Origin of the sequence: Polynucleobacter sp. P1-05-14 (assembly GCF_018881675.1) — a bacterium.
Classification (GTDB): domain Bacteria; phylum Pseudomonadota; class Gammaproteobacteria; order Burkholderiales; family Burkholderiaceae; genus Polynucleobacter.
The window spans coordinates 1-57,671 of sequence record NZ_JACVPV010000004.1 but is presented as its reverse complement, the minus strand read 5'-3'; the positions used below and the strand labels follow the sequence as shown (position 1 = coordinate 57,671).

Here is a 57,671-nt window from a genome sequence, read left to right as displayed (position 1 = left end):
ATTTGCGCAATGATTTAAGAAGCTTTTCTGTGGACGGCATTCAAAGCGCAGTACTTACCAATAAGAAGGCGCAAGAAGTTTCAGAAAAAGAATGTCAGGAGCACTTTGCTGAGAGCTACGGCATCTTCTCAGGCAAGGCGACACAGAGAGCTAAGTTACGCTTCTCTCCGGAGCATGCAAGGTGGGTTTCAGGTGAGCATTGGCATGGCCAACAAGTAGGCAACTTTGATAAAGAGGGTTATTACAACCTGGAGTTTGATTACAACCAAGATCCCGAGTTACTCATGGATATCCTGAAACACGGATCTGGCGTTGAGGTGATTGGTCCGGCTAGTTTAAAAAATAAGGTTAAGGCTGAACTTAAGAAGGCACTTGAGTCCTATTAGCTGGTGAACTGCTAATAATCTGGGTATCAGCAAAGACGTGGGAATTTTTTCATGCCATGTTTTGCTGGTGGGTAGAGAGGTGGGTAGAAGAGCCCCAAAAACATAGAGCCCCATGGTTAGGGGCTCTGCTGTCGTATATGGCGGAAGAGGTGAGATTCGAACTCACGGAGGACTTTCATCCTCGCCAGTTTTCAAGACTGGTGCATTCAACCGCTCTGCCACTCTTCCCAAGGTCATTCTGGATTAATCGGTCGCTAGCCAATGGTTTAATTCTTTATCGCCAACTTTTGATTAAGTGAGCAATTATAAAGAACTTTTGATTTGCCCTGCCAAATGCTGGGCAATTGCCAAACTGGAGGTCAATCCGGGAGATTCAATGCCATAGAGGTTATAGAGGCCACTTAAGCCATGATCATTGGGCCCCTGAAAGCAAAAGTCGCCTGCCGGTTCATTCGGCGGCACGATCTTAGCCCTAACCCCAGAATAATCAGCTTGCAAGCTATTGTCTTTTAAGTTGGGCCAATATTGCCTTACCGCAGCATAAAAAGCATCCCCTCTTTGAGCGTCCACCGTGTAATCAATTTGCTCCTCTTGATCAATGTCAAGCCACTGGACATCGGGTCCAAATTTCGCTTGTCCGGCCATATCCAAAGTCAGGTGCACGCCCAAGCCTCCTGGCTCAGGGATGGGATAAATCAGATGCCTAAAGGGTGACTTACCCAGTAAAGAAAAATAATTGCCTTTAGTAAAATAGGCCTTAGGAATGTGTTCACTTCCCAGCCCTCCAATGCGCTGCGCTACTGCAGGAGCGCTTAATCCCGCGCAATTAATCAGTACCTTACAAGCAATCTGCATTTCAGCAAGACCACCAACCTGAACAGTAAAGCCCTGAGTGGCGTGTTCGCCCATGGCTTTAGCATGAAGCAGTGAAGCTTGATAAGCGATCATGCCTCCAGCATCCTCAAAACCACCTAGTAAAGACAACATCAAGCCGTGACTATCAACTATGCCGGTACTCTTAGATAACAATGCGGCATCACACTCTAAATCAGGCTCTAATAATTTGGCCTCTTTAGCTGTGATGAGTTTGATATCGGACACCCCATTTTGTTGTGCCTTAAATAGCAGTGCCTGCAATGCATCTGCTTGAGATCTGCTGGTAGCGACAATCAACTTGCCGCAAGCATGGGTAGTGACTTGATGAGTACGGCAGTACTCGTATAGCATACGATTACCCTGGACACATAACTTTGCCTTGAGGGAGTTTGGTGGATAGTAAATGCCGGCGTGAATCACCTCGCTGTTGCGCGCGCTACTAACCGTGCCGAAAGCATGTTCGCGCTCCAGCACAATCGTCTCATGGCCTTGTAGGGCCATTTCTCGTGCGATCGCCAAACCCACCACACCAGCACCAACCACGATGCAATCCACTGTCTCCATTGCGTTACTCAATCTTTCTGTTGATGGTCGCCTCTCTACGCACTACCCATGCCCTACTATGCAGCATTTACAGCAATAACATCATCTCAATAGCCAGTGCGTTAACAGAAATGCCATCTTTTATTGATAAAATCTATCCATGTCCAGTAAAAACCCCCATTCCAGCACTGCCTCTACTGCGTCTACCGCCTCTTCTACGACTATTGCTTCCCTTTTTAGCCCTATCCAATCGGCAGCTGACATTACCCTGGACACTGTTTATCAGAATATTAGCGCTAGTAGCTGGAAACAGCTTTTCACTCAAGCACGCCAAGCGGGATTAGAGGAATTTATTGCTGATTTTCAGAGTGGCAAACCAGTCAATCAATCAGAAAAACGCCCTGCCCTGCACTTTGCGCTACGCAATTTAAGCAAAACTCCAGTACTCATTCAAGACCAAGATATCATGCCTCCGATTGCCAAAGTATGGCAACGCATCGAGGCATTATGCAATCAATGGGTTGGAGTAACGGATGTTATTCACATTGGTATCGGTGGTTCTGATTTTGGTCCCCGCTTAGCAGTCCAAGCTTTGTCATATGTTCCTCATATCAATAGTCGTGGTATGCGGATGCATTTTTTAGCCAATATCGACTCTGCTGGTCTAGCGCACATTTTGGAGCGTGCTCACCCTAATAGCACTCGGGTCATTGTGGTATCCAAGTCTTTTACCACCTTAGAAACCACGCTCAATGCCAAGGCAGTTGTCGATTGGCTCAAGGCACACAATCGTACTCAAACCCAAATTGCACAAGCGCTCTTTGCAGTCACTGCCAATGTGCCAGCTGCCGAGCAATTTGGTGTCGCTGCCGACAATATTTTTCCTTTTTGGGAATGGGTGGGTGGACGTTATTCAGTCTGGTCTGCTGTGGGTCTACCGATCGCCCTGCAATATGGTTTTGATACCTATCAAGAATTTTTAGCGGGCGCCCATGCCATAGACCAGCATTTCTTTACTGCGCCCCTGGAACAAAACTTGCCAGTCATTATGGCGCTGGCCCTGTTTTACCAACAAGAAAAACACCATATTCAATCGATTGCCGTCATTCCTTATGCCGATGCTTTAGAAGATTTTCCAAAGTGGCTACAGCAACTGGATATGGAAAGTAATGGTAAACGGATTGGGCGTCACGGGCAATTACTGAAATACTCCTGCCCAGTGGTATTTGGTAGCGCTGGTAGCAACGCTCAGCATTCCTATTTTCAGTTACTGCATCAAGGCCTTGACATCATCCCAATAGATTTCATCGCAGTACGTGAACCGATGAGCAAACTGCCGGAAGCACAGACACACCATCGTCAACTCTTGGCAAACTGCTTAGCCCAAGCTCAAGCTTTAGCCAACGGCAAGACATCCGATAATCCAAATGAGGATTACCCAGGTAAACGTCCTAGTAATTTTTTACTCTTGCCTAAACTCAATGCATTCTATTTGGGCGCCTTAATGGCTTTGTACGAACACCGCACGGTTGCTCTAGGAGCATTGTGGGACATCAATAGCTTTGATCAGCCCGGAGTGGAGTTGGGCAAAGTTCTGGCAAAACCAATTGAACAAGCACTCTTAACATCTTCAGAACCAAACTTGATAAGCGCAGATGCCACTATAGATGCGGTGACAGCAGCTCGCATTGCGCTCCTGAAAAAATAGTTGAGCGCTCATCAAGGATTGATTGCATTATGACTTCATTGCTTCATTGCTTCATTACTTAATCACTTCATCACAGCATTACTTTATCTCCTCATACCCGCATCATTTCATCAAACCCATTTTTAGAAAAATAGCTATGCAACTCTCTGCCTCCATTTTCAAAGCCTATGACATTCGCGGCATTATTGATCAGACGCTTGATCCTTCAATTGCTCAGCTGATAGGCCAAGCCTTTGGTACTGAAATGCGAGCGCTGGGTGAAACCGATGTTGTGATTGGTCGTGATGGCCGTTTATCCGGTCCAAGTTTAATTGCAGCCTTAACAGAAGGTCTCCTCTCTACTGGTGTGAACGTTATCGATTTAGGAATGGTAGCCACGCCCATGGTGTACTTCGCTGCCAATCACACCATTGCTGGTAAGACTCCTAAGTCTGGCATCATGATTACAGGCAGTCATAATCCACCCAACTACAACGGCTTTAAAATGGTTCTAGGGGGTGCGGCCATTTATGGTGAGCAGATTCAGGCGCTGCGTCAACGCATTGAAGCTAGGCAATTTGTAACTGGCGCAGGAACACGAAGTAGCTTTGATATTTTCCCGATGTATTTAGATTACATCGTGGGCGATATTAAACTTGCTCGCCCCCTGAAAATTGCAGTCGATTGTGGCAATGGTGTAGGTGGCGCATTTGCGGGCAAACTCTTTAGAGCTTTGGGCTGTCAAGTGCAAGAATTATTTTGTGAAGTCGATGGGCATTTTCCAAATCACCATCCGGATCCAGCGCACATTGAGAACTTGCAAGATCTCATTCATAACTTACAAACGACCGATAACGAATTGGGCCTAGCATTTGATGGCGATGCTGATCGTTTAGGGGTAGTGACAAAAGATGGACAGGTGATTTTTCCAGACCGCCAAATGATGTTGTTTGCTAAAGATGTATTATCCCGCCACCCTGGTGGTCAAATTATTTATGACGTCAAATGCACGCGTAATTTAGCAAGCTGGGTTAAACAACATGGTGGTGAGCCACTCATGTGGAAAACAGGTCACTCCTTAGTCAAAGCCAAACTCAAAGAAACCGGGGCCCCTCTTGCCGGTGAAATGAGTGGCCATATTTTCTTCAAAGACCGCTGGTTTGGATTTGATGATGGTCTCTATACCGGCGCGCGCCTACTTGAAATCTTGAGCAAGGAATCCAATCCGAGTGATACCTTAAATCAACTGCCCAATGCAATCTGTACGCCCGAACTGCAGCTTCCTTGCGCTGAGGGCGAACCGTTTACCATTCTGGAGTTTATGAAAGCCAATGCAACTTTTCCGACAGCGCAGTCCATTAATGCGATCGATGGTGTGCGAGTTGAATATGCCGATGGCTTTGGGCTAGCGCGACCATCAAACACCACGCCTGTAGTGGTCATGCGTTTTGAGGCTGATAGCGATGCAGCGATTGCACGCATCCAAGGAGAGTTCAAAATCGCTTTGTTGGCCGCCAAACCTGGAGCAGATCTGCCTTTTTAGTCCTAAAAAGATGCTAATGCGTTCAAAATTACCGGGTGAGTTGCCGGCTATTAGCGGGGTCTTGCCGCACTTCTGATGAGTTTTTACTGAGGTAGATCGGTTTAGGGGTAATTTTTCTTTTGAGACCCCCTTCTGCAGAGGCTTTTAGATCATGGCTATACAAAACGCCAGATGTTTTATTGAGCGCTGCATTGCTAGCTAATTTACGCGGCGTTTTGCGTACATTTTTCGTCTGGACTAAATTCATGGCAGGGTAAGAGCGACGCTCACTAGCATCACTTAGCCCAAGCAAAACTACCGGATCGAGGGGTTGTTGATATTGACGAAACTCAAAATGCAGATGGGGCGTACGTGCGTTACCAGTGGATCCAACTGCCGCAATGATTTGCGACTGGGATACGGCTTGTCCGAGTTGCACATATATTTGTTGCGCATGGGCGTATCGAGTAGTGATGCCGTCTCCATGATCGAGCACCACTAAATTTCCATAGCCTCTAGAAAAGCCGGAATAAATCACTTTTCCCTGCCCTGCAGCCAATATAGGAGTGCCCAATGGGCTGGGAATATCGATCCCTTCATGGTACTTAGATCCCCCTGGGGTATTGCGCATTCCAAAGTCACTCGAAATATCTTGTCTTTGAAGATGCTCCATCCCGCCTAAAATCGCCACACTTTGGGGAATAGCCTGCAGGCTATTAAAATCTCCATAGGCATTACCAACTGCAATCGTATCGACATTACTGGCAACAGTGCGCGGAGATTTTGCCAACGTACGTACTTTTGCTTCCGTATTGGCATGCGCAGCAGGGGTAACCATCGCCATCGATAACAGCAACAGGACTAACTGCACAAAGCGAGTCGCTATGTTGAGTTTGATCTGCTTTGCATCAAATCTGCCGACGAGAGTCATGTTGAATTTCACGTTATTTGCTTTGCACTTTGCACTTTGCACCTTTAAGGCTTCAATGTACGGCGCGATAAAAATAGTATTTTAATGGCAAGTGCGCAGATACACACAAGCACCACCCCCATCGTATCAGCATACCAGTCGTAAACATCGCCTTGGCGCCATCCTGAAAGGGATTGCAATACTTCAATGACGGCTCCGTATATCAACAACCCCCAAAAAATCAGATGGATTCTGGTCGGGTAGGCCAACAAACCCAATAGTGCCAACACCGCGAACACTAAAGCATGTTGCGCCTTATCCCACCAAGAAAAAATCGATTCGTCTGGTAAAAATTCAGTGGGCATTAAAAACAATACTGTAAATAATCCTAATGAGGCATAGAAGGCTGCGATCAAGCTCTTACGCCAAACAGGGTGTTGCCAGATTGCTTTGATCATATGACAGTTACTTTATGAATTCTGAGTGCTTTGGAGTCTAGACTAACGGAGCAGATACCCAAAAAAGGATGGTCTGCATCGATCAGTTAGCCCCCAAACTATTGCAATAGGTCTGCCACTTCCAGGCGCTAGCGCACATGTCTTCTAAATTACGTTCGGTATGCCAATGCAATTCTTGTAAGGCTTTATCTGCTTTCGCATAACAACTTGCAATATCGCCAGCACGCCTGCCCTGAATTTGATAGGCAATCGTATTCCCGCTTGCCCGTTCAAATGCGTGCACCATTTGCAGCACGCTATAGCCCTGACCAGTGCCAAGATTAAAGGTGTTGAATCCATAGTGCTCATTCAGGTAATCAAGCGCTGCTAAATGACCCTGCGCTAAGTCCATTACATGAATGTAATCTCGCACACCCGTACCATCAGGGGTCGGGTAATCATTGCCAAAAACCTGCAGTTGAGGCAGTTTGCCAACCGCTACTTGAGCCACAAATGGCATGAGGTTGTTAGGAATGCCTTGCGGATCCTCTCCGATCAACCCGGAAACATGCGCCCCCACGGGATTGAAGTAGCGCAAGTTTGCAATTTGCCAGCGAGCTTGCTTGCCAACATCACTTTGCGCTACATCCTGTAGCAACTGTTCAATTTGGAGCTTATTTCTGCCATACGGATTAGTGGGTACAGTGGGATGCGCTTCATCAATCGGCAAATACTGCGGATCGCCATAGACACAAGCACTACTAGAAAACACGATGCGATAAATTTGCGCACGTTCCATTGCCTGCAATAAGCTGATAGCACCTTGCACGTTCGCTGAATAATACGCAATGGGCTTTTGCGAAGATTCTCCTACTGCCTTTAATCCCGCAAAATGAATAACTGCATCTATCTGCTCTTCCTTGAGCACACTAGTGAGCAACTCGGTATCGCGCACATCGCCCTCGATCGCTTTGAGGGGTTCTCCTAAAATGTTTTGTAATCGTTGGACTACCGTTGGCTTGCTATTGGAGTAATTGTCGTAGAGGACTACGCGGTGACCCGCTTGAGCCAACACCACCGCAGTATGACTGCCAATGTATCCTGCTCCGCCAGTCAGTAATATATTCATAAGCAATATCTCAAAAAAAATTATTCTGCCAACTGCCACTGACCTGTCGTCAAGGCACGACCGTCGCGAGAATTGGTTAAGTTATACAAGGGGTACTTGCGATAGAGCATTGCACCACCATCACGAATCAATGGTGTCCACAAGAGATTGGCTACTGAATCAGAATGACGTGCGAAGAAGGCATCAAACGGTATAGCAATATAAACACCTTTGTCGAAGCTTCCCTCACCGAACTGTGAATAACTCACATTAGTACGGGTGACATAAGCACCAATTTTTACACCGTTCTGGAATACTCTCGACAAATCGAGCGTACCACCTCGATCTCCTGCCAGGTATTGCCCGAAACTCAACTTCACCAATATATCTTCTAGGCCTGTATCCCAATATCCCGTGATATGTCCTGTGTTAACGCTATAGCTTTGTAAAGAGGTCCACTGATTAAATTGACGTTGTCTCACTCGGTTAGCATCCACACCAACAGCAAAACGGCTACTGCTTGGACGATAGAGATATTCACCACCGGCACCGGCAAACATCATTTCTAAATAACCCGCATACGCACTCGCAAAATGATCGCCACCGAGTTGGAAAGTACGGGTTGCCTGAAGGTTCGGCATCGTTGCCACTGAAGTCGTCATATATTGACGAATATCGGTTCGCACTGGGGGCAAGTTCGTAGGACCCGTGTAATTAAACTTACCAAAGTTATCCAGAAGTCGGGCGCTTACCGTTCCCGTTAACCAAGTATTGCGATCAAAGCTATAGGTGCCATCTGCAGTAGCTGAAATGGCAAAGAGCAAGGGGGTATCAGGTCCACCAATCACCTGGAAATAAGACAAACCGAGATCCCCGTCATACGGTTTGTGATCGAGTTTGCCCCACACTCTACCAGTGGGCGCTTTTGCCACTGCATCTGAATTGAGGGGCTCGATAGCAGGCTTCTTCTGCGAAGGCGGTAGCAATTGAGTCTGACTTAACATCCACTGCACTCGATCTACTTTGTAATCAGAAACAAGCAAGCCCTTGTTATAAAACTCCAACAGGAAATCCTGAATATTGGGTGGCGCATCGCGATGCAATACACCCACACCGCGATCAATGCGCTCGCGCAAATATACGCCACTCGCATCATTAAACTGCACTATCCAAGTATTACCGGCATCTCGGATGTCATTTACTTGCCAGCCAGTTTGCGTTTGCAAATCTAACAAAGTTTGGGTTGGTGGAATCTGCCCTGCGGTACTCACCTGATTTGGGCGAGCTACGGTTCGTGTCGATGGATTGAGTGCTTGCAAGTTTGGCGCCACAACGGCTGCGGTATTTGCGCTCAGATTATTACTTGGATTGCTGCCGAAATTCATCGCTGATGTGCTGATTGAAGTCGTTGAACTTGGTACGACCGCATTCCCAGAATTAGCCACTGCTTTTGGGGTTTTATTAACACCTTTCACGGCAAACGGATTACTGAGATCTACTCGCAAATTCGGATCTGAAGAAATCGTATCAGCACTAAATGAAGTCTTCACGGTGCCTGCGGGGGTATTATCTCCGCGCAGCGGCGCTTGATATCCAATCGCCTTTAATTCCACAGGAACTGGTCTAGCTTCTGCTAATTTTGGCGCAGCCAATTGGTCGAGTCGTTCATGTAAAGTAATGCCAACCATAAAGGTATTGCCACCGCGCAAGCCTGCCGTGAAATCAAAATTTTTGGTTTGATACGCAGCGCCAAAGTTCAATGGAGTTTTGGTGGGTAAGGTTGCGCCAAAAGGCTCGTGTTGGTAGTTATTACCATCAAGCTCAGCCTTTAATACAAGTCCATCGATCGGGGTGTGGTATTGCAAGCCACCCATCAGGGCTGCGGGGCCATAGAAATAATTACCACTAAGGTTTCCGCCCTCACCCACTACGGGTGGAGGTCTTGTCGCATAGGCAGAAGAAATTTTCTTAAACGGGTTAGGAATGTTATTACGCGACCCCAGATAACCCCAGCCCATACCCAAACTAAAGTCAAAATTACTGACGCGCTTATTGGCGACTAAATATTCACCAGAGAATAAACCGGTACCTAAAATATCGCGTCCACCCAGAGCGATTTCGGGGATATAGGCACTCTCTTTCCAAAGTCTAAATTTGATGTCAAAACTTTTATCTTTGTAAGTCTGACTGCTGTAAGAGCCGTAGGGAATATTATTGATGTTGGTATAGCGAAATCCAAACTCAGCAAAATCAACTGGCGTTAAGAAAAAGTTTAATTGCCCATACGGATTAGCATTGCTTAGGCCCAAGGAGGCGGTACCCGCTGGCGCAATGCGGGCAGTTGGGGTTTCTAGTAAACCCACTTCTCCCCAAATGCTGCGAGTAAGCGGCAAATCACGCGAAGTCATATATCGATCATCAACCGATAAAATCGGTGGGCGACGCAAATTTGCATCCTTATCTGGACTCATGGCATCGCCAGAGACCTCTTGAGTTGCCAAGAATGCTGCAAGCTGTTCTGAAAATGCTCTGGCATCGCTATCTGACCAGCCAGAGCTACGTGGTGGCGCCCAAATCCAAGCACCTGGGGCTGGCAGATCTTGTTTGGCTTCATTCCAATCGGCAGTCGGCACTACGCGTATCTTGCCATCTGGCTCAATCACCCAAGCCCAGTCAGCCGCTACACTTTGCGCGCGACACGCACGATAGTATTGACGGGTTTCAACGTTAGGCTGGTATCGCACCTTACATAACAAACCATCACTGCGAATCACCGTAATACTCTCTGGTGTAGGCGGTATCCGAATTTCTTCTCCAGCTTGCAAAATCGGATCGAGTTGAGGGTTAATTTCTAAATAGCGTGCGCTAGTACTAGGTAAGAGTGCCCTACCAGTCACAGGCATGCTCTCGATTAATTCACGCAGCGCATTACGAGACTGATCAAACGAGCCTTCCGAGCGTGGCGCTTTGAGTTTATTTAAGGTTTCTAGCAAGACATCTTTTTGCCGCGTTTGTGCAGGAATTTCAGAAGGAACTATCCAAGCCATCCCCAGTAAATAGGGATCGGGTTTTTCTGAGGGCCGAGGATCTGCAGCAACTTTGGGTTTTTCAGTTCCACTGGTGTTTGTATCATCCGCAGTTTGTTTGCGACGCTGATCCTGAATCAACCATTCGCTTAAACGCATCCCCGCTACTGCAGCGGGTTCCTCTTGCGCACTTGCAGTAGTGACTTCAGTAATAGGCGCAGTAACGGCAGTTACTGGCTTACTATCTTGTGCGCTATTGATGTTCTTTGCACTCTTACTTGCTTTAGTATTTTTTCGATTGTTCTTATTCGTAATCTCACTAGCTGGGGATGTCTCCACTGTATTACTTGCGGCAGTGCTTGATGAAGCGCTTGCAGAGGTATTTGCAGGGTTATTTGCTTGTACCACTACGATTTCACCAACTGCTTGCGCACTCATCTGTTGATCGATGTTTACGGTTTTAATGTTGCTTGTGTTTGCAGCCACCGCTTTATCTGTCGACTTCATTGCCGTATCTTGCTTATCTTGCTTTGCTACGACAGCAGTAATTGCAGCAGTTCTTGCCGGCATGACCGTCACGGTTCTTACGCCCGGTCCCGGGCCTGGAGCCCAAGCTAGTGCTGGACCAGCACTAGCCCCCGCACTTTGTCCTTCGCTTGATCCCAAAGTAAACCCAGCGCTTGCTCCTGCACTCGCACCAGCACTGACTGGACCCAAGTGATCTTGTAAAGATCGGGCACTTACGTTGCTGTTTGTATTGTTGTTCGCGCTGTTGGTAACCTTGGTATTGGAATTCGCGCTTGCGTTTAACTTGTGATTGGCTTTTTTATTTGTCTTCTGACTATCAACCGATACTGAATTTGTTGTTGCGTTTGTTGTTACATTCGTAGTTGCCGTAACTTTTTCTGCACCTGTGTCTATCTTCGCCTCTGCTTTAGTTTCTGCTTTAGATTCTGCAGGAGAAGAAGTGACAGCAGAAACAGGGGTAGAAACAGGAGCAGCGAGGGCTGTTGCGCCACTTCCAGGACCAAGCGGCAAGATAATGCCAGAACTGAGGCCTGCGCCCGCACCTAAGCCAGGAGAATTGAATTCCGCACGCTTTTTGACTTTCTTGGGCGCTGTAGTAGCGCCAGTTGTAGGATCTGGCACCGCTTGAGCACCCGCACTATCGTCTGGCAATGGTGCTTGCGCTTGCGCGTGTTGCACGATCAAGGTTGAAGCAAAAATACAGATACTGAGCGTACTGGCTAATAATCGCTGATACAAGTTGTACTCATGCTCGTAGGCGTTATTTTTGTTGGCGTTATCTTTGTTGACTTTAGCAAAGCGTGCCGCTAGTGACTGGAGATCCGCGCGCTGCGCTAACCGAGATAGTTCCAAGCGCTTGGACAGTGTTGCAAGCGTAGCTGAACTCCACAGCAATGCACTCCGAATCTTTCCCTCAAGCATGTTCATTTGCATGAGCTGCGTTATCCGCATTACTTGCTTGTTTTGTTTGATAAGAATGATCAAGCTCATCATGATCAGGACTTCTGTGCAGAAGGTGGCCATGGCCACACTTGCCACGATAAACAATATGAAGGCATCAAGCATTGCCTGCCATACACAAGTTTGTTGCTCGGAGTGCTGATATCAATGGCATACGTTGCTGCCAAGGGCGCCAAGCCTGGATTGTCCATCACTTGCACCTTAGGTATTACACGCTCTTCTACCCATTGCAAGTTTTGAGAATAAGGGCCTTCTCTTAGCCGCTTAGGCGCTGAATCAGGCGCCTGCGCCAGCGGACGCATGAGTATTTGCTCTTCAATTTGTGCTCGATACCCTGGCATCACGGTTCGAATACGGGTGTAGCTTAAGGGGTTTTTTAAATTACGGTAGGGTTTAGCAATCGAAAATTGAGATTCCTCCAGCAATTTAGGATTTAGTGCTGCCGCTACTGGCGGCGCATCGATTAACTTGACTTCTATCCAGTTCACATCCAAGCCATGCGTACTGAGCAGACGCCCATTTTGAATACGAATTGTCTCGCGCGCCGCAGAATACCAAACCTCAGTCAATCCCTTTTCTTGTGGATCAATATAACCAAGGACTAATAAGGCGGGGTTACCATTGACGTCGGCACGCAAATAGGTAAAACGTGGATCCAGTGGATAGGAATCGATAACCGTATTGGGGTTGGTGAAGGTCAGTTTGAGAGATTCGTAAATCGCCGCCTGATTACCGGTGCAAGCACCCAAGCTTAGTAAGACTAAACCTGCAATGAGATGCCACAACAGCTGATGTGTGCGAAGTAATAAATTAGCAGGTCTCAAAAACAAAATCACCTAAATTCAAATGCAACGTTTACACCAATCAACTGGCACATAAAAAAACCGACTTTGCGGTCGGCTCATACACACTTCATATTGTAAATCTGAAAATCGACCTGCTCATAGATTTCATCCGCTTTCGGATGATCTCGTGTGCAGTCAATTGATTATTTAGGCGCTACAGTACCAGTAGTACCGCTACCACTCTTATTGCTCAGCGCAGCGACTGCTACACCAGCAACGGCCGCTAAACCAATCGCACCAGCCACACTTAAACCGCCAACAGCTGCAAGGCCGGCAGCCGTTGCGCCAACGCCTGCTGGTATACCCACGGTACTAATTGCTGCAGCAGTCGTCCCTACGCCAGCTGCGCCTCCCGCAGCAGTGACTGCAGTTGTTGCTGCTGTTGTGGAAGTAGCGCCCAATCCTGAACCCGCAGAACCTGCACCAACACCCACACTACTACCAAAAGGAGCACCAACACCAGCAAAAACACCAGAACCTGACCCCACCGCCGCAACTGGTGCAACCCCAGCGCCTGCGCCAACGCCTGCACCAGCAGTTGTAACCGCTGTTCCGACACCGGCGCTACTGCCAGCACCAGCGCCAGCACTTAAGACTCCACCAGAACTTGAACCAGCGCCTCCAGCTACCGCGCCAGAATTAAATGCCGGCGCACCCCCTAAAAACTGAGCATGAGCAGAGGACCCAAAGAGGGTAAAAAAAGCAAAGGAGAGATTAAATACCCCAACCAATACCGCTCGAGGTCTGGAGACAGTAGAAACAGTAGCCCCGCAAACCCTGAATAAAGCTGGGCGCACCACCAAAGTATTGATTGGTTGTGTCTGAGCAGCTTGTCTAGAGAGTGTTGTGAGAGGGTTTTTCAAAAAATAATCAATCTATATTTGGTATAGGCACAGTATATTATGTATTATCGATATGTGCAAAATTTAGCTATATTTAATCAATTTATCCCCAAAATATGAACTCCACTATTAAACACTCCAAATTGCGTCATTTACCGCTTGTCGGTTTAATCTTAAGCTTAAGTCTTGTTTTCGGACTTAGCGCTTGCGGCAATATGTATTACGACAAGAGTGCGATCTCCGATCAGCCGGACCTCCAAAACCCTCCTCGCCTTTATCGCGCTGGCAACCAAAATCAACTGGAATGGGACCGTCCCGCTGCGTTTGGCCGTGTACCACCTCACCTTCAGGCTCGTGGCAATGTGGTTTGCTCGATTTTGGGTAAAGACGTTACCGCGCTGGGCTATAACCCAAATGCCATAGATCAAAACGGCAAAACAATACCTGGCGGCGGCTACTTCTGCGGTCGTGTCTAAAACCCATGCTGTTGTTTTTGAATCAATGTGTCAGGCTAGCAACATAAAATATTGCTATACTTCACGAGATTGTTGATAGATGACCTTCCTTTGAGGATAATCTGTCGGTTAATGATTGCTGCATTGATAAATTTAATTACATACTTATAAGCGTTATTCCTCTGAAAGGTTGCATCATGCGTTCATCCGTCAAGACTTCACCCAAAACATTGATGAAAGTGCTTGCGATTGCCGGTATTACAGGCTCTTTTGCTCTAGCCTCTTCTGTTTTTGCCCAATCCGCTCAGCAACGCCCTGCGCCTTCCACTAACCAAATCAACGGCACTTTCGGTGGTACACAAGCCTCAGAACGTCCTGCCACCCCACCAGCACCCGGTTCCGGTATTGCTGTGGATGGTGGTACTGCTGGTGTCGTTGTGAATAACTACAACTCTAGCTACAACACAGTGACCGTGAATAAATAAGGCATCACCAAGATGTTGTATGCCAGCTTGATTTAAACAAGTTGGTGACATAAAAAAACCCGCATCTAGCGGGTTTTTTTATGATCTTCAGCAGCCGAATTAGTTCGGGGTAGCCAATACAAAGGCATCCTTATCCCAAATACCGGTCTCTGCTAAGGTTCCATCAGCCAAATAAAGCTTGCCCTTACCATTGCGTACGTGGTCCTTAAACTCACCTACATACTTCTCACCAGTTGGGTAAATCAATGTGCCATTACCGCTGCGGCTGCCCGCTACAAAGCTACCGGTGTACTTCTCTCCGGATGGGTTTGAGTAAGCACCCTGGCCATCAAACTTACCGCCTTTGAAGTTGCCGTTATAAGTACCGCCATCTGCAAACTTAAAGCTTCCTTGACCATCAAATGCGCCATCGGCAAACATTCCGGTGTAGCTCTCGCCATTCGTCAGCTTTAAGTTGCCTTCACCATTAAATTTGCCATTCTTAAAGTTGCCGGTGTAAACCTCGCCAGTAGCTAAGACTAATTTGCCTTTGCCATCACGTTGGCCATCTTGCCACTCGCCGGTATATTGGTCACCATTCGGGAATAGATATGTTCCATCACCCTGACGCTTGTCATTCATGAACATACCTTGATATTTACCACCATCGGCATACATCACATCAGCAAAACAATTAGTCTTCACGCCTGTAGGGGGGCAGGAAGCCATTCCCTTGATATTTGGAGGAGGTAATGTCTCGACTTTATTGGCTGTTGAAGCTGCCACTACTGCCGTAGTTGCTGCCGCAGTTGCTGCCGCAGTTGCTGCAACACCCGCTACAGCTGCCGCAGGCGGGACTACGGCAGCCGGTGGAGGCGCTACTGGGACAGGAGCTGGTGGTGGTACTGGCACTGAAGAAGTGACCGCTGTACCTGGAGGAATAGGTGTTTCAGTAACGATGTAGTAAGGGGTTGGCTCAACATAAGCGGGCGCCACGGCTTTGGGGGCTACCTTAGGCGCAACTGTCGCTGGTGTAGTTGTTGTCGCTATTGGCGCCTTAGGAGCTGCCTTAGGGGCCACAGGCTTTTCAGCAACGGCAACCGGCTTTTCAGCGACGGCAATAGATTTACGCTCGCTGGCTAACTGTGCCTCGAGCTCTCTTTGCTTGCGATTACCCTCATTAATTTCTTTTTTCAGGTTGGCAAACTCTTCATTGATTTGTTGACGCTCTCTGGCTTGCAATGCTTCTAGGGCTTGCTGCTTGAGTTTGGTGTCAATTAATTCACGTCTTAAGCTCTCCACTTCCTGAGCAGTTGCGCCACTGACAGCGACTGTACCCACAGCAGCACCCGCCAATGCAGCACCAGCTACTTGCCTGGTCGGCTCTGCTTGAGCAACAACGAGTTGATTGTTTTCCCAAATACCAGACTTGGCAATGCTGCCATTACGGCGATACAAGGTTCCAGGGCCATTGCGTGCATCATCACGGTATTGACCAATAAACTTTTCACCATTAGCGGCAGTATAGGTTCCCTGGCCATCTAAACGACCATCACGGTATCCACCTTCATAGCGGCTACCATCGGCATAGACATAGACGCCATAACCATCCGGCTCATCATTCTTAAACTCACCGGTATAGCGATCGCCATTGGGATAATTAATACTTCCTTGACCGCTACGCAGTCCATTCACAAATCCGCCCACATAGCGCTGACCGTTTGGGTAACGCAACTGCCCAATACAATTATCTTTCACTCCATAAGCGGAGCAATTGGGCAATCCCGACTGTGCCTGGGCAATTTGGCTTTGACCAGCCATGCCAGCTATGAGCACGAAAGCTAAGGAGGCAAAGGGGGATTTTTTGAAGGGGTTTGTTATTAAAATAGTCATGGATTGTAATTTACCAAAATATATTCAAAATCGCAAAAAACGCCCTAAATATTAGCACTTTAGCGAGCCTAACATCCACAAATTGCTTTCCCATTCAGGCAATGTCTTAGATTCGTTTCTTAAGTTGCCCTATTTGAGCCGCAATTCTCCAAAATAATGCCCTCACAGAACACTTTATGGCCTTTGAGCACCTTTTCTAGACTGCTATACCAAGGGCAATTTGAGGATTGCTAGTTCCATAAACGACAAAGTCAAAGGATTTGGAATTGATACAAATCCTTTGACTAGGGTAAGGACTCAGAACAGTCTGTTGCTGTTACGGCTTGTTGTTATTGCAGCCTATTATTATTTAATTGGGGTAGTCTGGAAAACATTCAAATCATCCGGATTTTGCGCTCCCGGCTTAATCGTCAAAATGAAAGTCCAGACAAAATTCGATTCGATCACCTTGAGTTGATTTTTTACCCTATCTTTGCTGCCAGTATCGTCATATACCTTGACATAAAATTTACATTGATTACGTCTGCCATAGTTAATGTATCCATTTGTGGCTGATTTAAATTCAGACACAGAAAGTGGGCGCTCTAAAGGTGGCTGAATCGGCATGTCGGTTCGTAATTGCGCACGTAGTTTCTCGGGCGCAGTATCAAACAAGACTAAGCCATCATTCTTAATTCGAATATCAAAGATATAAGGGGTTTGACCATTATTGTTTTTCGCGTAACAAGGAGGCGGCACTTCCACATTGCCCATCTTTGCCATTTCTGCTTTGAGTTTATTAAGTTCACTTTGTAATAAAGCTAATTCTGCGGCTACTTGCTCAACCGTTTTATCCCCAAATATCCTTTTAAAGTCCAAGCCTATTTGTAAAATCTTAGGGTCTACCACCACTTTTGGTGTCTCCTCTTTCTGAGGTGCGGCGACCTGTGCCTTAATCATGGCTGAACGCTTGAGCAATACACCAGACATCGCTAAGACCACAGCAAACAAGATCAACAGAATAATTTCTGCGATCGTCAGCCCTAAAACAACCCCACGGCGACGGCCTTCTCGAGCAGCGCCTTCAGCGCGGCTGGTTGAGTTACTAGCTGAGCCCTTGTGATCACTTGACGACACGATCACTCTCTCTATGCAAAGCTTCATCCGCGGACTGAGATGTTGTGAATGCTCTCAAAGTATTTTTAAGAGTGGAAATCGCCTGTACTGAAGCGCGGGTTTCTTGATCAAGTTGACTGTTTTTTTCATGAAACTGCTGATACGCAGTTTGCGTTTCTTCAAGCGATTGCACGAGACTTTGACTGCTGGTGCGCACGCTGTAGACCAGTTGCTCAAGGGCTTGTGCAGTGGTAACTACTTGGCTATGAAGTTGGGTAGCCGATTGCGTTAATGAGGCGCTTAGTTGCGCGCTTTCGCTAGCGAGCGCTTTTGCTTGATTGAGCATGACTTCACGCAAGGCAAGCTCATCTTGAGTAGCTTGATCAACCATGCTCGGCGCCTCTTCTGCATCTTCTTCATGGGTTTGATTAAAGTACACCCGCCCGATTACGCCAATTAATGTAGATGAGAGCGCAATTCCAAAATTCTGAATAATTTCGTCGATCTCATTACTGGCAGAGGAAAATTTATATAAGGTGTAAGCCAAACTCACGAGGGTAAGCAAAAAACCTAAGTAGTAAATGTTATCGCCCAAAATTTCTGGACGAATATCAGTTTTAGAATGCGAGCAATAAGTGATATAACTCAGCACCACTACCAAGAAGAGCAAGATGGAATAAAAAGCGGGAATGCCTAGCTCTTTCAAAGTCACCGTGCCAAATGCACCGCATAAAAAAGCAACAATAAATCCAATCCGCTGACCATCAAACCAATTAAAACGATCTAAGGGATTGCTAGAGTCAAATGATGATTTGTCCATATTTGCCTTTGATAATTGCTTTTCATAAATGTTTAAATACACAGCTTGAAAATAACTTTACTAGACTATTTTGCAAGCGTGTTAATCATTTTTACCACATTCAAGAGTCTTTTCTGAATAAATGAAAGCGCTTGGGTCGGTTCGTTTCTAAATTGGTTTAATCTCACTCTGGATGACTACTTCATTGACACAATCACAGCCCCTGCAAAAGAGCGCCAAGCTTAGGCAGCGAAAACCCACGACTAAACAAACCAAGGCGGATGCCAAGCTCAACCCCAAAGCTTCGGCATCAACTGGTGGACTGGCGTCTAGTCGGGCTTTGGCTAAATCGATCTCTCCTAGTGTTGCCTTAAACCGGCTGGCTTTCGGGCCTGACGTTTTTAGCCTGCGCCAGCTAGAGACCCAAGGTTATGAAGCGTGGCTCACAGAACAACTCAATCCGGTTGAAGCGCTCGATACTCGTTGTCATGAGCAGCTCTCTAGCTTTACTCTGCCCATTAAATATGGTGAACATAAAGACGGTCTATGGCCTGCCGTCGATGAAATCCGCCCCTTCACCTGGCTTGATGCCTCCTCAGAACAACTCATGAATATCACCCCGCCTGGCAAACAGGTAAGCGGAGAAGAGCAATGGCGCCCCGCTCGGGAAGTGATGTGCGCCACCTTAATCCGGTCGGTCTATAGCCAATGGCAGTTACGTGAAGTCATGACGGCGTTTTGGCATCAGCACTTTAATGTCAATATTGGCGTTGGTGGCCCTACTTTGCTAACCTTTCCGGTCTACGATCGCGAGGTGATTCGGGCTAATGTCTTTGGTAACTTTCGGCAGATGTTAGAAGCGGTTGCCAAAAGCGCAGCGATGCTCAATTATTTGAATAATCGCTCCTCGCGCGCAGGTGCTCCGAATGAAAACTACGCCCGTGAACTCTTCGAATTGCACACCATGGGTAGTCCTGCTTATCTGAATACTTTGTATAACCAATGGCGCAAAGTCCCTGGGGCTCTGACCGGCAAGCCTGCTGGCTATATTGATCAAGATGTCTATGAGGCAGCAAGAGCCTTTACTGGTTGGTCCATTGCTGATGGTACCGGCATTGGCAATGGCAAAAATCTACCTCGCACCGGTGAGTTTGTGTATGTCGATGCTTGGCACGATCAATATCAAAAACGAATTTTGGCTAGCGAAATTGATCCTTATCAAGGCCCCATGAAAGATGGTCTGCGCGCTTTAGATTTAACCGCTTACCATCCCGCTACTGCTTTTTATCTCTCACACAAATTGTGCACTCGCCTGCTCTGTGATAATCCTCCTGAGAGCCTGGTCAAAAGCGCCGCTCAAGTATGGATGGCCAATCAAGAACACCCTAGGCAAATTGCTAAAGTGGTAGAACATATTGCGCTTAGTAAAGAATTTGCCACTACTCACAGCACCAAAGTGAAACGCCCAACAGAACTCATGGCTAGTTATGTGCGTGCCTTGCAACAACATAGCGGCAACGCTAATAGCCTTAATAACCCCAACCCCAATCCCTACCCCTTCAAGCCAACCATGGGGGCCATCAATCATCTGAGCGCGTGTGGTCAACCGCTATTTGGCTGGAACACGCCTGCCGGTTTGCCCGATGTCAATGCACGTTGGTTAGGCGCAAACGCTTTGTGGCAACGCTGGAATCTGCTCGCTGGCCTCACGGATAATTGGTGGGGCTGCGGCAACATTGATGCGTTTGCTTTGCATGATCAAGCTAAAGAAACCAGAACTACAAAAGTATTTGCTAATCAATGTGCAAACCAGATTCTGAAATCTCCAGATTCATCAACAACTGCGCTGCTCAGCGAGCAACTGACTAAAGCTGCTGGGGCTGCTGGGCAAAAACCCGATGCGCCACTCACTAATGCAGCATTAGCCAAACGCATGCTCGCATGGTCTGCGATGACACCCGAGTTTCAGCTACGATGAACACAAAACTGATTCTCTCTCGTCGTGAATTTATCAAAGCTGCGAGTGCTGCCGGTTGCTTACTGCCCTTATCGGGCGTCAGTCAGCTGGTCTGGGGGCAAGGGGCACAAAGCGCAAGCTCGTCCTCACAGAGCACCTTAAGCACCAGTTCAAGATCCTCTTCAAAGTCTCCTTTATTAGTCACAGTCTTTTTGCGCGGTGGCGCCGATGGTCTAAATTTAGTTAGCCCTGCAAATGACCTTGATTTTATTGAGGCCAGGCCAGCGGATTTACGCGTCGCTGATGCAGGAGGACGCGCGGGATTTTTATTAAATCAATCGACCTCGCCTAACCTAGGGGCAACCAGTTTTTATCTCCATCCCGAAGCCACTGGTTTAGCGGAGCTGTATCAAGCTAAACACTTGGCAGTCATTCATGCGGTGGGCATTACCGATGCTACGCGCTCGCATGAAGAAGCGCAAAGCATGATTGAGCGGGGTGCGAGTTCAATCAAACAAGATCGCAATGCTCTGCAAATTCCAGGTTGGATGTCGCGCTCTGTGGCCAATCATCACAGTCGCCCTGGATCGAATGCGGGCTTCATTCCAGCGTATGCGCCAAGTACGATTACGCCCCTGGCTTTAGAAGGGATTAATAATTCGTTAATTGCGCCCGATCTCAATGCAGGCCTCAATGTTCCTTGGGGCAAGCCAACTCAGGAGTTTTTACGAGCTATGTCTAACGCGGCAGCCGACTCCAGCGTCATGAATACCGCTATGCTCGATGCCTTAAATATGCAAGACAGTATTAACCAGTCGATTGTGCGTGATACCACCGGCAAAGTGTTGCCTTATCAACCCAGCGGCACTGCTAACTATGATGGCGCCGGCGAACTGGCGCGCTCCTTTTCTTCGATTGCACGTTTAGCCAAAATGCAAGTGGGCTTGCAAGTAGCCAATATTGATTTTGGTGGTTGGGATACACACGAGAATCAAAGTGGTCACTTTAGTAATCAAGTTAGACAACTCTCTAAAGGGATGTCCGCATTTTATGAAGACATGCAAGCGAGCAATCAAAGTGTTACGGTGATTGTGATGACTGAGTTTGGACGCAGAGTGCGCTCCAATAAAAGTAATGGCACTGATCATGGTCATGGTGCCTGCTGGTTTGCAATGGGCGATCAAATTCAGGGTGGACAAGTGCTCGGCACCTGGCCAGGCTTAGCGACCAAGCAAATGGATCAAGGCTTAGATTTAGCCGTTACCACCGACTATCGCCAAGTTCTCTCTGACGCATTGCGCGTTAGCCAACTCAATGAGCCAGCATCGCTTCCAGGTTGGAGCAGCAACACTGCTAGCAATGGAGCAAAAGACACGAGAGTAATTAAACCACTGGGTTTGTTTAAAAGTTAAAAGTTCTTCAGCCAAATGCCATCATGTAGACTGGGTTAAGAATTCTGGCTAAGGCTAAAACTTAACTTTAGACGCCAAACTGAAGTTGAATGAATGAGGTAATTAAATCAATCTTAATTAAGATGATGACAGCAATATCATTTAAAGCAACCATTGATCACATGGGTATCTGGAGACCCTTCACCTCTTTGAGATGATTACTACATTACTAGATTTTTTCATCTATTGAACCATCACTTCAATTGGATCTACTACATCTGCCATAAACCGCATTGCGGTGAATCGCAATTGCTCAGCAGTCACACGATAATTTGCAAGCAAGCCTTCGTTACAGGTTTTCACGGCTTGATCAAAATCATTCTCTCTTGCTAACAATTCTCTTAGGCCAGTACCAGCTCGCAACGCGAGTTCATTTGCTTGCTCGGGAAATTTGATCTGCAATGCAGCTAACCATTCCTTAGGCCATAAACGAAGGTCTTCTTTATTTTCATTCATAAGATATGCTAGCGCCAATACTCTGCCTAAGTCTTTGTTGGAACGCTTAATATTGGTATCTCCAATTTTCTCAGTCCCAATGCTTGGATGATGTAATAGATTAGCTAGAGCCATCATCTGCGGCCTAGCTACAGATAATGCATGTCTTGTTTTAATAGGATCTATTTCAACCAAGCTTAAATACTTAAATCCACACAAAGCAAAATATCCATGCTTCGTTTTCACTTTTTCCATACTACGCATACTTCCCTGCATTAACTCTGCATTAGGTGAATTGAGCAACTCCAGAAACCATTTATCCTCCCCAGTTGGATGCAGTCTGACGAGTGGCAAATTTTCAATTTTGGTATCTTCATCATAAGATTGCGGATGTGCGCCAGTCAGTTTTAATTGCCACCCGTGCTCTATCAATTCTTCTGCAACTTTGCTAGCCAATACCTTGACACTAGCATTTGGCCATAGCATGCAATCCACATCCTTGGTTCTAATCCCGCCATGATGCAATATCTGTGAAAAATAATGTCCCGCAGCCAGACTACCAATCACAATGATATTTTCTCTGGAACCTTCTGGCAGTGCGTCGGCAACCTGCTTCAGAATATCGTTAGGTTGTAGATTGACTAAGGCCAAGATTTACCTCTGATCATGATTTGCAATTAAAGCTGTCAGCATATCATTGGCTTGATAATCTAAGCCACCATCATATAAGTTAGCCATACACTCAATGGGGTCGGCCAGTAAAAGTCCTTCAGGATCTCTGCTGAAAAAAGGCTTGGTGCGAGATAAAAAATGTACCACGACATCGGCTGGCTCGATCAAGCTATTCACTTGATGAAGCGCAGGATCTATTTTTTGAATAAATTCTAGACTGCTGTTTGCACTCCCATGAACTACCAAATCTAAGTATGGGCTACCAGTGATATCAAGCTTTGGATAATAGTAGTTTGCGCCAATGACGCCACCGATAGCCACATTTTCTAATGCGAGTTTTTTGAAGCGTTCTACCAAATCTTCTGTAGTGCGGGGCTGTCCAGACATATCTCTGAATCGAATAGATCCTCGCTCTCCACCGTCAATAGTCCAACGCTTCCACAAATTCTCAGGAAATCGTTTTAAGCTCACACGACGATCAGACTCTCTGATCATTAAACCCTCTGCCTCAAGTCGTTTGATAGTATTGAATACGGTTGGGTAACTTGCCCCACTTGCTTGACACAATGACTCCGTTGTTTGAGGCTCCCCTTGATGAAGCCACTGAAGAATGAGCAAATTCAACACCGTACTTCGATTGGTGCCTGGTAAACGTTTTCTGCTTAAAGCTGTTTGCTCCTGAATAAATTGCTTTAAGTCTTTTTGGGGAATATCACATCCAAACTCTGGGAATGAAATAAAACCTTTGCCCTGATCATGTAAAGCAAGAAATATTTTTTCAGCAATTGGGCTCGAGACGACTTGTTTGAATTCCTGTAACTCAGATTCCAGGCGCGCTGAGGTCAATTTGCTTTCAGTCAAAATACAGAGATAGCGTTTTTCTGGCTCAAGCTTGAGTGCGTATGCATAACTGAGCAAGATTGAACGCAAATCACGAACCGTAAAAATTCCTGACTTAACATTGACACGCCAGTCTTGCCAAGCAAAGTCAGAGCCAAGCGCTTTCTTCATTTTTTATTTTCATTTTTTTCATAGACTAAAGATTCATCTTAACATTAAGATGCATCTTTAGTCTATCGATTTGCATGGCTTTTTACTATGATCTAAAAGCTTATTTTGCTTTCCTGAAATTGAAAAATCGCTAGAAAACTCAATATTTACAAAAGTAATGCTATTTCTGGGGATAAAAAAGTGGCTGACCAGTCCATCTAGGGACTCCTGTTGTTAGACGGCAGCCCTTACTTTTGTGCGAGATGGCCTTTTAACAAGGGCATTGAGCTCAAAATGAATGCCTACATTTTCCTGGAACACGTGAATGACATGAAAAAAGTTTTCCATAGTCAAATTGCCCGATAAGGCAAACACAAGATGCAAACTTTTACTCGGTTTTTTTGACTTGGAGTGCAAATTTTATCAATTTTCTTTAGCATCTACGGTAGCAATATAAAAGTTAGCTACAAAACAAAATGTATAAAGAATGGCTACAGGGCATTATTAAAGAGTAATAACAGCCCCGATGCATCGTGCAAGAGACTACTAGGCGTGCACATCAAACCAAAACAATAAGCCTTGTATCACCAGAATAGCGATCAGGCCTAACCAGCCACTTTTGAGGCGTTGCTTGATTGGCGTAAAACGATAGCCTGCGAAGATCACTGCCGCCCCGCTGAGGATACCTGCGATCGCCAACATAGCAATTATCCGAATGCCAATCCCTGCGGGGGGATTTCTAAAGAAATCTAACAAGGGTAAACACATGACATACGTGATCAATAGTAAGAAGGGAATTACAATCAATCTTCTGATCAAGATGGTATGGCGCACATAGCTCGCATACTCTGGGTCCATTAATTCATCTAAGGACATATTGCTGGGCTTCTGGATGACCATACGTTGGCGATAAAACACAATCAGCGCCACTGGTGCCATCAGCACTAATGCAAAATACCAAATTGTCAAAACGTATGCAAAAACACTACTTGAGCCAGATTCAAACGCAACCGATACCTCCTGCGCGTGACTTGCATTTGCGCCACCTACCCCTGCATTTGCCAAATTGTCATTTGCTTCAGATGGGGTCAGAGACTGATCCACAATCTGAATATTCGCTTTAGCGCGCAGCTTATTGATCAGATCACGCGCCAAACGATTACGTAACTCATCTTGCGCGTATCCCTGAATTTTGGTGCTGGCTTCGGCCATAGTGATTGGATCGGGCAATACAGCCAATAACTTGAGCACTTCGATGCTGGTTTGATTGGTAACCAATTGGGTGTTGACAGTACCAGGCTTTAAGGCATTTAATTGCTTAAGCATTTCTGGAGTCAGTTCATCGCTTGAGCGCCAAACATCATTACGTGCAAACGAGAGTTTTTGAGATTGCAGACTGTTAATCAAGGTCCCTAAACTAGGATCTTGAGTAATCACCTGTTGTACTTGCGGCAAAGTCATTGTTGAATGAGCTTCTATCATGAGCTGCACAAAGTGATACTTTTGTCGCCCGGAGCTAAGCTCAGGATGTTTATTGAGATAGGCCTCAATCTTACGAAGATCCGGTTTTGGTAAATCGCTGAGTTGACTACTCAAGTAGTAATTAAATACTACTTGGCGCTTTAATCGCTCTAACTGTTTTGCAGCACGCGCATCTTTTGAGATGGAAGTTTGCTCAAATGCTGCTTGCGCCAGATATTCGTTTATCAAATCGTTTAATGCCTGTATGCGTACTTGCCGGATTACACGCGGGTCAGTAACGCCTTGCAAGTTGCGCGCCGTAATATCATCAATATCACTTTTGCTAATCACAATGCCATTGACGATCGCCACCACTTCTTCTGAAGTATTGACCCCATTTACGCCATTAACTCCAGTCACTACAGTATTTGCAGCCTTCGTAGATGCTGGTATTTGCGATGCGTTTGATGAAGCTTTAGAGGGTGCTGCTAATGCGGACATTGCAGACTTCGCCCCACTACCCTGGTCAGGTCCGGAGTTAGCGCCTAAATGAGCACTTTGATTCACGCTAGCATTGCTATTGCCAGCGTTGACTGCGTGCGTCAGCGTACTGGTAAAGCACCCAGTTGCCAGCAAGAGATGAAGAAAAAAACTATAAGAAATACAGGCTTGTCGTAGCCCGAACAATTGCGCAGGTATTGTGTGTAGTGTTCTAAAAAGTTTCACGAATAGCATTCTTAAGGCAATCTGCATTCTTTCCTAATTTCTTTTACGCAAAGTTTTATGCGTTCTTGGATAACCTTGCTTACTACAGTTCACTATACACTTTAGAAGCGTTGTGCCCACTTGTGCCCAGTTGCGTCCACTTGCAGACTGAATAAGCCTATTTCGCCTCATGTTACTGAGGCGTATGAAGCGTCACGAGCTAGCAATCATTCATCACCAGTCACTAGTGATTAGCTAATGGTGAATGATGATGATGATGAATGATTGATGGATGGATGGTGGGTGATGAGTTTCAAGCAATACGTTTTACTACGGATGATGGAACGTTTCCGTGCGCAAGGATCCGCTTTCTGAGGTATGTCGCCTTTTGCCAAAGAGCAAAAATAAACAGACCAATAAGAAGGCGACTTTAGGAGCAAGTGATCCGTCGATTTCGGGGGCTCCAGAGCTAAAGCTATAGCCCGGTGTGCCGACTATATTGGTACTTCCTCCATCAATGCGTCCAGTAAAGAATAGCACTGGATTATTTGGATCGGTAAAGTAGGTTGGGTAAGCGAATGCGTAGTGATAATAGCTTGAACCGCCCACATCAAAATTCATACTCAACACTGTCATGTTGGAACCTGAGTATGCACCAAAGTATTTTTGTCCGCCCTTAGAATAAGTGCCTACTGCGTTACTTACAATACCTGTTGGGCCTGGATCTTTCGACACGGGAACATTGTCTGAGGGGATATAGGTTGCACCATAGTAAGTGCCGCTGATAAAAGTACTGAGTAAACCATTACTGCCGGAAAAATATCCCGTAAAACTATCGCCCGCACCAGTACCTGTTTGGGTTGTAAAGGTGAAATACTCCACTTGCGCAAAGGCGTGAGGCACGTTGACACCGAAGAGTAATACAAACAAGCTTAGATTGATGCTCAGGCTGACTTGACGCAGAAAATAGCAAATCCCGCGCTGACAATTTGCGCCCCTGAATCCTATTAAGGCTCTACAGATTTCTGTACAGTCTCTCAAACTTTGAATACTAGACATCCCGTATGCATCCTTCAGTTTCATACAAATTTAGTTGAAATCAGTTTCTTAAAAACTACCCAAATCTCAAATCAATAGCGCCATCACTGGCATAGTCAGCAATCAGCGGAAAACACTTCACAAAATAAATTCATTATGATTTTTGGTGCTACTTATCTCATTTTAACCCCATGAACAGGTCTTTTTTAGACCTTATAAATACTTAATGGGAGTTTGCTAAACAAAAAGTGTTGGCATCAAATCAAAGGTCGCCCTAGTTGCTGAGGTACAGATATGCCGCAATAAATCAGCAATCTAGGTTAATGAAGCCATTTGATCCAATGGCTCATTGCTTTTTAAGTAGGTAATAAACAAAAACACCAATACCCAAGAGAAGCAGCAAAAAGATGTCAAAGGCCTTTGAACTCCAGGCCCAGATTCCAATCTGCACAATCCAAATACTAGCAATTAAGCCCAGTACAAAGCGCATCCAATAGGATTGCCTCAGATATACCAAGAAGCGATCACCAGGGCGATATAAATTGCGATGGCAGTGATGGCACATGCGTGGGATACGCTGATCCTCTAGCCGAATGGAGGCGCTGCAGAATGGGCAGACCAATGCACCATCGTGTGAATGACGCTTGGGAATTTTCATTAAACCTTTATAGCATTGAGATTGCATGCCATATCTTTAAGAGGCACCACAATAGAGCCTCAAAACTCTGCATCGGCAGGACAAGATGCTTTGCAGGTCTTGGTGAATTGATGGAGAGATGGTAATGAGCTACAGCGCAATGAAACTAGAGCACCACGAAACTACAACACTAAGAAACTACAACGCAATGAAACTACAGCAAAACTAGAGGATTGGGCTTCAGAAAAAACAAAGCCCGCCATGTGCAACACTGGCGGGCCTAGGTTTGAAGAAGAAAGTAGTTAAGCTGTAGCTAATTCGCTAGGTGCAGACTTCTTTCTACCAAACATTAAGAATAAGCAACCCAATAAGAATCCAACTTTAGGTGCGAGTGAGCCGTCGATTTCTGGGGCGCCTGCTACTTGGAATAGGTAAGAATTGGTATCTTGCGAACGGCTTGCACCACCAGTATTTGTAAAATATTCTTGAACCGTAACGCTAGTTGTGATGGGAATAGGTGCGGATTTAGTTACTAAAAGACCACTGACAGGGCTAGTTAGTCCGCTATAAAAAGATAACGCAATTGTATTTAACGAAGAGCCGCTCAAGGTACCAATATTATTAGAAGTTGTAGGTGTAACAGCGACACCGCCAACAGTACCGCTCACAAAATTTAAATTCTGTCCATCAGCTGTAGATAAGAGGAAAGAAAAATCATAGTTAGAGCCTGGGGGCGTAAGAGTGTTGTTGCTCACCGTACCTGTAGCAGAAAAATCATAATAGGTAGTTGTTGGTATCGCGTATGCAGATACAGAACAAACACATGCAGTAATTGCAAATGCTAGTGTTGAAATGAGTTTTTTGAAAATCATTATTTATTCTTTCGTTCTTTAACCGACTAAACCTACAAAGATCCTACTGAAAAGCTATATTTATGGTCTAAATATACCTTAGATTTCTGCTGATTTCAACATTATTGGTACAAATTTTGTTGTTTTAGTGAGATAAAAGAGGGTTGAAACACTTTACAAACTCTCTTTTTAGCAAAAATGGGCTTAAAAGCTCATATTTATTGGCCTGATTGAATAACAAAGGCAGAACAATCGTGAGGATTAAACTCAGGCCGCCCTACTTCTTGACTAAAAAATCGGGTATCCAGGAACGAATATCAGCCCTTTTTGCCTGCTTTTCCCGCTGTTGCTCAGCCCTGTATTTGTCCAAAATACTGATGTTTGCAGCCCGCTTGATGGCATGCTCGCTTTCGTGCAGGGCTTTTTTAGTCAAGATCTTGTCTGCAATGAGTTTGGCCACATAGCCGCCAAATGTGGAGAAATTTTTTGCAACCTCGGTATTGGTCGATACACACAGAAAGTCTTCATAAACAAAATCATCAATCGCCGGAATCCAAAATATTGGGGGTGCTACTGAGCACTGCTCTACGTTTTGTAAGTTCAAAAAGGTTTGCTCTGCCTGAAACTTTCGATCTACTCTACTAGGCACCATCAGGATATGTTGCCGACGGCTCTTAATCTGGTTGATGTGTTTTTGGATATATTCCAAGATGAAGATTTCAGAGCTGGCCATCTCAAATTTTGAAGTTGCGCTTGGTGTCAGAATGATGTCGTACTCCAACATAAATTCTGGTGACATGGCATACGTCCAGGTTAAATCGGAGATGCTGATGTCACACGCAACGGAAAACTTATTTAGGCATCGCCTAGCCTCAGCGAGTACTAAGGAGCCTGTATCTTCATAAGGCAAGTTAGCCTGGTGTACTTCGAGCCCAATATCTGGGGCCCGAGCAATCCATTTGGATGAAGAGGATTGCCGATCAAAATCGATCAGATTGACACGCACATTGTTCTGAATTGCCAAATAAGCAGCTAAATTGGCTGCAATAGTGCTCTTCCCAACCCCGCCCTTTTGGTTTGTTACGAGAACTTTAATTGCTTGCATAACTCAGTCTGACCTTGGGTTATCTAGGGTGTACCTAGATTTTATTAATGATAAAAAATGCTTACTGCAGTATTTTCTTGTTCAAAAACAATCACTTATTTGCTTATTTAAACCTATTGTTATAAAAATAGCAATGAGAATGAGCGTTGAGCGATAACCCAGCAATCGCCCTACGCCTATAGCCGCCCTCATCTCATCAAACATTGCAAGACGCCAATGTCCTTGTTAATAAGCAGGGTCAGCCTCTAAATAGCCAGGACATGCAACCAAAAGAAAGCCCACTGAAGTGGGCTAAATGAACTAAAGCGGTAGTCAGTTTAAGCGCTAATTAAGGGTTCTGGACTTGCTTTCTTACGTCCAAACATTAAAAATAAACAGCCCAGCAAAAAGCCGACCTTAGGGGCGAGAGAGCCATCGATTTCAGGGGCGCCGTTAGCGCTCCAACCCACATTAGACAGTGTTCCAGTAGCAATTGGGGTTGGAGGTGTTTGACCAAGAGAATAGAAGGCCTGAGCATCCGCCAAAGAATTGAACACATTAAAATCGCCCGAACCGGAATAATTACCCAGCCCAGCTGGACTTACCATATTTAAACCAACATATTGGCTGGTTGAATTTTGATAGATCATGGTTGAGCCTACAAAAGAAAATCCATTTAATCCAACTGCACCGAAGTAAGGGTAGCTTGCCCCTCCATTTATAGTGGAATATGGATAGGTTGCAACTGCTGGTGTGCCGTTGACTGTGAAATTGGCAACACTCACAAATGGGCTAATTGCATTTTCTGCTGGACCAAATACCTGAGATAAGTCAGCGGTAAATGTAGCTGTGATACTTCCGCCCGTACTTATGCTCGCACTAAAGTCATAATTGGTAAGCTGCGCTTGAGCAGCTCCTGCACTAAACCATGTGCTTATGGTGATCACTAGGGTTGCTAATATCTTTTTAAAATTCATGCTCGTCTCCAATCATTGGTTATTTAATATTCATTGATTATAGGTAATGCATCTGTAAATCAACGCTAAGCAATGAAGGTTAAAGACCCAAAAGATCAGCCCCTCGGTCAATTGATCTCATTTACTTCACTACGTACCTGATAGACAAAATAAAGCCCACCGAAGTGGGCTAAATGAATTAAAGCACTAGATGATTCAAGCGCTCAGTAAAGATTCTGTATTTTGCTTTTTGCGACCAAACATCAAGAACAAACAGCCTAGTAGGAATCCAACCTTAGGGGCTAGTGAGCCATCGATTTCAGGAGCACCTACAGAGTACCCCCCTGCAGGGGCGCTATTTGTATAGTACGCCCAAGTATAAGATGAACCTACATTTCCAATGGCCATCTCTGTGGTTTTCGTTGTTGTGTTGTAAGCATAACCACCTGCAAAACCGCCACTTTGGAAAGTGGTAAAGATGGGTCCATATTGGCTTGGGCCAGCTCCAGTGTTAGCTTGCGTAAAATTAAAATTCGTAGTGCCGAAATCATTGCCCACCAAACCTGCGATGTCTTGGGCTGCAGTTCCACCGATGATATTGAATACAACGCTACCAGATGGCGGACTGTTAAAAGTGCCATAGTAAGTTTGAATGTAATATGTGCGTCCGTTATAAACGACCGGGTCGTAAGGGACTGGCGTGACCGCATACGCTGAACTTAAAGTCAACAAAAAAGATAAAGCTAATGCGAAGGATGATAGTAATTTTTTCATTTTAATTTTTTAGGGATTAACTCTTGCAATCATACAAAAACACGAGCTGTAAGACAATTGATAAAAAATATTACGGGTGACAATAACAAATTTGTTGTTATTTTACACATTATTTCCGCCCGTGTAAAAAGTACAGCCTTACCCGCTTTTGTAACTAAATCCTGCTTTTAATGTTTCAAATTCTTTAGTGCTCGACCTAGTTCTCAGCATAAGACTGAGCCATCAATCCCCAGGCCTCTACTAAGCCATACTGGAACATACAATTTCATTGTCACCCCTCATGATGCTTTGATATCTGCATAATTTGGCACCAAATCAAATAGAAATGTAAATTGCCTAATTATTAGCCTTATGGCTAACCTCTCCATTATTCCCAATATCAGATCGAAATTTAAGCAATCAGCACAATTAAATGAACTGCAAACAATGTGCCAACCCCTGCCCAGCGCTTACTAAATAGGCGATGTAACGCAGGCAACTTCCAGCAAGCAATTATTACGGCAATTCCCGCCAAGATGCCTATAGAAGATAGTTTAATGAGCTTTTCCAGGGTAACCCACTCAGGCGTTTTATCAAATAGGCTATACAGAGGCCTACAAAACCACAAGGCCAAAAAACCGATAAAGAGGTATTGAATAAAAGGGGTGCGCCACATCGCAGCAATCTCTTCGCGAGCAATCTGCAAAAATGATTTTTTGATGTTTTTGCCTGAGTAAGCAACCTTTGGTCTAAATAGTTGCGATAGTCGTTTTTTGACAGGCACATGATTTGGATTGCGAGCAGGCAAAGCCCGGTAATAGGCAATCAGCGCTCCTAATGCCAAAATAGGTAGTGCAAAGCTCCAAATGACTCGGATTCTTTCCAAACGGGTAGCGACTTGCCCTTTGCTCGATATCCGCTGGAATACATCATATTGACCAGCCAAGGCTTGTTCGTAAATATCAATATTGGCTTTGGCTCTTAAATCTGCCAGAATATTTGTGGCGAGTTGGGTCTGTTTTTGCCCATTGATTTTACGAATGATCACGGGCTTAGCATCGTCATAACTTACCGGATCTGAATACACCCCAATGCTTTTGACAACTGCCAACCCCTTTTTATCGGAGCTGAGTTGAACGCGAGTACGACTCTCAGGCAATTCTTTTAGTATTCCCAGAAGACCTGGATTGATTTCATCGCCACTAAGCCAATTATTTGTACTACCGAAATTGACTTTGCGGGATTTAAGCAAATCTTTCAAAGCATCAAAGCCGGCACTGCCAATACTCAAAGTAGTCTCTACTTCGGCTTGACTCACCTTCCCGTCCAAAGGAATAGTCAGTACGAGATAGTGATAGATTTTGCGCTTGGCATAAAAATCTGGGTTATCTCGATAAATTTGACTAATTACTTGTTCATTGGGGTCAGGCAACTCCCCAATACGGGATTTCATGTACTCTAAATTCAATGCCGATTGAATTACCTTTTGCGCCCGATTCTGCCAATCAGGATTTGCTTTTGGATCAATCTGCGCGATAGCCTGCTCTACTAGCACTTGATTGATTAGACTGGTAAGCACCTGGGTTTTGATTCGTATGCGTGCGTCTGGATCGCTAATACCCTGAAGGTTATTTGCTGCAGCCTCATCAACTTGGGCACGGGTTATCTTTTGTTGATTGACTGTAGCGACAACCTCATTCGCTCCAAGCTTGTTTTCTCCCTGAGGACTTGCTTCCTTTTCTGTCTGCAAAACTGCTTGGGACGATGGGTTTAGATTGCTTTGAGAAGAAATTGCAGATTGCGCTGAGGCTTGCGAAGGGACTTGGGTCGCAGTTTGAGCACCTACTGGGTCCACGCAGACAAGCGCTGCAAGCAATACACTTGCCAAGAAGCAAAAGGGCATGCACCTCAATGGCACATGTCTTGCTAATCGAATACTCCGTAATTTCACTTGCAGTGTCTCTATTGTCTAACTCTTTGTGAACTCTCTTGGCCTCTCTTGGATACCCTCAAATAACCTTAGCTATCATTTGGTACCCTTGGATTCTTTACAGATATTTTTTAAGGGAGTACCAAACGTCCAACGATCAAGGCAATTAATGCAATCCAGCCACGATAGGGAATCTTTTTAACGATTGGCAACTTCCACAATACAACATCGATAGCGATGCCGACTGCTAAGCCTGAGAAAGCCAAAGTGATCAAGGTTTGCAATGTCACCCAAACTGGGGGCGATGAGAAAAACTCAAACATGGGTGCCAATAACCAAATAGAAAGTATCAGCAAGAAGGGAATGCGCAAAGTATGCAAAGTTACCTTGAACAAAGGTTCAGCACTGAAGTTGGCTAAATCATGCACACTCTTTTCGACTGGTACAGGCTTATTGGTTTTGTAGAACAAGATGGCTGCGGCAGGTATCAAAGCCAGTAATGCGAAATACCACGCAGTGCTGATTTTAGAACGTAAGGTTGCTGGAGCAGCAGTAGCTGACTGAGCGATCACGCGGGATACTTCCTTGGCCACCTTGGGATCAGATATCTCAATGTCCGCCCTACTACGCAATCCACTCAATAAATCTTTAACCATCTTATCGCGGGCATCTAATTGAACTCCTCGCACAATCGGAATACGTGCTTCTTCCAATGTGATGGGATCCGGGTACACATCCACGAGTTTTAAGACCTGTATATTTTTACGATCTGGGGTGAGCATCACCTTGATTTGGCCAGCCTTCATAGGGGTCAAGTCAGCTAAAGTCGCTGGGCTGATTTGTTCAGAGCCACGCCACAAATTAGTAGAGACAGATGCAATTTTATTGGTTTTTAGATAAGACTTGATATCGACCATATTGCCATCACGCTGCACAATGCCCTGAATGGCAGCAACGTGGTCTTTTTCACCAGCAGGGAAAATAATTTGTTGGTAGTGATAGGTTTTATGTTGATCAATGAGTTCGGGATGCTTACGAATAAAGTCATCAACTGCCTGCTCTTTAACCTGAGGCATAGAGCCAATTTGGTTGTTAATGTAATAACCAAACAAGGCTTTTTTACGTAACTGATCAATTTGCAATTGGGCTTCAGGTGTGTTAGCCAAACCTGCTTTATTGGCCACCTGGAGTACCACTGCTTGGTTGATCATGTCATTGAGCACGGCCGCTTTGATCTGCGCTATTTGCTGTGGGTCGGTAACTCCCTGCAAATTAGGAGCTGCTTCACTATTGAGTTGCTCTTCTGTGATCTCTTCACCATTGACGCGAGCAACCACTACAGACTTTGCTTTAGTGGATGGCGCGGTTACTGGTGCTGCAGCATTAGGTGCAGCAGTAGCTGCTACAGGAGTATTGACATCTTGAGCATTCGCTTGGGTAATGAATATTGGCCCAAGACTATTTAAAGCAAAAAAGGCAAGTGGTAATACATTTTGTAGGGATTTTTTAATCATGATTAGCGTTATTTATTAAAAGTATTGCTTTACTAATGTAATGCCATGTTTCTCACAGCAATACGGTATCTCGTTTAGAAGTTAGGCGCATTATACCTATGGAATGGCCTAATATTGATCTAAATAAGTGGATTTGATTGTGAAATGAACAAATTGACTCCCGAACCATCAGCACCCAACAATTGAGCACTAGCATTCAGAGTATTTGGGATGAATTTTCAATCAAGCTCAAAAAAAGCTGCGCCTATTAGCTTAATGCTCGCCCTTGAGAAACCTAGCTAATTTGCTGTACTCTACAAAAAACGATTAACCACCAGTGATTCGGTCTTGCGTCCATTGTGTCCCTACCTGCCGCTACCAATTCTTATATAATCAACGGCTATATTTACCCCCCCCCCAATTAAGCTGTTTTAGTGGGTTGCAATTTGCTTTTTTGTTAATTTAATACTTATGTGTGGACTTGCGGGCATCTTTGCCTATTCTAATGGTGCGCCCCCTGTCCTAGAGACAGAGCTTGTCCGCATGCGCGACCAGATGCTACATCGCGGTCCTGACGGTAAAGGCTTGTGGATTTCTCCAGATGAGCGCGTTGGTTTAGCTCATCGTCGCTTAGCCATTATTGACCTATCTGAAAATGGTGCCCAGCCCATGACCTCGGTTGATGGTCGCTACCAGATTGTCTTTAATGGAGAAATCTACAACTTTAAAGAGCTGCGCTCTGAACTCGTCTCCAAAGGATTTCACTTTAGAGGCCACTCAGATACGGAAGTCCTACTAGCTCTGTATGCTCAGCAGGGCGAGAAAATGTGCTCCTTATTGCGAGGTATGTATGCCTTTGCAATTTGGGACACCTTTGAGCAGTCTTTATTTTTAGCTCGTGATCCTTTAGGAATTAAACCTCTGTATTGGCATGATGATGGCAATACCATCCGTTTTTCTTCTCAAGTGAAATCATTATTGGCAGGCGGCGGAATCAAAACAGAATCTGAGCCAGCTGGAGTAGTTGGTTACTGGATTTGGGGCTCAGTTCCAGAGCCCTTTACACTCTATAAAGATTTGCTGAGTTTAGAACCGGGTACGTGGCTCAAAATTGTCCGTGGTGGCAAGCGCGCTACAGGCACTTTTCAATCTCTTTTTGATGTCTACTGTGGTACCAATACTCCATCATCAACCCATTCTGATTTACGAAGCGCACTCCTTGATAGCGTTCGCCATCATCTGATTGCTGATGTCCCTGTCGGCATCTTTTTATCGGCGGGAATTGATTCGAGCACACTACTTGCTTTAGCTGCTGAATGTGGTGCACCATTAAACTCAGTTACGTTGGGATTTAAAGAGTATCAAGGAACTAGTGCAGATGAAACGGTTCTAGCCGAATTCGTTGCTAAAAAATATGGTGCAAAACATGAAACTATTTGGCTTACTCAAAATGACTTTGAAAGCCAGCTTAATCATTACATTGCATCAATGGATCAACCAACCTTAGATGGTCTCAATAGCTACTTAGTTTCTGGTGCAGCTGCCCAAGCGGGTTTGAAGGTTGCACTTTCTGGTTTGGGTGGCGATGAACTTTTTGGGGGTTATCCTTCTTTTAATCAAGTTCCTAAAATCCACCAACTGGGAAGTATGTTAGCTAAAGCTCCAAGTTTAGCTAAGGCGTTAAGGCAAATAAGTAGTCCAATACTGCGCCAGTTCACATCTGAAAAATACGCTGGACTTTTAGAATATGGTGCCACTTGGGAAGGCTCTTACCTACTGCGACGTGCAACGAGGATGCCTTGGGAAATTAAGGACATTGAGGGTCTAGATTCGGAATTTATCAACACTGGACTAGAGCGTCTTGCCAAGCATTACCCAACGGACAAACAGCTGAATGAGCTGGGTAGTTCATTTGGAATTGTCTCGTATTTGGAATCAACCCAATACATGCGAAATCAACTCCTTCGTGATTCTGACTGGGCTGGTATGGCTCATTCATTAGAAATTCGCCTACCATTTTTGGATATTCCACTCGTACATTATTTGGCCCAGCAAAGAAGAGCCGGTAATATTCTACAAAAATGTGATATTCCACTAACAGTGCAGCCACCCCTTCCCAATGAAATTACCATACGTCCGAAAACAGGATTCGTTATTCCAATTCAAGGGTGGGCAAATTCAATAACACAAAGCACTGACAGATCACGCGGTTTACGCCCTTGGCAAAAGGAAGTCTTAAATCTATTTTCATCGTCACATAGCTAAAGCAAGAATTCAGAACTGCATGATGTAGCCGCCTTTCAGACAATGGAGATAGTCCCACTTTCGATACAATATGCATCTAAGAACTATCCACCCTACCCTATTAAAGGCAGCCTTGTTTGATGACAAACAATCGAATTAGTCCTCAATCTACCCTACCTCTAGTGGTTGACCTCGATGGAACCCTGATTAAAACGGACCTGCTTTTTGAATCCGCCAACCAATTTATTACTCGTCATCCCTTTCGCTTGGCCACCCTCTTGGGATGGTTTATTCAAGGCAAAAGTCACCTTAAAGCCGAGTTAGCAAAAAACTACTCCTTTGATGCAAGCTCTCTTCCCTGCAACCTTAATCTCGTAGCTTGGCTGTCAGAACAACGCCGCCAAGGTAGAAAAATCATTTTGGCAACGGCAAGCCACAAGCTTTTAGCAGAGGCTGTAGCAAACCATCTGGGATTATTTGATGAAGTGTTAGCCACTGAAGGTGAAATTAACCTTAAGGCAAATCAAAAACGCGATCTGCTCGTAAGCAAGTATGGAGATCGGGGGTTTGATTACATTGGGAATGATGATGCTGATTTCCCTGTGTGGAGGGCGGCCAATGCCGCTTATGTCGTGAGCTCCTCCCCAGCATTTATCAATCGTGTGAGGGCATTTAGCAATCTAACTCAAACTTTTCCTAGCGAGCGCCCCTCAATCATTGGAGTATTAGTTAAAGCATTGCGCCCTCATCAGTGGTTAAAAAATATATTGATTTTTGTACCCTTGTTAGCTGCGCAATATTTTGGTAATTTAGTAAGCGACATACAAGCCCTCATTGCGTTTGGTATTTTTAGCTTAACTGCTTCAAGCGTATATGCTCTAAATGATTTAGTTGATGTAGCTGATGACCGTCACCATCATCGCAAACGGTATCGCCCTTTTGCAGCAGGCAACCTGAGCTTAGTAACAGGCTGGCTCTTATGGCCACTACTTTTAGTGATGTCTTTTGGGCTCACATGGCTACTTCTTCCGCCCGCTTTTATCGCAGTACTTGCTGTCTACTTAACTCTCACTCTAGCGTACTCTTTACGACTCAAACAAACTGCCATCATTGATGTGCTCACTTTAGCTGGCTTATACACGCTTCGCATTATTGCTGGAGCTGCCGCAATATCAGTGCCCCTCTCCTTTTGGCTTTTAACGTTTTCCATGTTTATCTTTTTATCGCTCGCTTTTATTAAGCGCTTTAGCGAGCTCAAATCAGCACGGCATGCCAATCTAGATGGGCCTTTACGTGGCAGGGGTTATGAATACCAAGATATAGAGCTTGTTTCCACAATGGGTATTAGTTCGGGCTATCTGGCCGTATTGGTTCTTGCACTTTATATACAGGATGGCCGCACGAGCGAGCTCTATCACACTCCGCAATTCATTTGGTTGGCCTGCCCTATTTTACTGTTCTGGATTTCTAGAGCCTGGCTCATTACCCACCGCGGCCAAATGCACGATGACCCGATTGTCTTTGCAATTAAAGATAAAAGCAGTTGGATTTTGGGTCTCACCTTACTAGGACTATTTTCACTTGCGAAATAGAAAATTGGGGGTGACCTCTAAAATTGCCGTTCTTTATAGCACTATTGCAGCCCTAGCAACCATCGCCAATTTATGTGCTCAGGCACTTTTTACTCATTTCTACCAAGGTAAGTATGCAATTACAGCATCTATTTTATTTGGGACGGGTCTTATTCTGCCAATTAAGTATTTGCTTGATAAAAAATTAATTTATAAATTTAAAGTTACAAATCTAGCGCATAGTACTAAAGTATTTCTAAATTATTCTATTATGGGAATATTTACTACATTTATATTTTGGGGTATTGAGTTTTCATTTCAAATATATTTTGGCACAACTATAATGCGATATATAGGAGGGTTAATTGGCCTTATTATGAGTTTTTATATAAAGTACCGTCTTGATAAGCACTTTGTTTTCAGATATTAATAATTATGAGTATTTTTACTATTATTTAACTTACAAAAACTGTATTGATTTACTAGCGTTGAATTGGCTCCCTTAAACGGTGTAGCCTGATCTATGAGTGGGGATTACCCTTTCGTAACCCACTCCATCATTACCCCTACCAATAAGACCAATTTCCAAACCATATTACATTAACCGCTAATAGGGCGTTAGTAATGGCGTGGGCTGTAATTGCATCAATTAACTTACCCCTATGTAAGTAGGCGATGCCAAAGCCGAGTCCCGCAATAGAACCAGCAAAAATAGTGGAGTGCAAGATGCCAAAAATAAAAGAAGTTGAAGCAAGAGAAAAAATAATCCCAAAAATATTTACATTTACAGGCAAATATTTTGAGTAATTGTCTCGAAGTAAGAACAAATTAACCCATTGACGAATGTGAGGCAACATATACCCCCTAAATGCAAGCTCTTCGACTATAGGAACTATGGCAACTGCACCGATAATACGAAATAGTAGCCAAAAGAGCGCAATTACAACTGAGGTTGATTGAAGATGTTTGAAAAAATCTAAATTGATAGTGGGATCTACGGGAATTAAATAAATCCATATTAGAAAAATTAAAATCCCAATCACGATCGATAGCCCAGAAGGCCGAATCAAGAAGCCGTTAAATTTTTCTCTGTAACGGAAGATAAAGCAGGCTGCTACACACATTGGCACTGGGTAGAGCCACTGGAAATCAACTGTAAAAATTTTTACAATGAGTGCGGTAGATACAAGTGCCATTAAAGGGAATAAAAATGCATGAGCAGTTTGATTATTGTCGTCATCAGGCTTTAATGCAGCCTTTTTCAAAAAAAATGGAAACTTATTTAATGCCCATAGAGATAGGACCAAAATAATCAGCAAATTGAACCATCCACCAACTGTATGAAATCCATTGAAAGCTAACTCTGGTGAATAAAAATTGCCAATGAAAATTAAAATAACTAAACGAATAGCATTTAAAAAGAACATTCCCAAAATAGCAATCGGTATCAGCAATAAAGATCTCGGAAAATGAAATATTGAACGTTTGAGATAACAATACCCAGCAAGCAAAATAGTAGCAAGAGTAATCCCCTCATAACCAGAACACTCAGGAGCAATAGTAGTATGAAATTTATCAGTTCCAAAGTCAGGGAAAGGAGCCCCAGGAAAAGAAAATATCTGGGTTGAAAACCCCAGCATGTGCGAAATTTTTAAAGCCAATGTAATGGTTGGCTCTAAAAGCAAATTTGACCAAAAATCAATAACACTTTGGAGATGAATAGGGCTAATAACTGGATTTGTGCTTAATGCAATCAAAATAATCATGAGTATTGCAAAGAGCTTTTCATTCTGAAGTAGCTCTTTTAGAGCTGCAAATGGAAAAAAGAGGTCCAAAAGACTAAATAAATAAACAACCCATAATATTGGAGTAAAAATATAAAAAATGGACAATGGGCCATATGGATTAGCGATTAATTCCGAAGGATTATCTACTATTACTGCATAAGTAAGCAAGCCTAAAAAAGAAATCAAATTGAGAATTAGGGACCACCTGGATAACTTAAAAAAATTGACTTTAATATTTTTTATAACAGGTCGATCATTTTTGACGCATAATATTAAAACTAAAATTGGATAGCAAAAGAGAGATACAAAGACTATCTTTTGAGCATACGCAGCTAACATAAATTGGCTACTGCCATTAATTCGCATATATTGCGCAATAGTTATATCATTGACCCTAGTAAAATCACCGCCGTTATCTTTAAAATAAAAGAATAGAAATAACTCGCATGAAATTAATAAGAGAGTAAATAAAATCCTCAAAGAAAAAAAGGAGGGTTGATTAATTTTTTGTGATATTTTAATAATGCGCATATTTTTTAATATTAATAATTAAGTTTATAAATAATGTTATTCATTATATTATTTAGCATGGACTCAAGAAAATTTAAGGTATTACTATGAATTTTTAGTTAGTATATTTAGAGCTCAATATTAAAGGCGCATAATAATACTTAATTCCGATAAACTTCAGCATGCAAAAAATTATTTAACAACCCTTTTAACAATTTGAGGGAGCATACATCAACCGCCACGCTCTTTTTTTGTATTATAACCTATAGTGTCAGCCCTTTAGCCACTACTAAAGAGCCATTAATTTAAAGGGTGCATGGCTAAACTACGATTTAAGAATGCTTAAATAAATCCTTTATTTAGTAGCTATTTAATATACTGCATTCGGAAATTAATAGCATCACTGTGCGCCAAAGTCAGTTCTAGACCGCTTAATAAATCATGATTTGCACTAAACTAAAAGCAGTAGAACAATACAAGAATCATATTATTTATATTTTAATGGAAATAAAGACAAATAAATTACAATAAAAATCGAAGTTCCTGTTATAAAAATGGTTGCATGCCTTTCATGAGCCCACCCTAAATAAAGAGGTGAAAATAAAAAGAGTAGACACATCATAAATAATAGGCCAGGAATTAGCCCTTTTGTATAAATAAATTTAATAATTAAGCTAAGGAAAATAAATCTATAGAACATAAATAAATATCCTACTATAGTCATTGACGGGGTTGCCAATGGATCTCTTAATTTGTCATGTATACCAAATAATAAATAAAATAATTTTTTCAAAATAAAAATTATTTCAAAAGAAAAGTTATTGCGAAATATAGTATTAGCTAAATTTTGGTAGTATAAGTACCAACTATTTTCACTTGAAAATTTTTGAAGTGGTAATAAACCACTTTGTATTGGGTCATTATAATAAATAGATCCATCTACTCCAAAAAATTTATATGTATCAAATACCCTATCCACAGATACTTCAGGAAATAACTTATCCTGCAATGGGTAGATTGCACGAACTAAATTCTCAGCATCCCAAGATGTGCCAATATAAAAATTGCCTCCATTATAATTAATCCAAATAGCCCATAATATAATTGGAATTAAAAGTATTAATAATGGAATTATAAAAATTTTTTTAAGTACAAATGAGCGTAAAAACAAAAATAAAAAAGAAAAAAATATAAATGTAATATATGTTTGCTTTATCAAATATAGCAATGAGCTTATTAAACATAATATATAAATATATTTATCATCTATGAAATAAACACTATATAATAGATATACAAACCATAATATTATTAAATTGGCCAGTAAAAATTCTTCATAATGAGGAGTACCTAGATGCTTTAATAATAACGGATTAAAAAGCAAAATAAATATTATAAATTTGCTATTCTTGCCTAATAAATACCATAAATTTTTTATGGAAAAATATAAAATAATAGAGAATATTGCCTCTTTTATTGCAATGATAAAATATATATTTTTCATTAACAAAAATCCAGTTGCTAATATAAATGGCAAAAGAGGCATCCTAGAGTATCTAAGGCATGAATTTCCATTATCAATAATGCATGATTTATATTCTCCGTATTTTACTAAACTATCTATATAGTCACCAAAACCAAATCCAATATCACCAGGATTTAAATTTATTGGATTTATTATTAAAGAAAATATTACTACTAAAATTAATCTAAAAGTAAGCATTAATAATAATATATCGATTGATTTTTTTTTCATATTATAAAATAATTATTTATTAACATAACTAATATAAAAATTCCCTTGAAATCAACAGCATTATTATTTAAAATTCAGAATGGTAATAGCGCCAATTTCATGATCTACTTACCAAAATTTGGAATGATATTGAGGATAAAGATAACTCTAAAATTATTCTGTTATGGCCCTCTAGCTCCAGATTAATATTAATGTCCACCACCTTTTATTATTACTAATGCGCCCTTCCATATTATCCAGAGATCCAACATTAATAATCCCCAAGAAGATTTTTTTAGATATTGATCTACATACTCATATTCAAACTGTGGATTACCCATTTCTGAAGTGCCTTTATTGATATGCCCCAATCCCAATATGCCGCCTTTAAGGAGTTTACGGGTAACGTTCCCTTGGGCCAAATCACGTTCATAATGCAAAATCGCAAGAGGTCTCGGGCCAACGATACTCATGTCGCCCTTAAGAATGCTATAAAACTGAGGTAACTCATCTAGATAAAATTTCTTTACGAACTTACCAACGTAAGTACGACTATCTGGAGTCCACTCAGCAGAATAAGCAACCCAATCACCACGTTTTGCGCCTTCGGGTTCTATGTATTTCAATTTAATCAACCGAATCTTATATTTTGGTATTATTTTTCCAGCGCTTACTGCGTTATAAAAAAAGAACATTGGTCCCTTATTCTCCGGAACCAACCAACCCTCAATCAAAAAGGCTAGTTTTAACAACAGCAGAATTGGCAATGACAACAATAACAAAAAAGTGGCAACAACTTTATCAAAAAGAGTTTTGAACAACCGAGGTTGTAAAGGGGTTGTTATCAGAAATATATGTCTATATTTTTGTCGAATCAGTTCGGAAGGAGGTTTGTAGGGAAATGCTTCCTGAGGCTCCACTATATTTCTCATGACTAATAAATTCCTTTTAAGTTATATTAATATTATTTGCGTCCAAGAAAAATTATTCATCTAATTCTCCAAAGAATCGCGATAGTATTTTTTCCTTATCCAGAAACTCTTGAGCATAAGCTTGGGCAATGCCATTGAATCTCGGCATATTTAAGGCTTTATGTATGCCTGACAGCAAAGACTCAACCGATTCAGGCTGAACAATAACTGCAATCCCCGGATAATCTTCGGCGAGTTGACCAAGTGTTGTTGAAATATCAGCAGTAATCACTGCGTTACCGCCTACAGCGAAAATGTTTGTTAACTTAGAGGGAAGTACAGCATCAGCCACACCTGTCTTTTGTATTACCAAATGAACATCCGCAGATGCGAGCAGCGAAGGTAGATCCTCGTATGCCTGCAATGGTGCAAAAACTAAATTGCTTAAATTTAAATCAATCGCCATCGATCTTATATATTTTTTACTGGCACCGTCCCCCACTAATAAGAAGACTAAGTCCTCTCTTGTTTGCAGCTTTTGGGCCGCCAATACAATACTTTCAAGACCTTGTTTCTCACCCATATTACCAGAATACAATATGACTTTTTTCTCGCCCCGAATTCCTAGCTCTTTAATTAATTTCTGAGATACTTCTACATTCTTAAAGCGATTTAGCTCAGACCAATTTGGCAAAAAGCTTATGCATTTATTTGAAACGCCCTTATCTCGAAGCCGCTTTATCATTCCAGGAGAGATTGAAGACACAATATCAAATTTACTTAAGGCTATAGACTCGAAATAAAACGCAAGCCTTTTAAAAATCGAGTGTCTTGTGCGTTCTGAAAGTAAATCAAGGCCAAATAGAGCATCAACCTCAAAATCCTGAATATGCAAAATTGATTTTGCACCACTAAGCTTTGAAAAAAGCAATGCACTAGGCGCACAAAGCAAAGTTGGAGCCACTAAAAAGACTAGATTAGGACGCCAGAATAACTGAATAGCTAACATTAATGCCGAAGAAAATACAAAGCTTGTTAAATGCAATATGCGCAAGATTGATGATGGGCGGGATGGAACAAATATAGGACAACGCCAAACAATAGAACCAGAGATGATACTTCGACTATAAAAATATTTAGAATATTTTGGCCACACCTTCCAGCCTGGGTAATACGGTGGAGCCGTCACAACGTGGACCTCATGACCTTGCTTAACAAGCCATTCGGCCATTTCGCTTGTGTATTTTGCCACCCCAACCAACTCTGGCGAATAGTTGATACCGTAAAGAAGAACCTTCAGTTTTTTTTTAATAGCAAATCACCTTCAAATCATTTAGTCATAATTATGGCGAATTAAATAATAGAAAAAATTCTCTAGAGAGGCTATTAGAATCTCAATGCTAGTCATCTTGGTATTAACTGACTCAATTCTAAAATTTTGAAAAGATGTATTGATACTATTAATATGCCGTGTATCCCTAATTTTTTAAATCTAAAATTTCACGATACTTTGCATCGACTAGCATCCTGAACCAAAGCGCTTGAAAAAAAATAAAGTAAAAACCTGTTGCCCCATCTAAAAATCCCAAAGCTATAAAATAACGGTAGAAGAAATATAAAAAACTTCTTAAAGTGTTTGGCAGTTTGTAATAAATTTTCTTAAAAAACCTAGTCCTCTCGCGAGCATCACCCCAAAACCTAGCCCGCAGGATTCCAGGTCGATCAGCGCATTCATTTAAGATTTCTTGGGCCTCAAGTGTACTCCAATGATTATGTCTTCGAACCCACTCAGTTAATGTTAAACAGTTCTTATCATGCATAAAACCCTTCAACCGCCCAACGCTACCGTCTGAAACAAAATGTTGATCATACAATCTATTTTCACAGCAAACAAAGCCCGTCTTAAAAAGACGCAGATGCCAGGGGTTTAGTCCGCTAAAACGCAACATTTTTCCCATAAAATAGTCTCTCCTTTTTATCATATAGGCGTTATGTGGCGACATCTCCTGTAGAGCCAGGTTTATTTGCGAGATCCCTAATTCATCCAAAACTTCGTCAGCGTCAAGATGAAGTTGCCAACTAAACTCCTTAACCTGATTAATTGCCCAGTTGCGTTGACTTGAATAGCCTAAAAATTCTCGTTTAGCCACATGACAACCCAACTCATAAAGGATTTCAATAGTTCCATCAGTAGAACCTGAGTCAACGACAAAAATATTATGGGATACCTTTAAGGCTTGCGTTACAGTTTCACGAATAATTTCGACTGAATTAAATGTCAAAATTACAACAACACAGGAACTCTTATTATAAAGTTTAGTCACTTCTTCCTAAAATATTAAAATTAACTAAATTTTTTTAGTTTTTTACAAAAAAAGTTGTATAAGAAATCTTTAAATACTACTTTTACGAACACCTACTTTTTTACAAGGATTCCCTGAATTAACAGACCATGCCTCACTCACTGATTTAATAACTACTGACCTAGCGCCTATAACAACACCCTCAGCAACTGAAACTCCAGGATGTATAAAAACCTCACTGCAGATCCAAGCTCTGGCCCCGATTATAATTGGCTTTGAAAATAATTGAAAATTGCTAGTATTAAAATCATGTGACCCAGTGCAAACATTTGCCCCTTGAGAAATTACAGCATAGTCCCCTATTCTGATTTTATCCATACTGTATAGCGTTACAGAATCACCAATGCCTACAGCATCGCCAAACTGCAAATTCCAAGGCGCCCAAATTTTGACGCTAGGATATATGTGGCAACCTTTACCCAGCTTAGCACCACATAATCGCAAAAGAAACGCTCGCCATGAATGACAGGGTCGCGGACTAAACCGAAATAAAAAAATATAAATTATTCCCCATATTTGACGCCCCAATCTATTCCCAAGTGTAAAGGAAGGCTCTCTAGTTGGATCATTGCCTATTATTATCAAGACTTAAAGCCCTCCAATATACTTTTATAATTTAAGGCAGATTTACTAATATTAAAATTACTTTGAAAGCATAACTCCGCCTGTAATTTCATATTGGAAAAAGAAACAGGGTCTAAGCTTAGCCAACGATTTAAATTACGCATGGTGCCATCTTCGGTATCTTCATCTACAAACCCTGCGGCATAAGACTGTATTTCACGCCAGATATTTACTTGATTGGAAATTAAAACAGGAATACCGCAAGCTAAAGCCTCTGCAACAACAATTCCAAAATTCTCTTGGTGCGAAGGCAAGCAAAATACTTCAGATGAATAGTAGGCCCCCCATTTATCATCAGCTTGTAGCATGCCAGTCCACGTAATTTTATTTGAAATACCAAGCGCCTCTGCCAATGCGATTAGTACGGCACGCAGCCCCATAGTGTCCGGACCTGCAATAACTAGATGTAGGTCCGGATCACGATCAGAAATTTTTGCAAAAGCTTTAATTAAAATATCACAACCTTTTTTCTCTACAATTCTACCGAGAAATAGTAATATTCTTTTACCCTTGAGATGCTCATATTGGTCAAGAAATTTTTTCGATAACTCATGACTATTTTTTGGTGGCGCAGATGTCCCGTAAGAGCAAACTATTTCATTAGCCCTATATAGCCAAAAAGATTTTCTAGCCAAAATTTTCTCTTCTTCGCATGTAAAAATTACAGCATTTGCATGCTTAAGAGTTTGGTAGTCAGACCAGGGCCAAAATAGCCATTTTTTAAAGTGCTTAAAGGGGTATTTTTTCTTAAACCATGGATCCAACATCCCATGTGTAAACACAACATAAGGAATGCCAATTTTTTTATAAACTCGCTGGACTGCAAAACCATGATATTGCCAGATCCCATTTACAACGATAATGTCAAATGACTTGGCATTAGCGCTTAACCATGGGACTAAACGGGGGTTATATCGAAACGAAGTGTAGACAGGACCAAGCGCATGGATTTTTAAATCATTTTTAGATTGCAGCCAGGGTGCATCTGGCTTATCTGAGCAAACAACTGTAATACTCACATTACTACCGCTTAAATTGCGAGCTAACTGATTAACTCCTTCGATAGGTCCACCGTTATCTGGATTTACCGAGTCTATTACATGAAGAATTTTTAATTCTTCATGTACATCAGTCGATAAAATACTTTCATTAATTAAAGATTTCATAATGAATTTACCATCTTAGTAACGCCATTAAGTACCTCAGAAACGTTAATGGAGTCGATTCCATCCATAGAATGAAATACGATATGCTTATTACCATAGGGATGCCACTTATTAGGCTTATTCAAATTTCCAAAAATACCAATACACCTAGCCTGAACAGAAGCAGCTAAATGCAAAGGGCCGCTGTCATGCCCTATAAAAAAAGAGGATTTCGATAGAATGGCGGCGGTTTGACGTGGCTTTAAAACCCCACATAGATTGATTGATTTCGTGGTTGACTCTAATAAAAGATCCCTAGCACGTAGCCATTCATCAGACGAACCAACCACCACAAAACCAAAGTCTGGGTAACTCCCAGAAATCTCAGAAATTAACAATTTCCAATTACCCTGACCCCAATCTTTGTTAGGGTTCTTTCCACCAATATTTATAGCTATAAACTTGTCAGTGCCAAGTGACGCTAGCTTGGCATCCGCAAATCTAAGCTCGTCTTCTGTAAGAAATAGCGACCAAGCATCTTCAGACTGTAAATCAATGTCCCCAAGATTTTTAATGGACCTTGCTAGCCTCTCTGCTTCAAACTCAATAAAACCAGTTCTAGGATTGCTTTTATTATCCAATAAGGAATTAATGAATCCACCACCAATAATATTTTTAATCCCACTTAGATGAAAAAAAATATATTCCCTAAGGTAAGGAAAAAATCCTTTGGAAGATTTTAAATAGATAACTGTATCTGCTCCAGTTAAAACAATCTTTTTTCTTAGCTTCGCTAAATCAGGAATTGATCGCAAACCAACATTGTAATTAATAATTTCATCAATAATACCCGCAGGCATTAATAAATCATCGGTAGGAATAGCTTTTGAAGATACCGGATTATTAGTTAGCAATATTTTTCTATAACCAGGAAAGCTAGAGCTCACTTTATGTAAACAAGGAAGGGAAATAACAGTATCACCCATGCTTCCAAGCCTATAAATGATGATTGATTTCATATAATAAATTTTATTAATTTAAAAGATTTATGAATTATTAATAGACATTTTTTTATAAAACAAAAATATTATAAAATAAATTAAGCCATATTGAAATAGGCCTCTAGTGATAAACTGCATACCATCTACTAATGAATCAGAATTAAAAAAATTTAAGAGGAAATTTAAATTCATCAAAATTAATGGGGATATAAAAAACGTACCCCGGATATTAATTTCAAAAGAATGGATCACGACCATTACTATAACAAAATAAGGTATTAGTATTAAAAAGAATAAATTTCCAAATAAAATTAATGCATGAGCAACATTAGAACCCGTTAGAAATGATTGACTTAAAAACCCGCCTGAACCATACCTAAGAAAATCCCCCATAGAATAGGTGTTTTCATTTTTATCAATATTACTTCCTATTATTCTTAATATTGGGGTTGGTAAAGTTGAAAAAATTTTATTTCTGCTAAATTCTACTACCTCCCTAACATTATCGCTAGGCATTTTGATAACTTCAGTAATGGTTAAATCAGAAAATTTAACCGATAGTAGCCTATCAATCATGACATTACCAGTGTAATCTTCGCTATAGTCTGAAAAAACAGTATCTAAGGATAGTTTTTTTAAATGATTTAATCGGTCTCTGTCAGATAATATATCTAAGGTCTCTACTACCATCTCTACTGGTGAATTATCTTTTCTAAACTCTCTAGCAACTGCCATTGAAAATACAAGATCAGTTGCCAATGAAAAGACGGGAATTAATGCAATTAAAATAATGAAATGCTTCATTCCAAAATTAAATTTTAAGTTACCTAAGGCCATATAAAGGATCATAATTAAAATTAGGTTAAAAACCCCACCAAATATAAACCCACGAACATTAAGAGCAATCGCCATTATAACCAATAGAAAAGTATATATAATAATTTTCTTGCTATTTTTTGGAGCGTTTATTGAGTAAATTTTGGGATAAAATAAAGTCAAGTATGGCGCAGATATAAAAATGGAAAGTGATTGTATAAATTTACCAGTAATATCACCATATTCAATTTTAGAATCTATTCCAACATACCTTGATTGATATATTAATGATAGAAACCCCAAATAACCCAATATAAATAAAAGATTATTTTTTGGTAGATCCATTAAATGTAATGGATTGAGAAAATTTTTTCTTATGAAAGATGAATATTTACTAAGTTTATATTGAAATATAAACGCTGAAATTAAGAGCCCCATTTGAAATAGGAATACATATATAAATGTATATATTGGAGACTCCATTTTCTCACTAACAGACTGGAAAAAAAATGTTTGAAAAATCACAGGGCCAGATTGTGTTAAAAAATTAAATCCAACAAGCATAACAACTATTAGCGGGCTAAATTTTAATAGATTATATTTAGATATATAGTTTATTAAAATAAATGTTGAACACAAAATAATTAAGTTAGATAATATATTCTGAATTGAAGAGTCGACCATTATTTGTATTATTAAAAATAATACAAATAAACTGTAAATAATTTTATTAATTTTTATACTCACAATTCGATTTTATATTATAATCTAGCGCCTTAATTAATCCTTTTTCACACTCTGAAAAATTCCAATTTTTTATAATTTCTAAACTAGCTGCGCCCATTCTTTTTCTAAGACCAAAATCCAAAATAAGGATTTCTAATGCATTTGTAAGTGAATTAATATCACATGGATTAATATGAAGGCCATTGACTCCATTTTTAACTAAATCTGGGACACACCCAACCTCGTTAGAAATAATAATTGGCAAGCCCGCACACATTACTTCATTTACAATGAGTCCCCACGGCTCATTTTCTGCCGGCAATACAAAAATGTCTGATACAGAATAAAATTTTGGCAAGTCATTTTGATTAATAAATCCCGCGAATGAAACATCTGTAAGACCAACTTTTTTAGCAAGGTTTATTATGTCAGACTCCATTTCTCCAGATCCAACAATCAATAGCGAAGCTTCAATTCCTTTTTCCTTTAATGTGGCTAACGAGACAATTAATTTATCTGGATGCTTTCTTTGAGTTAATTTCGAAGCATACAGAATAACGGGCTTATTTGAACTAATTGCATATTCTCTCCGAAGTGAAATTTTGCTAGCTTCACTTATCTGTGATGATGAAATAAATCTCTCATTATCTACAGCGTATGGAACAAAAAATATTTTCTCTTCTGGAACACCAAAATCTAAATAAAATTTGCGGTTTAATTCACCTATAGATAAAAATCCATCAACATATTTATATAATAATTTAAATATGAAGCTCCTAAATAGCCTTCTAATTTTTGAACGATCTAACCCCAAGTGATTATCGGATCTTATATATACAGGTATCTTACAGCTTTTCGCAGCTAAAAATGCAATTAAAAAAGCCAAATAAGAGGTAAAACCATGCAGCCATAGGGCATCAAATTTGCCACGCCTTATTTCACGCCATATTTGTGGGCATACTAGGGAAAAAAATCCATTAAGATCTCTTTTATTATAATTTTTACCTAAAAATGAAGAATTATAACCGCGCAATAAATCTATATCCCATGTTATTTCTTTTTTAAACCCATTATCAAATCCACCTCGAAGACTTATATCACTGCAATAAAAGACATGTACATCAATATTTTTTCCTTTATTAAAATATGAATACATTGGGGCAAAGTATTGTATAGGATGAGTATTTAATATAGCTACCCGATATTTTTTATTATTCATAAATATAAATTTCTAAATATAATTTCTGTTTAATTTATATTCATTTAATACATTTTTGGCAACTGCAACAGTTGTTTGATTTTTTACCCATTCTAGAGCACCATTTTGAAGCAATTTATATTCACTATCGTTAATATTATCTATCTTTTTTAAAAGATCTTCTGCCGAAGTATACGCTATACAATTTCCATCATTTAATCCGTGTGGCGCACAAGTCTGAGGCTTCAAGTGTAGATTTTTAAAACATGGTACGCAACCATTGGCAGCAATTTCATAATGTCGCAAGCAATCCCAGCCCGCTCTTTTCGTAGTAATTCCAAATTTCGATTCTTGAAGATCTTTATAGTACTCCATCTCGTTTTCAAACGCATACTCTAATGATGATTCTGGTATCAAACTGGCTAATTCAGGATCTACTATATGCTTCGAAAATTTTTTTATCTTAATTATTTCTGGATCATTTATAATTTTCTCAAAAGGAATTGAGAAATTAATTTTTCTTATATTTTTATCTTTAAAAAATAATTTGTATATCCTACTAGGTAGAATTTCATACATCAAATTAAATACTGTTCTTTCTGTCCATTCCCTTTTGAAATATAAAAAATTGTTAATAACATTTGGCATTAACCAATAGCTTGAATTTCGTATAAACTGTCCTGCTGCTGGAAAGCCTCTCTCATTATCCTCCCCATCTAAAATAATAGTATTGCCTTTTTTTAACCATGGTTTAAATTGATAGTAAAAGCCAAATTGCCTCCAAATATTTCCAATTATTATTAAATCAAAGTAGTTTTTTTTAATCTTTTCCTCTATATTAAATCTATCAGCCCCATCCTCCTCTAAGAGCCCAGAATATAAAGTAAATCCAAATCCTCGCACTTTTTTTCTAATGTTTTCATTGCAATCTTTGTACAAAATATCTGCCCTTGGATAATCAATACAGTCTATCTTATAAAGGGTTTTAAGGCCGTGCAATACGCCATCGGAAAGATAATCTTCTTTTGATGATGTAATAAATAGTATTTTCATATTAATATTATAAATGTATGATTCTTCTTATTAAACTTATTGCCTTAACCTTGAATATTAGAGTAACGGCTTGATTTCTTACTAATAGAGGCAGATGATTCCAATACCATTTAGCAATACATATCTGAGTAATCAAGGTTAATATCAGGAAGACTTTAGATAAATACGATGTGAAGAAATCAATAGCAATCATTCCAGCGGCCGTCGCTAAAATTGAAGCAACTAAAGTTCTAAACGACCTCCAAGGCCATTCCAGACCATTTTTCTTTAACAATTGCTTTGCCCAGAAAACATTTAGTGAGAGGCAAATCAATTCAGCAGCCAACAAAGAGCAAGCAGCACTTCTTATTCCGTAAATTGGAATTAATATGTACATACCAGCGATAGCTATTAAAGTGCCAATTAAGGAAACTAAAAATTGAGCCCTTACGCTATTTTTACCCTGAATGATAGCCACTGCAGGTTGGGATATGGCTAGGACTAAAACACTCAATGAGAGCGCTCCAAATGTCCATGAATCAAAGTCAATCTTGTTATGCGTCCAAATTGGAAATAAAGTTGGTGCTATGAATTGAATAACCACAACCATCGGGGATAAAGCGACGGAAAGAATGAGCCATACAATCGCAAAGGCTCCCTCCATGCGCTCCTGATCTCTCATTTCTAAAAAACGTATTAATTCAGGTAAAACCGGTCCAGAGACTGTATTTAATCCCTGAAGCGCGAAATTTGCGCCCGTTCTCATCACAGAAAATGCAGCCATCTCTCCAGTACCCACTAAGGGAGATAAAATTACTCTCGTTCCCTGTTGCCGAGATATTTCAGTTAGGCCCTTAGCTATAAGCCATATAGATTTAAACCATAAAGAAATTCCATTCTTAATATTGGGCATTACAAGACCCATTTTTTCATTTCGAAATATTAATGCAAGGGCTATAAAAAATATTAAATTAAAGAGAAGTGTTACACCAAATAATGAGATTGCAGCTTCAATAAGGTTCGCGCCATAAATAACTGCCACGGCTGGGACCAAAGCTGTTATTAACGCATAAAAAGCTCCCCACCATGATAATTGAGGATTATACCCAAGCGGAATAAGCCATCGAACAACCAAACCACCTTGACTACCAGATATCAACCAAGTTCCTGCCTGCAATATAAGCGCAAGACCGCATTGTCTTATTAGCTCAGGGTCTCCAGGTATCCATTTACCTAATAGTCCCATATGAACAATCCACCACACTAAAAAGATATCCCATATTGCGATGAAAAATGCTATTGGAGAAGCGGAACAAATAATTAGTGCAATTTTGTGCCTTTGAGACGCGCCTAGTCCAAGGCATTCGTAACCTACATAGTCTTGATACGCAACATCAACCAGTGTAACCACTGACCAAATAGCCTGCATTAGTAACCAAGCACCAAAAGTCTGAGCACTCCATGATCCCAGGTAAATCGGTATTAAAGCTACTTGGGTGAATACCATTATCAAAATACGAACCCATGATGCGGCACTTGCAGATATAACTCGAGTTGAGCTTGAACTACGATTTTTCATATAAAGCCCGCCCGCCACATACTACGAATTTTTTATTATAAATAGATATATAGTTCTCTATATTAATATATTAATGATAAATTAGATAATATATAATACTAACTTAATTTTTATCCATAAAACTCTATATTATTTTTTATTATCTTTGCAGGAACTCCCGCGACCATAGCACCAGGAGGCACATCGCTTGTAACCACCGCTCCCGCCGCCACAATTGCACCGTCACCAATATTTACCCCCTTTAATATTGTTGCATTCATGCCTATCCAAACTCCATCCCCAATATTAACTGGTAAAGTTTCATTGTTTTGAATGCCATTTTTATATGTTTTATGAAAATCATGATCACTAATAGTTACGCCAAATGCAATTTGACAGTTTGACCCAATTTTTACACTCTTCTTGGCAATGATCATATTATTTCCAGCAGTAAAGCCACCACCCCCAAATGAAATAGTACCGCCCTCAAGAATCCAAATCAATGAACCGCAACCAATTTGGTTATACCCCATAAAAATTAATTTAGAATTCTCGAGAAGATGTAACTTAGTTCTACCCGCCCAACCCCTAAAACTACTTCGTTCGGTTCCAAGAACTAGAAAGCCTGAATGGTTAAACTCAATAATTGAGCCACGCCTTAAATCTAAACAGGTATTGAAATTTATATATGCGCACAGAGCCAAGTACTTATTCGAAACAGATTTTTTTTTTACATGTCCGGAGAAATTAAATAACAAACTCCTCAGCAAATGAAACGGAGCAGTTAAGTTAATATGTAATAAAGGATTTTTCATTAAAGAGTTGATTATTGGTTATATTTACTTCTATAGATACTAATTAGCAACCATCTCAAAATTACTAGCGGCATCAAATCATATTTTGTGATTGAATCTTTGCTTGTTAAGATCATTTCTGGTTTTTTTCTAATGACCGCATAACTCAGCCACTTGAATGTTTCAAAAGAAAGCAGAATTCGAAATTTCCACCACTTTAACCGACCGCCAAAGGAGTCTATGTCCCAATACGTGAGGCGATTTGCAATATGAATTTCATACAATAATTGACGACGACGCCAAGTCCAAAAGTTCTCTTTGTACGCAACAGGGTAATTATCTGGTCTTTCTTGGCGGATTGCAATTACAGGTTCATCAACATATGCTACTTGCCACTTCATTGATAATCTCATCCATAAATCAATATCCGCAAGCATGCCGAACTCTTCTCGCATTCCCCCAACGGAAAGCCATGCATCCCGTCGTATCATTGCAGTACCCCTAACGCAGCAGCCCCACTTTGGAAACAGAAGTTTCTCTAGCAACCAACGTCCCTCCATACACTCCTCACCAATGTTCCACCTGAATATTGTTTTACTCCCGTAAACACCGTAGGGATTAAAAACAAAGGCTGCGCCCTCATTTTTTTCTAGCGCGAGAGCCCACTTTTCCAATAAATCAGTTCGACAAATATCATCATGATGGAGTAATGCAATGTATGGTTTATTTATATTTTTAATTGCAAAGTTAGCATTACCAGCCATTCCCATATTATGCGGAGTTTTTAATAACTTAATTCGATCATTGTTGCAAATCAGTTCCTTAATAATATCAAAAGTATTATCCGTAGAGCAATCATCACTTATATAAATATCATAGCCATTAATTGTTTGATTTAAAATAGATTTGAGTGTTGATTCAATTAAATGGGCATGATTATAAGTTAAAATACATACAGAAATTTTAGAACCTAAAAATTTAGGTTCTATATTTGTTAATTCTGTAGATTTATATTTATTCATTTTTCTATTAAATATATTTATGTATATTTTTAATATTAGTGGGTTTATTTATAATGTTATATAATTACTTTTCTAAAATACCCAATCGTCTCTTTGAGGCCGTCCTCTAGATTGACCTTGGGTTGCCAACCAAGCTTGGCTTTTGCTAGCTCAATGTTCGGTTGACGTTGTTTAGGATCATCTGATGGCAAAGACTGATGGATGATCTTAGATTTACTGCCCGAGAGCTTGAGGATCGTTTCGGCTAATTGAAGCATGGTGAACTCGCCAGGATTACCAATATTGACTGGTCCTGTAAAGCCCTCTTCCGAATTCATCATTTTAACCATCGCATCGATTAAGTCATCGACATAGCAAAAGCTTCTGGTTTGCTGGCCATCACCATAGATGGTGATGTCTTTACCTTGCAGAGCCTGCACAATAAAGTTGCTTACTACGCGACCATCATTGGGGTGCATGCGGGGACCGTAGGTATTGAATATGCGCACTACCTTGATATCTAGATTATGTTGACGGTGATAGTCAAAAAAGAGGGTTTCTGCGCAGCGTTTACCTTCGTCATAGCAAGAGCGAATACCGATCGGGTTCACCTTGCCCCAATACTCTTCTGGCTGAGGATGGACCTCTGGGTCGCCATAAACCTCACTGGTGGATGCCTGCAAGATACGAGCTCTGGTTCTTTTGGCTAGGCCGAGCATATTAATAGCACCGTGCACACTGGTCTTGGTCGTCTGTACTGGATCGTATTGATAGTGCACCGGGGAGGCTGGGCAAGCCAGGTTATAGATTTGATCGGTTTCTACATAAAGAGGGAAAGTCACATCGTGACGCATCAGCTCTAAGCGGGGGTTTGGCAATAAATGCGCCAAGTTTTCTTTGGTACCCGTGAAATAGTTATCTACCACCAATACATCATTACCTTCTTTGAGAAGCCTCTCAGTAAGGTGCGAGCCTAGAAAGCCAGCACCGCCGGTGATAAGGATTTTATGTAGATTGTTGTCTTTTTTCATCTATTTAATATGAGATTCCATTGATAATTTTTAGTGGAGAACTATTAACTCTATCAATGACAAAGTTAATATCACGAATGAATATTGTATTTCCTGACTCTGAATTTTTTCCATTTAGACATAAAAATTTCCTACTAAATGGGTCGTACGAGTAGGTGTCAAATCCCTTAGTTTTTAAAAATTTAACAATCTGATTTTCATCGTACTTATAACGGCACCCGCTTCCATTAAGCTCTATAATAATAACCTTAAGAGATGGTTTACTTAATATATATTCGGAACCTTGTAGAACGGGTGTTTCAAATCCTTCTACATCTATTTTTATAATCGCTGGAGATTCATCCTTAAGAATTAAATCTAATGTTGATACTTTGACAGTTATTGCTTCAGAGTCTATCTCTCCGTCTGATAAGGCATGATTCATGCAGTCCATACTAGTCGTAAAAGATAATTCCCCGATAGTGTCACTGAGGCCAATATTAAATGTATGAACTAAATTTTCTATATGATTTAATCTAATATTTTCATTCAATTTTATATAGGTTTCAGGTACAGGTTCAAATACAAAACCTCTTGCTTTTTTGGCGGCACAAGCAAGGATACTATAGGACCCAACGTTGGATCCAACGTCAACGAATAGGTCCCCCTCCCTTACAAAATCAAGCAATAAACTCATGTCACAAAACTCATGCAGTCCAGTATAAATATTTCGTAGATTCAAACACGAAGTGCAACACGGTTTAAGGACTGCATAAATACTTCATTGGGGGTTTTAAACCCTAATCGTTTTCTAGGTCGGTTGTTTAAACGGTCTTGGATCATTCTAAGCTCCTTA

47 protein-coding genes, 1 tRNA gene and 1 pseudogene (1 of these 49 running past the window's edge) are annotated in these 57,671 nt (G+C 41.6%); 10 read left to right on the top strand and 39 right to left on the bottom strand.

The window, feature by feature from the left end; translation table 11 throughout:
• Window positions 1-386 carry the 3' end of a YafY family protein gene (locus ICN37_RS02950; protein ID WP_216154726.1) on the top strand. 583 nt of this gene lie to the left of the window's left edge, so 386 of the gene's 969 nt are visible here — the last part of the coding sequence; the start codon falls outside the window, past its left edge; it ends in the stop codon at window positions 384-386.
• Window positions 387-524: 138 nt separating this feature from the next.
• On the opposite strand, the gene ICN37_RS02945 is transcribed toward ICN37_RS02950, so the two are convergent.
• Window positions 525-614 (bottom strand) — tRNA-Ser (locus ICN37_RS02945).
• A 75-nt stretch (window positions 615-689) separates the two neighbouring features.
• Window positions 690-1,826 (bottom strand): NAD(P)/FAD-dependent oxidoreductase, encoded by a 1,137-nt coding sequence (locus ICN37_RS02940; protein WP_216154820.1) that lies wholly within the window; start codon window positions 1,824-1,826, stop codon window positions 690-692.
• Window positions 1,827-1,965: 139 nt separating this feature from the next.
• On the opposite strand from ICN37_RS02940, the gene pgi reads away from it, so the two are divergent.
• Entirely contained in the window at window positions 1,966-3,513 is a 1,548-nt protein-coding gene (gene pgi / locus ICN37_RS02935; RefSeq protein ID WP_216154724.1) for a glucose-6-phosphate isomerase, read from the top strand.
• 136 nt (window positions 3,514-3,649) lie between these two features.
• The gene (locus ICN37_RS02930; RefSeq protein ID WP_216154722.1) at window positions 3,650-5,035 is read left to right on the top strand and encodes a phosphomannomutase/phosphoglucomutase; all 1,386 of its coding nucleotides are present in this window, start codon (window positions 3,650-3,652) and stop codon (window positions 5,033-5,035) included.
• Window positions 5,036-5,063: 28 nt separating this feature from the next.
• Here the strand turns inward: ICN37_RS02930 and ICN37_RS02925 are convergent, their stop codons facing one another.
• The 6 genes from ICN37_RS02925 to ICN37_RS02900 all read right to left on the bottom strand — a co-directional run bounded on the left by ICN37_RS02925 (window position 5,064) and on the right by ICN37_RS02900 (window position 13,691).
• On the bottom strand, window positions 5,064-5,945 hold the full coding sequence (locus ICN37_RS02925; protein WP_216154720.1) for a M23 family metallopeptidase: 882 nt from the start codon (window positions 5,943-5,945) through the stop codon (window positions 5,064-5,066).
• A gap of 44 nt (window positions 5,946-5,989) precedes the next feature.
• The gene (locus ICN37_RS02920) at window positions 5,990-6,382 is read right to left on the bottom strand and encodes a VanZ family protein (RefSeq protein ID WP_255538451.1); all 393 of its coding nucleotides are present in this window, start codon (window positions 6,380-6,382) and stop codon (window positions 5,990-5,992) included.
• A gap of 82 nt (window positions 6,383-6,464) precedes the next feature.
• Window positions 6,465-7,490, bottom strand: coding sequence for a UDP-glucose 4-epimerase GalE (gene galE / locus ICN37_RS02915; protein WP_216154717.1), 1,026 nt, complete (start codon window positions 7,488-7,490; stop codon window positions 6,465-6,467).
• A gap of 20 nt (window positions 7,491-7,510) precedes the next feature.
• Window positions 7,511-12,088, bottom strand: coding sequence for a YjbH domain-containing protein (locus ICN37_RS02910; protein WP_216154715.1), 4,578 nt, complete (start codon window positions 12,086-12,088; stop codon window positions 7,511-7,513).
• On the bottom strand, window positions 12,019-12,807 hold the full coding sequence (locus tag ICN37_RS02905) for a YjbF family lipoprotein (RefSeq protein WP_216154713.1): 789 nt from the start codon (window positions 12,805-12,807) through the stop codon (window positions 12,019-12,021). Before ICN37_RS02905 ends, ICN37_RS02910 begins: the two co-directional genes overlap by 70 nt.
• Window positions 12,808-12,971: 164 nt before the next feature.
• Window positions 12,972-13,691: a hypothetical protein gene (locus ICN37_RS02900; protein ID WP_216154711.1), complete on the bottom strand. Its 720-nt coding sequence runs from the start codon at window positions 13,689-13,691 to the stop codon at window positions 12,972-12,974.
• A gap of 95 nt (window positions 13,692-13,786) precedes the next feature.
• Between ICN37_RS02900 and ICN37_RS02895 the strand changes: the two genes are divergently transcribed.
• Both ICN37_RS02895 and ICN37_RS02890 read left to right on the top strand, forming a co-directional pair.
• Window positions 13,787-14,146, top strand: a complete 360-nt coding sequence (locus tag ICN37_RS02895) for a hypothetical protein (RefSeq protein ID WP_216154709.1) — start codon at window positions 13,787-13,789, stop codon at window positions 14,144-14,146.
• Window positions 14,147-14,322: 176 nt separating this feature from the next.
• Entirely contained in the window at window positions 14,323-14,610 is a 288-nt protein-coding gene (locus ICN37_RS02890) for a hypothetical protein (RefSeq protein WP_216154707.1), read from the top strand.
• A gap of 99 nt (window positions 14,611-14,709) precedes the next feature.
• On the opposite strand, the gene ICN37_RS02885 is transcribed toward ICN37_RS02890, so the two are convergent.
• From ICN37_RS02885 to ICN37_RS02875, 3 genes are all read right to left on the bottom strand, one after another.
• Window positions 14,710-16,482 carry a hypothetical protein gene (locus ICN37_RS02885; protein WP_216154705.1) on the bottom strand — a complete coding sequence of 591 codons (1,773 nt, stop codon included), beginning with the start codon at window positions 16,480-16,482 and terminating at the stop codon, window positions 14,710-14,712.
• A gap of 345 nt (window positions 16,483-16,827) precedes the next feature.
• Window positions 16,828-17,598 carry a hypothetical protein gene (locus tag ICN37_RS02880; protein ID WP_216154704.1) on the bottom strand — a complete coding sequence of 257 codons (771 nt, stop codon included), beginning with the start codon at window positions 17,596-17,598 and terminating at the stop codon, window positions 16,828-16,830.
• Entirely contained in the window at window positions 17,585-18,397 is an 813-nt protein-coding gene (locus ICN37_RS02875; RefSeq protein WP_216154702.1) for a hypothetical protein, read from the bottom strand. The genes ICN37_RS02880 and ICN37_RS02875 overlap by 14 nt, the downstream gene beginning before the upstream one ends.
• A 172-nt stretch (window positions 18,398-18,569) precedes the next feature.
• On the opposite strand from ICN37_RS02875, the gene ICN37_RS02870 reads away from it, so the two are divergent.
• Together ICN37_RS02870 and ICN37_RS02865 are read left to right on the top strand one after the other, a co-directional pair.
• Window positions 18,570-20,354, top strand: coding sequence for a DUF1800 domain-containing protein (locus tag ICN37_RS02870; protein ID WP_216154699.1), 1,785 nt, complete (start codon window positions 18,570-18,572; stop codon window positions 20,352-20,354).
• Window positions 20,351-21,745 (top strand): DUF1501 domain-containing protein, encoded by a 1,395-nt coding sequence (locus ICN37_RS02865; protein ID WP_216154816.1) that lies wholly within the window; start codon window positions 20,351-20,353, stop codon window positions 21,743-21,745. The genes ICN37_RS02870 and ICN37_RS02865 overlap by 4 nt, the downstream gene beginning before the upstream one ends.
• 222 nt (window positions 21,746-21,967) lie before the next feature.
• On the opposite strand, the gene ICN37_RS02860 is transcribed toward ICN37_RS02865, so the two are convergent.
• The 11 genes from ICN37_RS02860 to ICN37_RS02810 all read right to left on the bottom strand — a co-directional run bounded on the left by ICN37_RS02860 (window position 21,968) and on the right by ICN37_RS02810 (window position 34,810).
• A complete protein-coding gene (locus tag ICN37_RS02860; RefSeq protein WP_216154697.1) occupies window positions 21,968-22,870 on the bottom strand; it encodes a hypothetical protein in 903 nt (300 codons plus the stop codon).
• A 3-nt stretch (window positions 22,871-22,873) separates the two neighbouring features.
• Window positions 22,874-23,902, bottom strand: a complete 1,029-nt coding sequence (locus tag ICN37_RS02855) for a MarR family transcriptional regulator (RefSeq protein ID WP_216154695.1) — start codon at window positions 23,900-23,902, stop codon at window positions 22,874-22,876.
• A gap of 525 nt (window positions 23,903-24,427) precedes the next feature.
• On the bottom strand, window positions 24,428-26,068 hold the full coding sequence (locus ICN37_RS02850; protein ID WP_216154693.1) for a peptidylprolyl isomerase: 1,641 nt from the start codon (window positions 26,066-26,068) through the stop codon (window positions 24,428-24,430).
• Between the two features lie 309 nt (window positions 26,069-26,377).
• A complete protein-coding gene (locus ICN37_RS02845) occupies window positions 26,378-26,950 on the bottom strand; it encodes a hypothetical protein (RefSeq protein WP_216154691.1) in 573 nt (190 codons plus the stop codon).
• Window positions 26,951-27,431: 481 nt separating this feature from the next.
• On the bottom strand, window positions 27,432-27,743 hold the full coding sequence (locus ICN37_RS02840; protein WP_216154689.1) for a hypothetical protein: 312 nt from the start codon (window positions 27,741-27,743) through the stop codon (window positions 27,432-27,434).
• A 281-nt stretch (window positions 27,744-28,024) separates the two neighbouring features.
• Window positions 28,025-28,594, bottom strand: coding sequence for a hypothetical protein (locus ICN37_RS02835; RefSeq protein ID WP_216154687.1), 570 nt, complete (start codon window positions 28,592-28,594; stop codon window positions 28,025-28,027).
• A gap of 256 nt (window positions 28,595-28,850) precedes the next feature.
• Window positions 28,851-29,678: a ParA family protein gene (locus tag ICN37_RS02830; RefSeq protein WP_216154685.1), complete on the bottom strand. Its 828-nt coding sequence runs from the start codon at window positions 29,676-29,678 to the stop codon at window positions 28,851-28,853.
• A gap of 317 nt (window positions 29,679-29,995) precedes the next feature.
• Window positions 29,996-30,634 carry a hypothetical protein gene (locus ICN37_RS02825; RefSeq protein WP_216154683.1) on the bottom strand — a complete coding sequence of 213 codons (639 nt, stop codon included), beginning with the start codon at window positions 30,632-30,634 and terminating at the stop codon, window positions 29,996-29,998.
• Between the two features lie 195 nt (window positions 30,635-30,829).
• On the bottom strand, window positions 30,830-31,387 hold the full coding sequence (locus tag ICN37_RS02820) for a hypothetical protein (RefSeq protein WP_216154681.1): 558 nt from the start codon (window positions 31,385-31,387) through the stop codon (window positions 30,830-30,832).
• A 391-nt stretch (window positions 31,388-31,778) separates the two neighbouring features.
• Window positions 31,779-33,269, bottom strand: coding sequence for a SurA N-terminal domain-containing protein (locus tag ICN37_RS02815; RefSeq protein WP_216154679.1), 1,491 nt, complete (start codon window positions 33,267-33,269; stop codon window positions 31,779-31,781).
• A gap of 158 nt (window positions 33,270-33,427) precedes the next feature.
• On the bottom strand, window positions 33,428-34,810 hold the full coding sequence (locus ICN37_RS02810; protein WP_216154677.1) for an EpsD family peptidyl-prolyl cis-trans isomerase: 1,383 nt from the start codon (window positions 34,808-34,810) through the stop codon (window positions 33,428-33,430).
• A gap of 450 nt (window positions 34,811-35,260) precedes the next feature.
• On the opposite strand from ICN37_RS02810, the gene asnB reads away from it, so the two are divergent.
• The 3 genes from asnB (at window position 35,261) to ICN37_RS02795 (ending at window position 39,034) form a co-directional block, all read left to right on the top strand.
• Window positions 35,261-37,054, top strand: a complete 1,794-nt coding sequence (asnB, locus tag ICN37_RS02805) for an asparagine synthase (glutamine-hydrolyzing) (protein ID WP_216154675.1) — start codon at window positions 35,261-35,263, stop codon at window positions 37,052-37,054.
• A 119-nt stretch (window positions 37,055-37,173) separates the two neighbouring features.
• A complete protein-coding gene (locus ICN37_RS02800; RefSeq protein WP_216154673.1) occupies window positions 37,174-38,625 on the top strand; it encodes a UbiA family prenyltransferase in 1,452 nt (483 codons plus the stop codon).
• Between the two features lie 10 nt (window positions 38,626-38,635).
• Entirely contained in the window at window positions 38,636-39,034 is a 399-nt protein-coding gene (locus tag ICN37_RS02795; protein WP_216154671.1) for a GtrA family protein, read from the top strand.
• Window positions 39,035-39,170: 136 nt separating this feature from the next.
• Here ICN37_RS02795 and xrtE read toward each other — a convergent pair whose 3' ends face one another.
• The 17 genes and pseudogenes from xrtE to ICN37_RS11485 all read right to left on the bottom strand — a co-directional run.
• Entirely contained in the window at window positions 39,171-40,922 is a 1,752-nt protein-coding gene (xrtE, locus tag ICN37_RS02790) for an exosortase E/protease, VPEID-CTERM system (protein ID WP_216154669.1), read from the bottom strand.
• Between the two features lie 466 nt (window positions 40,923-41,388).
• On the bottom strand, window positions 41,389-42,657 hold the full coding sequence (locus ICN37_RS02785) for a hypothetical protein (protein WP_216154667.1): 1,269 nt from the start codon (window positions 42,655-42,657) through the stop codon (window positions 41,389-41,391).
• A gap of 188 nt (window positions 42,658-42,845) precedes the next feature.
• A complete protein-coding gene (locus ICN37_RS02780; RefSeq protein ID WP_216154665.1) occupies window positions 42,846-43,568 on the bottom strand; it encodes a sugar transferase in 723 nt (240 codons plus the stop codon).
• Window positions 43,569-43,620: 52 nt separating this feature from the next.
• Entirely contained in the window at window positions 43,621-44,847 is a 1,227-nt protein-coding gene (locus ICN37_RS02775) for a glycosyltransferase WbuB (protein ID WP_216154814.1), read from the bottom strand.
• A 178-nt stretch (window positions 44,848-45,025) separates the two neighbouring features.
• The gene (locus ICN37_RS02770; protein WP_216154663.1) at window positions 45,026-45,871 is read right to left on the bottom strand and encodes a glycosyltransferase family 2 protein; all 846 of its coding nucleotides are present in this window, start codon (window positions 45,869-45,871) and stop codon (window positions 45,026-45,028) included.
• A gap of 69 nt (window positions 45,872-45,940) precedes the next feature.
• Window positions 45,941-46,279, bottom strand: coding sequence for a hypothetical protein (locus ICN37_RS11670; protein WP_370623810.1), 339 nt, complete (start codon window positions 46,277-46,279; stop codon window positions 45,941-45,943).
• A 212-nt stretch (window positions 46,280-46,491) separates the two neighbouring features.
• The gene (locus ICN37_RS02760) at window positions 46,492-47,700 is read right to left on the bottom strand and encodes a glycosyltransferase (RefSeq protein ID WP_216154659.1); all 1,209 of its coding nucleotides are present in this window, start codon (window positions 47,698-47,700) and stop codon (window positions 46,492-46,494) included.
• Entirely contained in the window at window positions 47,697-48,698 is a 1,002-nt protein-coding gene (locus ICN37_RS02755) for a glycosyltransferase family 9 protein (protein ID WP_216154657.1), read from the bottom strand. The genes ICN37_RS02760 and ICN37_RS02755 overlap by 4 nt, the downstream gene beginning before the upstream one ends.
• A 27-nt stretch (window positions 48,699-48,725) precedes the next feature.
• Window positions 48,726-49,841 (bottom strand): hypothetical protein, encoded by a 1,116-nt coding sequence (locus ICN37_RS02750; RefSeq protein ID WP_216154655.1) that lies wholly within the window; start codon window positions 49,839-49,841, stop codon window positions 48,726-48,728.
• Window positions 49,842-50,226: 385 nt separating this feature from the next.
• Window positions 50,227-51,441, bottom strand: coding sequence for a glycosyltransferase family 4 protein (locus ICN37_RS02745; RefSeq protein WP_216154653.1), 1,215 nt, complete (start codon window positions 51,439-51,441; stop codon window positions 50,227-50,229).
• Between the two features lie 12 nt (window positions 51,442-51,453).
• A complete protein-coding gene (locus ICN37_RS02740) occupies window positions 51,454-52,473 on the bottom strand; it encodes a hypothetical protein (protein ID WP_216154651.1) in 1,020 nt (339 codons plus the stop codon).
• Between the two features lie 7 nt (window positions 52,474-52,480).
• Window positions 52,481-53,062, bottom strand: coding sequence for a polysaccharide biosynthesis C-terminal domain-containing protein (locus ICN37_RS11665; protein ID WP_370623811.1), 582 nt, complete (start codon window positions 53,060-53,062; stop codon window positions 52,481-52,483).
• 1,079 nt (window positions 53,063-54,141) lie between these two features.
• On the bottom strand, window positions 54,142-54,825 hold the full coding sequence (locus tag ICN37_RS11625; RefSeq protein WP_304609643.1) for an acyltransferase: 684 nt from the start codon (window positions 54,823-54,825) through the stop codon (window positions 54,142-54,144).
• An 11-nt stretch (window positions 54,826-54,836) separates the two neighbouring features.
• Window positions 54,837-55,826 carry a glycosyltransferase family 2 protein gene (locus tag ICN37_RS02725; RefSeq protein ID WP_216154647.1) on the bottom strand — a complete coding sequence of 330 codons (990 nt, stop codon included), beginning with the start codon at window positions 55,824-55,826 and terminating at the stop codon, window positions 54,837-54,839.
• A gap of 56 nt (window positions 55,827-55,882) precedes the next feature.
• A complete protein-coding gene (locus ICN37_RS02720) occupies window positions 55,883-56,836 on the bottom strand; it encodes a UDP-glucuronic acid decarboxylase family protein (RefSeq protein ID WP_216154645.1) in 954 nt (317 codons plus the stop codon).
• Window positions 56,837-56,840: 4 nt separating this feature from the next.
• Window positions 56,841-57,512 carry an FkbM family methyltransferase gene (locus tag ICN37_RS02715; protein WP_216154643.1) on the bottom strand — a complete coding sequence of 224 codons (672 nt, stop codon included), beginning with the start codon at window positions 57,510-57,512 and terminating at the stop codon, window positions 56,841-56,843.
• Between the two features lie 41 nt (window positions 57,513-57,553).
• Window positions 57,554-57,671: pseudogene (locus ICN37_RS11485) on the bottom strand (IS30 family transposase); the annotation flags it as partial.

What these genes read in the sequence shown, in the direction of transcription:
- ICN37_RS02895 (WP_216154709.1), top strand. Translation starts at nt 13,787, where the DNA reads ATGAACTCCACTATTAAACACTCCAAATTGCGTCATTTACCGCTTGTC.
- asnB (WP_216154675.1), top strand. Translation starts at nt 35,261, where the DNA reads ATGTGTGGACTTGCGGGCATCTTTGCCTATTCTAATGGTGCGCCCCCT.
- ICN37_RS02925 (WP_216154720.1), bottom strand. Translation starts at nt 5,945, where the DNA reads ATGACTCTCGTCGGCAGATTTGATGCAAAGCAGATCAAACTCAACATA.
- ICN37_RS02940 (WP_216154820.1), bottom strand. Translation starts at nt 1,826, where the DNA reads ATGGAGACAGTGGATTGCATCGTGGTTGGTGCTGGTGTGGTGGGTTTG.
- ICN37_RS02715 (WP_216154643.1), bottom strand. Translation starts at nt 57,512, where the DNA reads ATGAGTTTATTGCTTGATTTTGTAAGGGAGGGGGACCTATTCGTTGAC.
- ICN37_RS02835 (WP_216154687.1), bottom strand. Translation starts at nt 28,594, where the DNA reads ATGATTTTCAAAAAACTCATTTCAACACTAGCATTTGCAATTACTGCA.
- ICN37_RS02910 (WP_216154715.1), bottom strand. Translation starts at nt 12,088, where the DNA reads ATGCTTGATGCCTTCATATTGTTTATCGTGGCAAGTGTGGCCATGGCC.
- ICN37_RS02810 (WP_216154677.1), bottom strand. Translation starts at nt 34,810, where the DNA reads ATGATTAAAAAATCCCTACAAAATGTATTACCACTTGCCTTTTTTGCT.
- ICN37_RS11625 (WP_304609643.1), bottom strand. Translation starts at nt 54,825, where the DNA reads ATGAAAAATCCTTTATTACATATTAACTTAACTGCTCCGTTTCATTTG.
- ICN37_RS02780 (WP_216154665.1), bottom strand. Translation starts at nt 43,568, where the DNA reads ATGAGAAATATAGTGGAGCCTCAGGAAGCATTTCCCTACAAACCTCCT.
- ICN37_RS02855 (WP_216154695.1), bottom strand. Translation starts at nt 23,902, where the DNA reads ATGAAGAAAGCGCTTGGCTCTGACTTTGCTTGGCAAGACTGGCGTGTC.
- ICN37_RS02920 (WP_255538451.1), bottom strand. Translation starts at nt 6,382, where the DNA reads ATGATCAAAGCAATCTGGCAACACCCTGTTTGGCGTAAGAGCTTGATC.
- ICN37_RS02815 (WP_216154679.1), bottom strand. Translation starts at nt 33,269, where the DNA reads ATGCCCTTTTGCTTCTTGGCAAGTGTATTGCTTGCAGCGCTTGTCTGC.
- ICN37_RS02755 (WP_216154657.1), bottom strand. Translation starts at nt 48,698, where the DNA reads ATGAAATCAATCATCATTTATAGGCTTGGAAGCATGGGTGATACTGTT.
- ICN37_RS02745 (WP_216154653.1), bottom strand. Translation starts at nt 51,441, where the DNA reads ATGAATAATAAAAAATATCGGGTAGCTATATTAAATACTCATCCTATA.
- ICN37_RS02725 (WP_216154647.1), bottom strand. Translation starts at nt 55,826, where the DNA reads ATGAATAAATATAAATCTACAGAATTAACAAATATAGAACCTAAATTT.
- ICN37_RS02830 (WP_216154685.1), bottom strand. Translation starts at nt 29,678, where the DNA reads ATGCAAGCAATTAAAGTTCTCGTAACAAACCAAAAGGGCGGGGTTGGG.
- ICN37_RS02750 (WP_216154655.1), bottom strand. Translation starts at nt 49,841, where the DNA reads ATGGATCTACCAAAAAATAATCTTTTATTTATATTGGGTTATTTGGGG.
- ICN37_RS02875 (WP_216154702.1), bottom strand. Translation starts at nt 18,397, where the DNA reads ATGGACAAATCATCATTTGACTCTAGCAATCCCTTAGATCGTTTTAAT.
- ICN37_RS02825 (WP_216154683.1), bottom strand. Translation starts at nt 30,634, where the DNA reads ATGAATTTTAAAAAGATATTAGCAACCCTAGTGATCACCATAAGCACA.
- ICN37_RS02820 (WP_216154681.1), bottom strand. Translation starts at nt 31,387, where the DNA reads ATGAAAAAATTACTATCATCCTTCGCATTAGCTTTATCTTTTTTGTTG.
- ICN37_RS02840 (WP_216154689.1), bottom strand. Translation starts at nt 27,743, where the DNA reads ATGAAAATTCCCAAGCGTCATTCACACGATGGTGCATTGGTCTGCCCA.
- ICN37_RS11665 (WP_370623811.1), bottom strand. Translation starts at nt 53,062, where the DNA reads ATGGTTGTGGTTATTCAATTCATAGCACCAACTTTATTTCCAATTTGG.
- ICN37_RS02885 (WP_216154705.1), bottom strand. Translation starts at nt 16,482, where the DNA reads ATGACTATTTTAATAACAAACCCCTTCAAAAAATCCCCCTTTGCCTCC.
- galE (WP_216154717.1), bottom strand. Translation starts at nt 7,490, where the DNA reads ATGAATATATTACTGACTGGCGGAGCAGGATACATTGGCAGTCATACT.
- ICN37_RS02785 (WP_216154667.1), bottom strand. Translation starts at nt 42,657, where the DNA reads ATGAAAAAAAAATCAATCGATATATTATTATTAATGCTTACTTTTAGA.
- pgi (WP_216154724.1), top strand. Translation starts at nt 1,966, where the DNA reads ATGTCCAGTAAAAACCCCCATTCCAGCACTGCCTCTACTGCGTCTACC.
- ICN37_RS02760 (WP_216154659.1), bottom strand. Translation starts at nt 47,700, where the DNA reads ATGAAATCTTTAATTAATGAAAGTATTTTATCGACTGATGTACATGAA.
- ICN37_RS02720 (WP_216154645.1), bottom strand. Translation starts at nt 56,836, where the DNA reads ATGAAAAAAGACAACAATCTACATAAAATCCTTATCACCGGCGGTGCT.
- ICN37_RS02870 (WP_216154699.1), top strand. Translation starts at nt 18,570, where the DNA reads ATGACTACTTCATTGACACAATCACAGCCCCTGCAAAAGAGCGCCAAG.
- ICN37_RS02890 (WP_216154707.1), top strand. Translation starts at nt 14,323, where the DNA reads ATGCGTTCATCCGTCAAGACTTCACCCAAAACATTGATGAAAGTGCTT.
- ICN37_RS02800 (WP_216154673.1), top strand. Translation starts at nt 37,174, where the DNA reads ATGACAAACAATCGAATTAGTCCTCAATCTACCCTACCTCTAGTGGTT.
- ICN37_RS02865 (WP_216154816.1), top strand. Translation starts at nt 20,351, where the DNA reads ATGAACACAAAACTGATTCTCTCTCGTCGTGAATTTATCAAAGCTGCG.
- ICN37_RS02740 (WP_216154651.1), bottom strand. Translation starts at nt 52,473, where the DNA reads ATGAAAATACTATTTATTACATCATCAAAAGAAGATTATCTTTCCGAT.
- ICN37_RS02930 (WP_216154722.1), top strand. Translation starts at nt 3,650, where the DNA reads ATGCAACTCTCTGCCTCCATTTTCAAAGCCTATGACATTCGCGGCATT.
- xrtE (WP_216154669.1), bottom strand. Translation starts at nt 40,922, where the DNA reads ATGCGCATTATTAAAATATCACAAAAAATTAATCAACCCTCCTTTTTT.